The organism is Pseudomonas sp. MEJ086 (assembly GCF_030209025.1).
Lineage (GTDB): Bacteria > Pseudomonadota > Gammaproteobacteria > Pseudomonadales > Pseudomonadaceae > Aquipseudomonas > Aquipseudomonas fulva_A.
The window spans coordinates 55793-112299 of the sequence record NZ_JARVSV010000035.1; the positions used below are offsets into that span (position 1 = coordinate 55793).

General features: G+C 63.2%; 54 protein-coding genes (2 of these 54 running past the window's edge). 37 read left to right on the top strand and 17 right to left on the bottom strand.

Annotated elements, in window-relative coordinates; genetic code table 11:
* Positions 1-1254, bottom strand: partial view of a TonB-dependent hemoglobin/transferrin/lactoferrin family receptor gene (locus QRN22_RS21470; RefSeq protein ID WP_042554837.1) — the 5' portion only. The gene continues 951 nt to the left of window position 1, outside the view; the window shows 1254 of its 2205 coding nt (coding positions 1-1254); the start codon lies at positions 1252-1254; its stop codon lies off the left edge, out of view.
* 202 nt (positions 1255-1456) lie between these two features.
* On the opposite strand from QRN22_RS21470, the gene QRN22_RS21475 reads away from it, so the two are divergent.
* From QRN22_RS21475 to QRN22_RS21495, 5 genes are all read left to right on the top strand, one after another.
* On the top strand, positions 1457-2518 hold the full coding sequence (locus QRN22_RS21475) for a hemin-degrading factor (protein ID WP_042554838.1): 1062 nt from the start codon (positions 1457-1459) through the stop codon (positions 2516-2518).
* Positions 2519-2619: 101 nt separating this feature from the next.
* On the top strand, positions 2620-3507 hold the full coding sequence (locus tag QRN22_RS21480) for a heme/hemin ABC transporter substrate-binding protein (protein WP_042554839.1): 888 nt from the start codon (positions 2620-2622) through the stop codon (positions 3505-3507).
* Positions 3504-4541 carry a FecCD family ABC transporter permease gene (locus tag QRN22_RS21485; protein WP_042554840.1) on the top strand — a complete coding sequence of 346 codons (1038 nt, stop codon included), beginning with the start codon at positions 3504-3506 and terminating at the stop codon, positions 4539-4541. Before QRN22_RS21480 ends, QRN22_RS21485 begins: the two co-directional genes overlap by 4 nt.
* Positions 4541-5308 carry a heme ABC transporter ATP-binding protein gene (locus QRN22_RS21490; RefSeq protein WP_042554841.1) on the top strand — a complete coding sequence of 256 codons (768 nt, stop codon included), beginning with the start codon at positions 4541-4543 and terminating at the stop codon, positions 5306-5308. The genes QRN22_RS21485 and QRN22_RS21490 overlap by 1 nt, the downstream gene beginning before the upstream one ends.
* Before the next feature lie 11 nt (positions 5309-5319).
* Complete coding sequence (locus QRN22_RS21495) at positions 5320-6204, top strand: ChaN family lipoprotein (protein WP_042554842.1); 885 nt, start codon at positions 5320-5322, stop codon at positions 6202-6204.
* A 198-nt stretch (positions 6205-6402) separates the two neighbouring features.
* Here the strand turns inward: QRN22_RS21495 and QRN22_RS21500 are convergent, their stop codons facing one another.
* Positions 6403-7419 (bottom strand): zinc-binding alcohol dehydrogenase family protein, encoded by a 1017-nt coding sequence (locus QRN22_RS21500; RefSeq protein ID WP_042554843.1) that lies wholly within the window; start codon positions 7417-7419, stop codon positions 6403-6405.
* A gap of 109 nt (positions 7420-7528) precedes the next feature.
* Between QRN22_RS21500 and QRN22_RS21505 the strand changes: the two genes are divergently transcribed.
* The 4 genes from QRN22_RS21505 (at position 7529) to QRN22_RS21520 (ending at position 11060) form a co-directional block, all read left to right on the top strand.
* Positions 7529-8455, top strand: coding sequence for a LysR family transcriptional regulator (locus tag QRN22_RS21505; protein WP_042554844.1), 927 nt, complete (start codon positions 7529-7531; stop codon positions 8453-8455).
* A gap of 236 nt (positions 8456-8691) precedes the next feature.
* The gene (locus QRN22_RS21510; protein WP_042554845.1) at positions 8692-9081 is read left to right on the top strand and encodes a DUF2946 domain-containing protein; all 390 of its coding nucleotides are present in this window, start codon (positions 8692-8694) and stop codon (positions 9079-9081) included.
* A 75-nt stretch (positions 9082-9156) separates the two neighbouring features.
* The gene (locus QRN22_RS21515; protein WP_042554846.1) at positions 9157-10521 is read left to right on the top strand and encodes a PepSY-associated TM helix domain-containing protein; all 1365 of its coding nucleotides are present in this window, start codon (positions 9157-9159) and stop codon (positions 10519-10521) included.
* A gap of 59 nt (positions 10522-10580) precedes the next feature.
* Entirely contained in the window at positions 10581-11060 is a 480-nt protein-coding gene (locus tag QRN22_RS21520; protein ID WP_042554847.1) for a copper chaperone PCu(A)C, read from the top strand.
* 395 nt (positions 11061-11455) lie between these two features.
* Here QRN22_RS21520 and QRN22_RS21525 read toward each other — a convergent pair whose 3' ends face one another.
* Positions 11456-12403 carry an adenosine deaminase gene (locus tag QRN22_RS21525; RefSeq protein WP_042554848.1) on the bottom strand — a complete coding sequence of 316 codons (948 nt, stop codon included), beginning with the start codon at positions 12401-12403 and terminating at the stop codon, positions 11456-11458.
* Positions 12404-12558: 155 nt separating this feature from the next.
* Between QRN22_RS21525 and QRN22_RS21530 the strand changes: the two genes are divergently transcribed.
* Positions 12559-13656 carry a calcium:cation antiporter gene (locus QRN22_RS21530; RefSeq protein WP_042554849.1) on the top strand — a complete coding sequence of 366 codons (1098 nt, stop codon included), beginning with the start codon at positions 12559-12561 and terminating at the stop codon, positions 13654-13656.
* Between the two features lie 154 nt (positions 13657-13810).
* Here QRN22_RS21530 and QRN22_RS21535 read toward each other — a convergent pair whose 3' ends face one another.
* Positions 13811-14497 (bottom strand): SDR family oxidoreductase, encoded by a 687-nt coding sequence (locus tag QRN22_RS21535; RefSeq protein ID WP_042554850.1) that lies wholly within the window; start codon positions 14495-14497, stop codon positions 13811-13813.
* 199 nt (positions 14498-14696) lie between these two features.
* Here QRN22_RS21535 and QRN22_RS21540 point away from each other — a divergent pair, with 199 nt between their 5' ends.
* A complete protein-coding gene (locus QRN22_RS21540) occupies positions 14697-16010 on the top strand; it encodes a CitMHS family transporter (RefSeq protein ID WP_042554851.1) in 1314 nt (437 codons plus the stop codon).
* A gap of 43 nt (positions 16011-16053) precedes the next feature.
* On the opposite strand, the gene QRN22_RS21545 is transcribed toward QRN22_RS21540, so the two are convergent.
* Entirely contained in the window at positions 16054-16695 is a 642-nt protein-coding gene (locus QRN22_RS21545; protein ID WP_042554852.1) for a Rossmann-fold NAD(P)-binding domain-containing protein, read from the bottom strand.
* Between the two features lie 32 nt (positions 16696-16727).
* Positions 16728-18434 carry a C13 family peptidase gene (locus QRN22_RS21550; protein WP_042554853.1) on the bottom strand — a complete coding sequence of 569 codons (1707 nt, stop codon included), beginning with the start codon at positions 18432-18434 and terminating at the stop codon, positions 16728-16730.
* A gap of 195 nt (positions 18435-18629) precedes the next feature.
* On the opposite strand from QRN22_RS21550, the gene QRN22_RS21555 reads away from it, so the two are divergent.
* Genes QRN22_RS21555 through QRN22_RS21565 form a run of 3 tightly spaced genes read left to right on the top strand, consistent with a single transcriptional unit; the run spans position 18630 to position 20307 of the window.
* Positions 18630-18992 (top strand): CidA/LrgA family protein, encoded by a 363-nt coding sequence (locus QRN22_RS21555; RefSeq protein WP_042554854.1) that lies wholly within the window; start codon positions 18630-18632, stop codon positions 18990-18992.
* Entirely contained in the window at positions 18989-19705 is a 717-nt protein-coding gene (locus QRN22_RS21560; protein WP_042554855.1) for an LrgB family protein, read from the top strand. Before QRN22_RS21555 ends, QRN22_RS21560 begins: the two co-directional genes overlap by 4 nt.
* Before the next feature lie 8 nt (positions 19706-19713).
* Complete coding sequence (locus QRN22_RS21565) at positions 19714-20307, top strand: LON peptidase substrate-binding domain-containing protein (RefSeq protein ID WP_042554856.1); 594 nt, start codon at positions 19714-19716, stop codon at positions 20305-20307.
* Here the strand turns inward: QRN22_RS21565 and QRN22_RS21570 are convergent.
* Positions 20301-21617, bottom strand: coding sequence for a bifunctional DedA family/phosphatase PAP2 family protein (locus QRN22_RS21570; RefSeq protein ID WP_042554857.1), 1317 nt, complete (start codon positions 21615-21617; stop codon positions 20301-20303). The genes QRN22_RS21565 and QRN22_RS21570 overlap by 7 nt on opposite strands.
* A 266-nt stretch (positions 21618-21883) precedes the next feature.
* Here QRN22_RS21570 and QRN22_RS21575 point away from each other — a divergent pair, with 266 nt between their 5' ends.
* From QRN22_RS21575 to lipB, 11 genes are all read left to right on the top strand, one after another.
* Positions 21884-23149, top strand: a complete 1266-nt coding sequence (locus tag QRN22_RS21575) for a glutamate-5-semialdehyde dehydrogenase (RefSeq protein WP_042554858.1) — start codon at positions 21884-21886, stop codon at positions 23147-23149.
* Positions 23149-23793, top strand: coding sequence for a nicotinate-nucleotide adenylyltransferase (nadD, locus tag QRN22_RS21580; protein WP_042554859.1), 645 nt, complete (start codon positions 23149-23151; stop codon positions 23791-23793). The genes QRN22_RS21575 and nadD overlap by 1 nt, the downstream gene beginning before the upstream one ends.
* Before the next feature lie 42 nt (positions 23794-23835).
* The gene (gene rsfS / locus QRN22_RS21585) at positions 23836-24195 is read left to right on the top strand and encodes a ribosome silencing factor (protein WP_042554985.1); all 360 of its coding nucleotides are present in this window, start codon (positions 23836-23838) and stop codon (positions 24193-24195) included.
* 12 nt (positions 24196-24207) lie between these two features.
* Positions 24208-24675, top strand: coding sequence for a 23S rRNA (pseudouridine(1915)-N(3))-methyltransferase RlmH (gene rlmH, locus QRN22_RS21590; RefSeq protein ID WP_042554860.1), 468 nt, complete (start codon positions 24208-24210; stop codon positions 24673-24675).
* A gap of 12 nt (positions 24676-24687) precedes the next feature.
* Positions 24688-26592: a penicillin-binding protein 2 gene (gene mrdA / locus QRN22_RS21595; protein ID WP_042554861.1), complete on the top strand. Its 1905-nt coding sequence runs from the start codon at positions 24688-24690 to the stop codon at positions 26590-26592.
* Positions 26593-26636: 44 nt separating this feature from the next.
* Positions 26637-27740 (top strand): rod shape-determining protein RodA, encoded by a 1104-nt coding sequence (rodA, locus tag QRN22_RS21600; protein WP_179540167.1) that lies wholly within the window; start codon positions 26637-26639, stop codon positions 27738-27740.
* Between the two features lie 17 nt (positions 27741-27757).
* The gene (gene mltB, locus QRN22_RS21605; RefSeq protein WP_042554986.1) at positions 27758-28771 is read left to right on the top strand and encodes a lytic murein transglycosylase B; all 1014 of its coding nucleotides are present in this window, start codon (positions 27758-27760) and stop codon (positions 28769-28771) included.
* On the top strand, positions 28768-29784 hold the full coding sequence (locus tag QRN22_RS21610) for a septal ring lytic transglycosylase RlpA family protein (protein ID WP_042554863.1): 1017 nt from the start codon (positions 28768-28770) through the stop codon (positions 29782-29784). Before mltB ends, QRN22_RS21610 begins: the two co-directional genes overlap by 4 nt.
* A gap of 136 nt (positions 29785-29920) precedes the next feature.
* Positions 29921-31096: a D-alanyl-D-alanine carboxypeptidase family protein gene (locus QRN22_RS21615; protein WP_042554864.1), complete on the top strand. Its 1176-nt coding sequence runs from the start codon at positions 29921-29923 to the stop codon at positions 31094-31096.
* Positions 31097-31164: 68 nt separating this feature from the next.
* Positions 31165-31443: a DUF493 domain-containing protein gene (locus tag QRN22_RS21620; RefSeq protein ID WP_042554865.1), complete on the top strand. Its 279-nt coding sequence runs from the start codon at positions 31165-31167 to the stop codon at positions 31441-31443.
* The gene (gene lipB, locus QRN22_RS21625; protein ID WP_042554866.1) at positions 31443-32069 is read left to right on the top strand and encodes a lipoyl(octanoyl) transferase LipB; all 627 of its coding nucleotides are present in this window, start codon (positions 31443-31445) and stop codon (positions 32067-32069) included. The genes QRN22_RS21620 and lipB overlap by 1 nt, the downstream gene beginning before the upstream one ends.
* Before the next feature lie 104 nt (positions 32070-32173).
* Here the strand turns inward: lipB and lipA are convergent, their stop codons facing one another.
* Both lipA and QRN22_RS21635 read right to left on the bottom strand, forming a co-directional pair.
* A complete protein-coding gene (gene lipA, locus QRN22_RS21630) occupies positions 32174-33226 on the bottom strand; it encodes a lipoyl synthase (RefSeq protein ID WP_042554867.1) in 1053 nt (350 codons plus the stop codon).
* Between the two features lie 127 nt (positions 33227-33353).
* A complete protein-coding gene (locus QRN22_RS21635; RefSeq protein WP_042554868.1) occupies positions 33354-33749 on the bottom strand; it encodes a RidA family protein in 396 nt (131 codons plus the stop codon).
* A 125-nt stretch (positions 33750-33874) separates the two neighbouring features.
* Here QRN22_RS21635 and QRN22_RS21640 point away from each other — a divergent pair, with 125 nt between their 5' ends.
* Both QRN22_RS21640 and QRN22_RS21645 read left to right on the top strand, forming a co-directional pair.
* Entirely contained in the window at positions 33875-34816 is a 942-nt protein-coding gene (locus QRN22_RS21640; protein ID WP_042554869.1) for a LysR family transcriptional regulator, read from the top strand.
* Between the two features lie 73 nt (positions 34817-34889).
* Positions 34890-35462 carry a pseudouridine synthase gene (locus QRN22_RS21645; protein ID WP_179540168.1) on the top strand — a complete coding sequence of 191 codons (573 nt, stop codon included), beginning with the start codon at positions 34890-34892 and terminating at the stop codon, positions 35460-35462.
* 7 nt (positions 35463-35469) lie between these two features.
* On the opposite strand, the gene QRN22_RS21650 is transcribed toward QRN22_RS21645, so the two are convergent.
* The 5 genes from QRN22_RS21650 to QRN22_RS21670 form a co-directional block, all read right to left on the bottom strand.
* Positions 35470-35868: a globin gene (locus QRN22_RS21650; RefSeq protein ID WP_042554871.1), complete on the bottom strand. Its 399-nt coding sequence runs from the start codon at positions 35866-35868 to the stop codon at positions 35470-35472.
* 288 nt (positions 35869-36156) lie between these two features.
* Entirely contained in the window at positions 36157-36636 is a 480-nt protein-coding gene (locus QRN22_RS21655) for an Lrp/AsnC family transcriptional regulator (RefSeq protein WP_042554872.1), read from the bottom strand.
* A 322-nt stretch (positions 36637-36958) separates the two neighbouring features.
* Complete coding sequence (gene dld, locus QRN22_RS21660) at positions 36959-38671, bottom strand: D-lactate dehydrogenase (protein ID WP_042554873.1); 1713 nt, start codon at positions 38669-38671, stop codon at positions 36959-36961.
* A 3-nt stretch (positions 38672-38674) separates the two neighbouring features.
* Positions 38675-39814 (bottom strand): FMN-dependent L-lactate dehydrogenase LldD, encoded by a 1140-nt coding sequence (lldD, locus tag QRN22_RS21665; protein WP_042554874.1) that lies wholly within the window; start codon positions 39812-39814, stop codon positions 38675-38677.
* 162 nt (positions 39815-39976) lie between these two features.
* Positions 39977-41662: a lactate permease LctP family transporter gene (locus QRN22_RS21670; protein WP_042554987.1), complete on the bottom strand. Its 1686-nt coding sequence runs from the start codon at positions 41660-41662 to the stop codon at positions 39977-39979.
* Between the two features lie 300 nt (positions 41663-41962).
* Here QRN22_RS21670 and QRN22_RS21675 point away from each other — a divergent pair, with 300 nt between their 5' ends.
* Positions 41963-42730: a GntR family transcriptional regulator gene (locus QRN22_RS21675; protein ID WP_042554875.1), complete on the top strand. Its 768-nt coding sequence runs from the start codon at positions 41963-41965 to the stop codon at positions 42728-42730.
* 228 nt (positions 42731-42958) lie between these two features.
* Here the strand turns inward: QRN22_RS21675 and smpB are convergent, their stop codons facing one another.
* Complete coding sequence (gene smpB / locus QRN22_RS21680) at positions 42959-43441, bottom strand: SsrA-binding protein SmpB (RefSeq protein WP_042554876.1); 483 nt, start codon at positions 43439-43441, stop codon at positions 42959-42961.
* 213 nt (positions 43442-43654) lie between these two features.
* Here smpB and QRN22_RS21685 point away from each other — a divergent pair, with 213 nt between their 5' ends.
* Both QRN22_RS21685 and QRN22_RS21690 read left to right on the top strand, forming a co-directional pair.
* Entirely contained in the window at positions 43655-44092 is a 438-nt protein-coding gene (locus tag QRN22_RS21685) for a type II toxin-antitoxin system RatA family toxin (RefSeq protein ID WP_042554877.1), read from the top strand.
* Positions 44082-44411, top strand: coding sequence for an RnfH family protein (locus QRN22_RS21690; RefSeq protein WP_042554878.1), 330 nt, complete (start codon positions 44082-44084; stop codon positions 44409-44411). The genes QRN22_RS21685 and QRN22_RS21690 overlap by 11 nt, the downstream gene beginning before the upstream one ends.
* 87 nt (positions 44412-44498) lie before the next feature.
* Here QRN22_RS21690 and QRN22_RS21695 read toward each other — a convergent pair whose 3' ends face one another.
* A complete protein-coding gene (locus QRN22_RS21695) occupies positions 44499-45008 on the bottom strand; it encodes an outer membrane protein assembly factor BamE (protein WP_042554879.1) in 510 nt (169 codons plus the stop codon).
* A gap of 96 nt (positions 45009-45104) precedes the next feature.
* Between QRN22_RS21695 and fur the strand changes: the two genes are divergently transcribed.
* Positions 45105-45518: a ferric iron uptake transcriptional regulator gene (fur, locus tag QRN22_RS21700; protein ID WP_042554880.1), complete on the top strand. Its 414-nt coding sequence runs from the start codon at positions 45105-45107 to the stop codon at positions 45516-45518.
* Positions 45519-45587: 69 nt separating this feature from the next.
* Here the strand turns inward: fur and recN are convergent, their stop codons facing one another.
* Complete coding sequence (recN, locus tag QRN22_RS21705) at positions 45588-47261, bottom strand: DNA repair protein RecN (RefSeq protein ID WP_042554881.1); 1674 nt, start codon at positions 47259-47261, stop codon at positions 45588-45590.
* Between the two features lie 177 nt (positions 47262-47438).
* Between recN and grpE the strand changes: the two genes are divergently transcribed.
* From grpE to carB, 6 genes are all read left to right on the top strand, one after another.
* Positions 47439-48005 (top strand): nucleotide exchange factor GrpE, encoded by a 567-nt coding sequence (gene grpE / locus QRN22_RS21710; RefSeq protein WP_042554882.1) that lies wholly within the window; start codon positions 47439-47441, stop codon positions 48003-48005.
* 99 nt (positions 48006-48104) lie between these two features.
* The gene (gene dnaK / locus QRN22_RS21715; RefSeq protein ID WP_042554883.1) at positions 48105-50027 is read left to right on the top strand and encodes a molecular chaperone DnaK; all 1923 of its coding nucleotides are present in this window, start codon (positions 48105-48107) and stop codon (positions 50025-50027) included.
* Between the two features lie 123 nt (positions 50028-50150).
* Positions 50151-51278, top strand: a complete 1128-nt coding sequence (dnaJ, locus tag QRN22_RS21720) for a molecular chaperone DnaJ (RefSeq protein WP_042554884.1) — start codon at positions 50151-50153, stop codon at positions 51276-51278.
* A gap of 83 nt (positions 51279-51361) precedes the next feature.
* A complete protein-coding gene (gene dapB / locus QRN22_RS21725; protein ID WP_042554885.1) occupies positions 51362-52162 on the top strand; it encodes a 4-hydroxy-tetrahydrodipicolinate reductase in 801 nt (266 codons plus the stop codon).
* Positions 52163-52443: 281 nt separating this feature from the next.
* Positions 52444-53580, top strand: a complete 1137-nt coding sequence (gene carA, locus QRN22_RS21730) for a glutamine-hydrolyzing carbamoyl-phosphate synthase small subunit (protein WP_042554886.1) — start codon at positions 52444-52446, stop codon at positions 53578-53580.
* Between the two features lie 175 nt (positions 53581-53755).
* Positions 53756-56507 carry the 5' portion of a carbamoyl-phosphate synthase large subunit gene (carB, locus tag QRN22_RS21735; protein ID WP_042554887.1) on the top strand. It continues 470 nt past the right edge of the window, so only the first 2752 of its 3222 coding nucleotides appear in the window; its start codon is at positions 53756-53758; its stop codon lies off the right edge, out of view.

Consider the following 56507-nt stretch of genomic DNA (forward strand, 5'->3'; position numbering starts at 1 on the left):
CGCATATTCGGTCGAGGTCGGATCCGGGAAGTCGCTGAGCGGGAAGGTCTCGTCGCCAGGAATCGCCGGAACCGGCAGGCCGCTGCTGGCGAACACTTCACGGCCTTTGCGCAGGTCACTGCTCTCGAGGCGCTTGAAGTCGAAGCCATAAATGAGTCGATGGTTGGCCGGGCCGGTCTCGAAGGCCTTGTCGAACTTGGTGTTGAAGGCCCAGAGATCTTCCTGATAAGTCGAGTCTCGGCTGCGCTCACGCAAGCTGCCGCCGCTGAAACGCTGCTGGTAAGTGCGCTGACGGATCTGGCTTTCCTGATAGCTCAGTTGCCATTCGACATGATCACTGAGCGCAGTATCCAGAGCGAAGCTGTGCAGCAGGCTGATCCGGTCGCGATCGGTGTTGTCGGTTGCATCGGAGGTGCGCACGGTGGCCGCGGTGCTGTATTCGCTGAGCACCCTGGTGTCGGCATCGTCCTCGTAACGCTCGTAAGTCAGTTGCAGGCGGTCGTCGTTGAGGTAATTCCAGCCGATCTTGGCGAGCAGGTTGCTGGCCGTGTAGTCCTGATGGTTGGCCTCTTCACGGCTGGCACCTATCCCGCTTCGGCCTCCGTAGGTGTCGAGGGCCTGGCCGTCACGCCTGCCCAGGTGCAGCAGACCATCGAGTGAGCCCTGGCGGGCGGCCAGCGTCGCACTGCGCGACCAGCTGTCGTCTGCCCCGTCGTAGCCGGTCTTGAGGCGGGCATAGGTGTCGTCGCCGGCTTCGAGGTAATCGGCGGCATCCTTGGTCAGGAAGCTGACCGCACCGCCAATGGCATCGCTGCCGTACAGCGAACTGGCCGGGCCGCGGATGATCTCCACACGCTTGAGGGTATCCGGGTCGACATAATTGCGCCGTGCGTCGAGGAATGGCCCGAAGGTGAAGGCGTCCGGCATGGGCACCCCGTCCACTTGAGTGAGGATGCGGTTGCCGCCGATGCCCCGGATAGTGAAGCCTGACAGTCCGAAGCGACTGCCCGTGCCGCTGACCGAAACACCCGGTTCGTAGCGGGTCAGGTCCTTGATGTTCTTCACCGTCTTGCGGTCGATATCCTGTTCGGTAATCACCGACACGGTGTTGGGAACGCTGTTGGTGCTCTGTTCCGTGCGGGTCGCACTGATCGTGGTCTGGTCCAGTTGCAGGGTCTGTGCGCTGACCAGTGACGGTCCGAGCAACAACAGGGCCAGGCATGAGCGAAGCGGGAAAGGCGGGGTGGGCGACATGCAGTTCTCCTCGATCATGTCGAACAGCGGATAGGCAGGGATGACATATTTAATGCTAGTGATTATCGTTTGTAAACGAGACTTCATGACAATTAAGATGATTTAATATTTGCGCCGTTTCGCTCTCGGAACGGGGCGTTTACCCTTTTCCAGTCTGCGGTTTCCCTCGCCTGGTCAGCGGGGCTTGCAAGGAGTTGAAGTGATGAGCGATCTATCCGGTGCCGGCAAAGGCCTGTACGCCTCCTGGCAGGCGCTGCGTGTTGAACAGCCGCACCTGCGTGCCCGTGATGCGGCAGCGCAGCTGGGTGTCAGCGAAGCCGAGCTGACGGCCAGCCGACTGGGCGTGGATGCAGTGCGCCTGCGCCCCGAGTGGGCAACGCTGCTGCCTGCGCTGGGCGAGCTCGGCCAGGTCATGGCGCTGACCCGCAACGAGTCCTGCGTGCACGAGCGCAAGGGCGTCTATCGCGACGTGACGGTGACCGGCAATGGCCAGATGGGCCTGGTGGTATCCGCGGATATCGACCTGCGCCTGTTTCTCGGTGGCTGGGCCAGCGTGTTCGCCGTCGAGGAGCAAAGCCCGCGCGGAGCGATGCGCAGCGTTCAGGTGTTCGATCATCAGGGCATGGCGGTGCACAAGGTGTACCTCACCGAGTACAGCCAGCTGGCGGCCTGGGAGCCCCTGGTCGAGCGGTTCCGTGCTGCGCAGCAACTGCCTGAACTCGAACTGAGGGCTCTGCCGGAGCCCGCGGCGCCGCGGGCGGACGAGCAGATCGATGTCGAGGCCCTGCGTGTCGGCTGGGCGACGCTCAAGGACACCCACCATTTCTTCGCCTTGCTGAAGACCCACGCTGCGACCCGCACCCAGGCCCTGCGCCTGGCAGGCGGCGAGTGGGCCGAGAGGTTGGCGCCCGATGCCCTGGCGGGCGTGTTCGAGCGCGCTGCGGCTGCCGAGGTGCCGATCATGGTGTTCGTCGGCAACCGGCATTGCATCCAGATCCATACCGGCCCGGTGAGCAACCTGCGCTGGATGGATACCTGGTTCAACGTGCTGGACCCGCAGTTCAACCTGCACCTCAAGGCCAACGACGTCCATCAACTGTGGCGCGTGCGCAAGCCGAGCAGCGACGGTGTGATCACCAGCTGGGAAGCCTTCGATGCCAATGGCGAGCTGATCCTGCAGCTGTTCGGTGCGCGCAAGCCGGGTGTGCCGGAGCGTGAGGACTGGCGCCGCCTGGCGGAAGAAACCCCGGCCCTGCAACTCTGAAAGCAGAGGCAGCCGCCCTGTCTGCGGCTACACTGCCAGCCCTGGCCAACGACGTTTTGCAGTGGCTGGGATACGAATCGTGTTTTTCTGGAGCCTGATCCATGACCCGCCCTATCGCCGTATTCGCCCTGTTCGCCAGCCTGCTGTCGCCGCTGGTGGCGAGTGCCGACAACCTGCCTCAGCGCTGGGTCAGCGCGGGTGGCTCGCTCAGCGAGTGGGTCGTCGAGTTGGGGGGTGAAGGCAAGCTGGTGGGGGTCGACACCACCAGCCTGCACCCGGCCTCCCTGAAGGCATTGCCGAGTGTCGGCTATCAGCGCCAGCTGGCTGCCGAGGGCATCCTCGCGCTGCGTCCCGAGGTGCTGCTCGGCACCGAGGAGATGGGCCCGCCGCCGGTGCTGGCGCAGTTGGCAGCAGCCGGAGTGAAGGTGGAAACCCTGTCGGCTGAAGCCGACCTGCAGGCCTTGCATGGCAACCTGCAACGTATCGGCTCACTGCTCGGCGACGAAGCGCACGCCGAAAGCGTTTTCAACGCCTACCAGGCGCGTTTGAGCGAACAGGCCGACTGGGTCGCCAAGGCCCAGGCCGACGGCAAGACGCCCAGCGTATTGCTGCTGCTCGGGCATGCAGGCAGCAGCCCCATGGCCGGCGGGCAGGACACGGCTGCGGCCTGGATGATCGAGCACGCTGGCGGCAAGAACCTGACCACCCACGATGGCTACAAGGCGCTGTCCACCGAGGCGTTGCTGGCACTGGACCCCGAGGTGGTGATCTTCGCCGATCGCCGCCTGAGCGGTGACGAGGCCAAGCAGGCACTGCTCAAGCAGAACCCGGCGCTGGCTTCGACCAAGGCGGGGAAAGAAGGGCGCCTGGTTGCCATCGATCCGACCTTGCTGGTCGGCGGCCTCGGCCCACGCATTCCCGCCGGCCTCGCCGAGCTCTCGGCGGCCTTCTACCCTGGCCGTACGCCGCTTACCCCCGCGACCCCATGAGACCGCTGATCAGCCCGCGCTCACTGTTTATCGCACTGGGCCTGCTGCTCGCGCTCGCGTTGTGGCTGTCCTTGGCACTCGGGCCCGTCAGTCTGCCGCTGGGTGACACCTTGCGTGCCGCGCTGCGCCTGAGCGGGTTACCACTGGAAGGTGACGGCCTGCAGCAGGCCGAGCTGATTCTTGGCCAGATCCGTATGCCGCGTACGCTGCTGGGCCTTGCGGTCGGCGCCGTGCTGGCGCTGTGTGGTGTGGCGATGCAGGGGTTGTTCCGCAACCCGTTGGCCGATCCCGGTCTGATCGGCGTCTCCAGCGGTGCGGCGCTCGGTGCGGCTGTCGCTATCGTCGGTGGCGCGGCACTGGGCGGCATTCCCGAGCTGTTCGCGCCCTATCTGTTGTCGCTGTGCGCCTTTCTGGGCGGGCTGGTGGTTACCGCACTGGTCTACCGTCTGGGGCGGCGCAACGGCCAGACCAGCGTGACCACCATGCTGCTCGCCGGGATCGCCCTCAATGCGCTGGCATTCGCCTGCATCGGCCTGTTCACCTACCTGGCCGACGATGCCACCTTGCGCACCCTGACCTTCTGGAACCTCGGCAGCCTCAATGGCGCCAGCTACGCGCGCCTCTGGCCCCTGTTGCTGGTGACCCTCGCCGTGGCGCTGTGGCTGCCGCGTCGGGCCCAGGCGCTGAATGCCTTGCTACTCGGTGAGTCGGAGGCCCGCCATCTGGGCGTTGCGGTCGAACGGCTGAAGCGCGAGCTGGTGTTCTGCACCGCGTTGGGAGTCGGCGCGGCAGTGGCGGCGGCCGGAATGATCGGTTTCATCGGCCTGGTGGTGCCACACCTGGTGCGCCTGCTGGTCGGCCCGGACCATCGCGTTCTGCTGCCCGCTTCGGCGCTGGCCGGTGCCAGTCTATTGTTGCTGGCCGATCTGTTCGCGCGGCTGATCCTGTCGCCTGCCGAACTGCCCATCGGCATCGTTACCGCATTGATCGGTGCCCCGTTCTTTCTTTATCTGCTGCTACGGGGGCGCACCTGATGCTCAGCGCACGCAAGCTGTCGATCAAGCGCGGCGACAAACAGGTGCTGGCCGATATCGATCTGCAGTTGCAGCCCGGAGAGGTGCTGGGCGTGCTCGGTCCGAACGGTGCTGGCAAGAGCACCTTGCTCGGTGCCCTGTGTGGCGAGCTGGCGGCGGCAACGGGCGAAGTGTCGCTCGGCGATCGTCCATTGAGCGCCTGGCAGGGTGGGGAACGGGCACGACGCCTGGCGGTGCTGCCGCAGAGTTCGTCACTGAGCTTCGGTTTTGCGGTCCGTGATGTGGTGATCATGGGACGCATGCCCCATGACACTGGTCGTGACCGTGATGCGCAGATCGTCCGCGAGGCGCTGCAGGCAGCCGATGCCGAGCACCTTGCCGAGCGCAGCTATCTGCAATTGTCAGGTGGCGAGCGTCAGCGCGTGCACCTGGCTAGGGTTCTGGCCCAGCTGTGGCCTGGTGGTGCCCAGCAGACGCTGTTGCTCGACGAACCCACGTCCATGCTCGACCCTCTGCATCAGCACACCACGCTGCAGGCCGTGCGCCGTTTTGCCGAACAGGGCGCTGCGGTGCTGGTCATCCTCCATGACCTGAATCTGGCGGCGCGCTACTGCGACCGTCTGCTGCTGCTCAACGAAGGGCGAACCCACGCCATCGGCCTGCCCGCCGAGGTGCTGCGCGCCGAGCCGTTGCAGGCCGTGTTCGGTCTCGAGGTGCTGGTGCAGCAGCATCCCGAGCGGGGGCATCCGCTCATCGTTGCCCGCTGAAGGAAATTTTCATGCGTAGTCTTCTGTTGCTTGCCCTGTTGGTGCTCGCCGCCTGTCAAAGCCAGCCTGTTCTGGCGCCGCTGCCTGCGTGGCAAAGCCCGCAGGGACACGGGCATGCCGAGCTGGGGCAGATCGTCGATCTGCACAGTGGCGAGCGGCTGACGCCCGAGCAACTGGTGGCGCGGCTGGCCACGGCGCCCCGCGTACTGGTCGGCGAGCAGCACGACAACCCGGATCATCATGCCCTTCAGCTGTGGTTGCTGCATGCGCTGGAGCAACGCCGCGAGCAGGGCAGTTTGCTGCTGGAAATGCTCGCCTCGGGCCAGCAGCACCTGGCCGACGAGGTCGCGCAGCAACTGAGAGAAGGCAGACAGATCGATGATTTGCCCAAGGCGCTGGAGTGGAGTAACGGCTGGCCCTGGGCGTTGTATGGGCCGATCGTTCGTCATGGGTTGGCACAGCGCTACGGCTTGAGAGCTGCCAATCTAGACCGCGCCGAGATCATGGCCATCTACCGTGAGCAGCCTGTTCTGCAGGGCCAGGCCTCGACTGCCGCAGCGGTGCGAGAGCCGCTGCTGGAGCAGATTCGCGAATCCCACTGCGACAAGCTGCCGGTGAGTCAATTGCCGGCGATGCTGGCGGTGCAGCAACAACGTGACCGCCGCATGGCCGAACAGTTGCTGGCCGCGCCGCAGCCGGCGATGCTGTTCGCAGGCGCTTTTCATGTGCGGCGTGACTTGGGTGTGCCGCTGCACCTCGGTGACCTGGGCGCACCCGCTAGCGCCCAGGTGCTGATCCTGTCCGAGGTGGGCAAGTCGGTAACGGCGCAACAAGCGGACTACGTGTGGTACACCGCAGCGCTACCCGCCGAGGATCATTGCGCACGATTTCAGTAGCGCAAAATCCTCGTAGGGTGGATTAGGTGCTTGTTGCAGGGCGCAAGCGGCGCGTGGGGATCGTTGCGTCGTAGCCCACCATGGGCGTTACGGCGGATATCGCTTGGTGGGTTACGCGACGCGCCGAGATAGCGGTACTTGATACGGCTATACCTGGCGTCGCTAACCTGCGCGGCCCGACCCACCCTAAGGGCGTCGTCAGAAACCTTCCAGCACGATCTTGCCCTTCGCCTTGCCGCTTTCCAGCAGGGCATGGGCGCGGCGCAGGTTGTCGGCGTTGATGGTGCCGTAGTGTTCGCCCAGCGTGGTTTTCAGGGTGCCGGCGTCGACCAGATCGGCAACGCGGTCGAGCAGGCGGTGCTGTTCGATCATGTCGGCGGTTTCGAACAGCGAGCGGGTGAACATCAGTTCCCAGTGCAGGGAAATGCTCTTGCGCTTGAGTTTCATCACGTCCAGCGGCTGGAGCGGATCGTCGATCAGTGCCAGACGGCCTTGGGGCGCCAACGCTTCGACCAGTGCATCGTAGTGCTGGTCGGTCTGGGTCAGGCTGGCTACGTGTGTGACCTGAGGAATGCCGATACGCGCCAGTTCCTCGTTCAGTGGTTTGCTGTGGTCGATCACATGGTGAGCGCCCAGCTCCTGTACCCAGGCCTGGGTCTCCGGGCGCGAGGCGGTGCCGATCACGGTCAGCCCGGTGAGCTGCCGCGCCAGTTGCACCAGTATCGACCCGACGCCACCCGCAGCGCCGATGATCAGCAGGCTCTGGCCTTGGTCGACACTACCGCTGGTGACCTGCAAGCGGTCGAACAGCAGCTCCCAGGCGGTGATCGCCGTGAGCGGCATGGCGGCGGCTTCGGCGAAGGGCAGGCTGCGTGGTTTACGCCCGACGATACGTTCGTCGACCAGATGCAATTCGCTGTTGGCACCAGCGCGATTGATGGCGCCTGCGTAGGAAACCTCATCGCCGACCCTGAACAGCGTGACGTCGCTACCGACCGCCTTGACCACGCCGGCGGCATCCCAGCCCAGTACCTTGGCCTGGCCTTGCTCGGGGGCCACGTTACGACGGATCTTGGTGTCCACCGGGTTCACCGAGATGGCTTTGACCTCGACGAGCAGATCCCGTGGGCCGGGGGTCGGCGCATCCAGTTGCACGTCCTGCAGGGCTTGCGGGTTATCGATGGGCAACGACTGGTGATAGGCGACGGCTTTCATGGAGGAGTCCTGTAGGGGCGTGAGATGAGCGCAGCTTGCGCCATTCCATTGCTAGGAAAAACCAGATGAAGGTAGAGTCTCTTTCAATATTTTTTTGAAGATCGACGCCATGCTGCGTTTTGACGACCTGCAACTGTTCGTGCGCATCGCCGGGGAAGGTAGCCTGTCTGCCGCAGCCCGCCAGCTCGCTATCTCGCCTGCGGTGGCCAGCGCCGGCCTCAAGCGCCTGGAGCAGCAGTTGCAGGCGCGTCTGTTCGTGCGCTCGACCCGTAGCCTGCGGCTGACGGCCGAGGGGGAAGGTTTTCTCGAGCATGCCCGGCAGGCGTTGCAGAGCCTGGAGGCCGGACGCCAGCAGCTGGCCGGGAGCAAATCCGCCATCAGCGGGCCGCTGCAGCTCTCGGTGCCGTCCGATTTCGGCCGCAATACCCTGCTGCCGTGGCTCGAGACCTTCATGCAGACGCACCCGCAGGTGCAGTTGCGGCTGCTGCTCGGCGACCGGGTTACCGATCTGTTTCGCGAGCCCGTGGATATCGCCCTGCGTTACGGTGAACCGGAAGACTCGAGACTGGTGGCCTTGCCCGTGGCGCCAGGCAATCGCCGGGTGTTGTGCGCCGCGCCAGCCTACCTGCAGCGCCACGGCGAGCCGCGGCAGATCGGTGACCTGCGCGAGCATAACTGCCTGATCTACATGCTCGGCGGTCGCGCCTACGAGCGTTGGCGTTTTCATGAGGGGGACGCCGAGCACAGCCTGCAGGTCGCCGGCGACCGGCTCAGCGATGACGCCGATGTGGTGCGGCGATGGGCCGTGGCCGGGGCGGGCGTGGTGTACAAATCCTGGCTGGATGTGGCAGGCGACGTGCACGCCGGGCGCCTCACGGTCTTGCTGCCGGATCTGCAGGGGGAGCCGACGCCCCTCAATCTGATCTGCACCCACCGCGAGCAACTGAGCAAGCCGGTGCACCTGTTGCGCGATTTCGTCCAGGCGCGCTGCGCCGAACTGCTGGCGCAGGCTCCGTGGGGAGCTAGGGTCTGTTGACGCTTCAGCGCAAGCCGCGTTGCTGCGAGAAATCTCGCAAGGCCGGGCGGCGATCCGCAAGGCGGAGGACGCAGGGAATGGTGTTCCTTTTTCAAGTTCTCCAACGACGTATGGCGAGATTTCCCGCGCAACCCGTAGGGCCGGGCCGACGCGGTCGTGCTGAAGCGTCAACAGACCTTATACTGCGGCAATCCACCGCAGCACCTGACACGCTACAGGCCCTAAAATCGTCGCCCATGAACCTGTCCCGCTCTGATCGCTCGTTGCTTGCCTGGGTGCTGTATTTCAGCGTCCTGTTCAGCGCGTTCGCCTGTGCCATCGGCCACGGGCAGATGACCGGTCTGCAGCTCAGCGGCATGGACGGCGGTTACTGCGCCCTGGATGCCAGTGGCAGTGCTGGCATGGACATGGGCGGCGTCGATTCCGGCATGCCCATGCCCTCGACGGGCTCCGGTTGCCCGCTGTGCTCCACCTTCGTCGCCCTGGCGCTGGCTGCCTTCTTCGGCCTGCTGGGCTTGTTGCCACGCCAGCGCCCGACCAACCCTCGCCCCACTGCCGAACCCGGCGGGGCCGTGCGTTATCTCTGGCCATCGGCCAATCCTCGCGCTTCTCCGCTCACCGCCTGACTTCGTTTAGTTGTCTTTGCCTGCCGCGCGCTTTGCGTCGTGGGCAATTCGCTTACGCACAAGATCGGGCTTCCCATGAGAAACGCGACACCCTCGTTCTACAACCTGGCCTGGCGCTGGCATTTCTATGCCGGCCTGTTCGTCATTCCCTTCATGATCATGCTATCGGTGACCGGCATCGTTTACCTGTTCAAGCCCCAGCTCGATCAGTTGATGTACGCCGACCTGCTGCAGGTGCAGGCCAGCGGCCCGTCGCTGACAGCCGATGAAATGTTTGCTCGGGTGCAGGCGGTCTACCCCCAGGGCAGCGTCAGCCAATACCTGCCGCCGGTGGATGTCGACCGTAGCGCGCAGTTCGTCGTCGGGGTTGGCGAGCGCACTCGCAACGTTTTCGTCGACCCTTACAGTGGCGCCATCCTCGGCACTCAGGATGCCCACGACAATCTGCAGGCGCTGGCCCGTGCGGTGCACGCCGACCTGCTGATCGGTACGCCGGGAGATCGTTTGATCGAACTGGCGGCGGGCTGGGGCGTGGTGCTGGTGGTTTCCGGCCTGTATCTCTGGTGGCCGCGGGGGAGCAACAAGGCCGGTGTGCTGTGGCCACGGTTGTCGGCCCGTGGTCGCCTGTTCTGGCGCGACCTGCATGCCGTCACCGGTTTCTGGGGCGCCTTGTTGCTGCTGTTCATGCTGCTCACCGGGATGACCTGGACAGGCTTCTGGGGCAAGCAGTTCGCCGGTGCCTGGAACCACTTCCCGGCGGCCATGTGGGACGAGGTACCGACCTCGGACCGGCAGGCCGGTGAGCTCAACCAGAGTCATAAACAGACCGTGCCCTGGGCGCTGGAAAATACCCCGATGCCGGAGTCCGATCCCCATGCGGCGCACAATGGCGGTGCCATGCCGGCCTCCACGGCCAACCCGAGCGTCAGCTTGCAGCAGGTGGTCGATATCGCCAGCGAGCGTGGTGTTCATCCGGGTTACAGCATCACCTTTCCGGCCACCCCCACCGGCGTTTACACCATCGCGCTATTCGCTGACGACCCACGCCACGACGCCACGCTGCATATCGACCAGTACAGTGCCGTCGTCCTGGCCGATGTACGCTGGCGCGATTACGGCCTGGCGGCCCGCACCGTGGAGAGCGGGGTGATGCTGCACATGGGCAAGCTCTATGGTCTGCCGCATCAGTTGTTCATGTTCGTCGTCTGCCTGCTGATTCTGCTCAGTTCGGTCAGCGGGTTGATCATGTGGTGGCGTCGGCGCCCCAGCGGCAGCCTTGGCGTGCCGCCGTTGCGCCATGACCTGCCGCGCTGGAAGGTCGGCGTGGCGATCATGATCGTGCTCGGTGCGCTGTTTCCGCTGGTCGGTGTCTCGCTGCTGCTGATCTGGGCGCTGGACTTTCTGCTGCTGTCACGCCTTTCGGCACGTCGGTTGGCCTGATTTCAAGAGCGTGCCTGCGGGTACGTTCATTCATTCAAATCGCTTCATGGAGAGTTGCCATGTCACTGAAGAAAATCGTTCTAGCCGCCGCTTTGCTGGGCACCAGCCTGCTGGCCAACGCTCACCAGTACGATGCCGGCGAGTTGCATATCGATCATCCCTGGTCGCGGGAAATGCCGCCGGTGGCGCCGACCGCCGCCGCCTATTTCGTGGTGCACAACAAGGGCGCTCAGGATGATCGTCTGCTGTCGGTCGAGACGCCGGTAGCCGGCAAGGCGGAGATTCACGAGCATGCCCACGTGGGCGGCATGATGAAGATGCAGCAGGTTCAGAGCGTGGTGATTCCCGCCGGTGGCGAAGTCAAATTCGCGCCCATGGGGTATCACGTGATGCTGTTCAACCTGAAGCAGCAGGCGAAGAGCGGGGAGCGTTTTCCGCTGACCCTGACCTTCGAGAAGGCAGGCCAGGTGCAGGTCGAGGTGGCGGTACAGAAGGATGAGCCGGCCGCCGAAGGCGGGCATGACCATAAGGGGCATTGATCACACCTGCCGTGCGTGGCAACTTGCCTAACGGTTCTCGCTACGCCGTACTGAGGTGCTTTTTTCCACAAGGCTCACAGGCAACATCAATTGCCCCTTCAGGAGGCCGAGTGGAATCGTTGTGTAGAGGGTTGAGCGGCATGGATGCCGCGAGAGCCGCGATGGGCCAGGGATGGCCCTTCGCGGCGTGCCCTCGGAGCAACGATGTAGCGAGGGAACCCCGGCGAAGCCGGGGCCGGATGTCGGGGCTAGACCTTTTGGTTTCTTTTGGGGCAATGCCAAAAGAAACCCGCTCGTCAGAGCGGAACTGAAGGCAAAAGCAACACGGTAATCCTGACTATCCACAGTGGACGGATAAAAGCGTCGTCCACCCTACACGGCGGCTGAGCGACGTTTCACACCAGTCGAGCGTCCAGGCTGTTCTGCGCCAGGCGCTTGGCCTGGTCTTCGCTCATGCCCAGACCCTCGTGCAGGGCGGCGAAGTTTTCGGTGACGTAGCCGCCGAAGTAGGCCGGGTCGTCGGAATTGACCGTGACCTTCACGCCACGCTCGAGCATGTCGAGGATGTTGTGCTGGCCCATGTGCTCGAACACGCAGAGTTTGGTGTTGGACAACGGGCAGACGGTCAGCGGGATCTGCTCGTCGATGACGCGCTGCATCAGGCGCTCGTCTTCGCTGGCGCGCACGCCGTGGTCGATGCGTTCGATCTTGAGCAGGTCCAGCGCTTCCCAGATGTACTCGGGCGGGCCTTCCTCGCCGGCGTGGGCCACCGCGTGCAAGCCTTCACTGCGGGCCTTGGCGAACACCCGCTCGAACAGCCGCGGCGGGAAGCCTTTCTCCGAACTGTCCAGGCCGACGCCGATGAAGGCGTCACGAAACGGCATGGCCTGCTCCAGAGTCTGGAAGGCCTGCTCTTCAGGCAAGTGGCGCAGGAAGGCGAGGATCAGACCATGGCTGATGCCCAGTTGCTTCTCGCCATCGACCAGCGCCTGCTTGATGCCGCGCAGCACCACTTCGAAGGGTATGCCGCGGTCGGTGTGGGTCTGCGGGTCGAAGAACGGTTCGGTGTGCACCACGTTCTGTGCCTTGCACTTGAGCAGGTAGGCCCAGGTCAGGTCGTAGAAATCCTGCTCGGTGCGCAGCACGTCGGCACCGCGGTAGTACAGATCCAGAAATTCCTGCAGGTTGTTGAAGGCGTAAGCCGCGCGTAGCGCCTCGACATCGTTCCAGGGCAGGGCGATGCGGTTGCGCTCGGCCAGGGCGAACAGCAGCTCGGGCTCCAGAGAGCCTTCCAGGTGCAGGTGCAGTTCGGCCTTTGGCAGGGCGTTGAGCCAGTCGTACATGGGACAATCTCGTTCATCAAACATGGCCGCGAAGTTTAACTCCACGGGCGCGGCCTTGCGGCATCGAGACGCCCGAGCGGTACGTGGGTTGAATTATTTACAGGATGTTGCAGTCGGAGCAGGATCGATCTGCCCCTCTCTGAAAGGAATCGCCCATGTTCAATGCCATCAAGCAGGAATACTGGCTGCTGCTGGCCGTACTCGCCGCGCTCATCGCGCTGCCGTTGGAGCACGCGCTGTTGGGGCATGGCCAGGGTGTTGCCCTGATCGCTGCGATCGCGCTGATCGGTGCCATCGTCTGCGCGTCTCTGCGCGTCGCTCACCACGCCGAGCAACTGGCGGAACGGGTCGGCGATCCGTACGGCACCATGATCCTCACCCTCTCGGCGGTACTGGTCGAGGTGGTGATTCTGGCGATCATGATGAGCAATGAGGCGTCGCCGACGCTGGTGCGCGACACCATCTATTCGGCAGTGATGCTCGACATCAACGGCATCCTCGGTCTGGCTGCGCTGATGGGAGGCATCAAACACGGCGAGCAGCCGTACAACGACGACTCGGCACGTAGCTACAGCGTGATGATCCTCACCGCCATGGGCATTTCCATGGTCGTGCCCGAGTTCATTCCCGAGTCGGACTGGAAAGCGTACTCGGTGTTCACCATCGGCGCCATGCTGGTGCTCTACGCCGTGTTCCTGCGCATGCAGGTAGGCCCGCACAGTTATTTCTTCAGCTACAGCTACCCGGAGAAGAAGAACCGCGGCGGCGGCGACGGCCACGGGGCCGGCGAGTCGCAGGTCAACGTCGCCTGGTCGGTGGGCGTGCTGGTGTTTGGCGTCGTGGTGATCGGCGTGCTTGCCGAGGTGATGTCCCAGGCCCTGGACGTGGGCCTCGAAGGTACCGGCGCACCACCGGTGTTGACCGCCATCGTGGTGGCGGGGATTTCCGCAGCGCCGGAAATTCTCACCGCATTGCGGGCAGCGCTGGCCAACCGCATGCAGTCGGTGGTCAACATCGCCCTCGGTGCGTCGCTGTCGACGGTGATTCTCACCGTGCCCGTGATGGAAGCGATGGCGCTGTACAGTGGCCAGCCGTTCCAGATGGCCATGACCCCCGTGCAGACGGTGATGGTGTTCATCACCCTGATCGTCTGCGCCATCAACCTCAACGACGGTGAAACCAACGCCATCGAGGGCATGACCCACTTCGTGCTGTTCGCCACGTTCATCATGTTGGCGATGTTGGGGCTTTAGGTTGGTGTCTTCGTCGCGGTATTGATGGACCGCGCCCTTGAAGCCAGCCTCGTATCCCGTGGGAGCGGGCCATGCGCGCGATAGATTCGCGGGCATGGCCCGCTCCCACTGTCGAAATACAAGGATGGGCGCCAGCCCCATCAAGTCTTGGTCATTACCAATCGATCTTCTGGCCCTGATAGTCGACGAAGTGGTGGCCGCCCTGGCCGGCAAAGCGTTCTACCTGCTCGATCAAACCGCGGCAGCTGTCGACCACTTCGACCATGGCGCCATCGCCGCCCATGTCGGTCTTCACCCAGCCCGGGTGCAGTGACAGCACCGTCGGGCGTGGTTCCGGCAATTCGCAGACGAAGCTGTTGGTCAGCGAGTTCAGCGCCGCCTTGCTGGCCTTGTACAGCGCCAGGTTATTGCCCTCCGGATTGGCCACGCTGCCCAGCCCCGAGCTCATGAACGCCAGCACCCCGGTCTGTGGTCGCAGCTGACCCACCAGCTTCTCGGCCAGGCGAATCGGCGCCACCACGTTGGTCAGGAACAGCTGGCCCAGTTCTTCAGCCGTCGCGGCCGCAGCGCACTGGTGGCTCGGGCCGAGAATCCCGGCGTTGACGAACAACAGATCGAACACCTGCCCGCTCAGCCGCTGCGTCAGCAGCCGCAGCGCGGCCGCGTCGTCGATATCCAGTGACTCGATCTGCACGCCTTGCAGTGCCTGCAGATCGATGGCTCGGGCGGGATCACGCACCGTGGCGGTGACCTGCCAGCCGTCGGCGTGCAACTGGCGCACCAGGCCCAGGCCGATGCCGCGGGAGGCACCGATGATCAAGGCAGTCCTGTTATAGGGCATGAGGAAACTCCACGGGTTGGCAAGGGCGTCCAGCTTAGCAAGTACAGTGAAGTGTTACCTCTGGTTGCTACATATTCACTGACAAATCATGGGCTTAGATAAACCGATCATAAAGGTTCGCGAAAGGTTGGCTTTCTAGAGTCCGCGCCTCGTGTCCGTGCCCGCACCGACTCACACAAGAAAAAGAGGAGAAATCGGTTTGTTGACCCTGATTGGCCTGTTGACCATCTTCAGCCTGGTTGCACTGCTGCTGAGTGGGCGTATGTCGCCCGTACTGCCATTGATCGTGGTGCCGCTGCTGGGGGCTTTCTGTGCCGGCTTCGGGCCGACGGAAATCTCGGTGTTCTTCACCGACGGCGTAGGTCGAGTGATCACCATCGCCACCATGTTCATCTTCGCCATCACTTTTTTCGGCGTGATGCAGGACACGGGGCTGTTCCGGCCCATCATCGGTTTCATGGTCAAACTGACCCGCGGCAATGTGATCGCCGTTGCCATCGCTACCGCCATCATTGGCATGCTCGCGCACCTCGATGGTGCCGGGGTGACCACCTTCCTGCTGACCATTCCTGCGCTGCTGCCGCTGTACAAGCAGTTGCGCATGAGTCCGTATCTGATGCTGATGCTGCTGGCCATCGGCGCCGGTATCCTCAACATGGTGCCCTGGGCGGGCCCGCTGGGGCGTGCGGCAGCGGTCACCGGTATCGAGGTCACCGAACTGTGGCGGCCGCTGATCGCCGTCCAGGGCGTCGGGGTGGTGCTGCTGGTGGTGATGGCGGCCTTGCTGGGCTGGCGCGAGCAGCGCCGTATCGCCAGCACTGGCGGCACCCTTATCGAGGATGGCGAAAACGATCACACCGGCAACCCCGGCGAGATCAGCGCAGAAGAGCTTGCCCTCGAGCGACCGGGGCGCATGTGGATCAATGCCGGTCTATTCCTGTGCGTGCTGGTGTCATTGTTCACCGGCATCCTGCCAGCAGGCTACGTATTCATGATCGGCCTGAGCCTGGCGCTGCTGATCAACTACCCGAACGGCAAGCTGCAGATGCAGCGCATCGCCGCGCATTCCCCGGCGGCGTTGAGCATGGGCATGATCATTCTGGCAGCAGGCTCGATGCTCGGCATTCTGGCTGGCACCGGAATGCTGTCTTCGATCGCCCAGGATCTGGTCAAGGTGCTGCCCGAGCCCATGGTCGGGCAACTGCACCTGATCCTGGGGTTCTTCGGCTTGCCCATGGAGTTCCTGCTCAGCACCGACGCTTATTACTTCGGCCTGCTGCCCGTGGTACTGGAAGTGGTCGACAGCCATGGCGTGGAAGCCGCCAGCGTGGTCTACGCGCTGATGATCGGCAACATCATCGGCACCTTCATCAGCCCGTTCTCGCCGGCCTTGTGGCTGGCACTGGGCCTGGCTCGCCTGGAGATGGGCCAGCACATCCGCTATTCCTTCTGGTGGATGTGGATCTTCTCGCTGTTGTTGCTTGGCGTTGCATGGGTGCTGGGATTGTTCTGAGGGAATGTGGCGCCGCCTGTGCGGCGCCATCCCATCCAGCCGGTCAGCGGCCGAGACGCTGCAGTTCGTCCGACTCGACCACTCGCAATCCTTCACCTTCTTCGAGAGCCAGGCGCCACAACGCGCGGGCGAGGGCGGTCACTTCGATGGCGCGGTGCTTGCCTGGCAGCCAGCGCATGAAGGGCGCCGCCAGGCGTTCACCGAGGCGGAACTCGTTGCGTGGGCCAAGCAGCAGGGAGGGGCGGGCCAGGGTCAGTTGCGGCCAGCCCTGGGCCTTCAACGCTTCTTCGGTTTCGCCCTTGATGCGGTTGTAGAACACCGACGAGCGCGGGTCCGCGCCAATCGCGCTGACCACCACTAAGTGCCGCGCGCCCAGTTCAAGGGCGCGCTTGCCGAAAGCCACAACCAGGTCGTGATCGACCGCCCGGAAGGCATCCTGCGAACCCGCCTGTTTGATGGTGCTGCCCAGGCAGCAGAACGCCGTGTGCACGGTGCCATCCAGCGTGGGCAGCAGCTCGAGCAGTTCCCCGACCGGGTTTTCCAGGTGGGGATGTTCGGCCAGCGGCCTGCGACTCGGGGCCAGCACACGCTCTACGGTCGGTTCGTTGAGCAAACGGTCGAGCAGGTGTTCGCCGGTCATGCCGGAGGCGCCTGCCAGAAGAATGTGCTGGGGGGTCAGATACATGGTCGATCCTCGACTGCTGTTCGATACGTAGTTTAGAGGGCGGCGGCGGATTTATCGTTCAAGGCCGCTTCGCTTTGCTGTCGACGCAGGGCATTCCAGTGCTCCAGTACGGCAGGCGGCGCCCATATCTGCGGCTCGGACGGCTCGAAACCGTCGGCTTGCTCGCGTTTGGCGACGGCAGCGCTGGCCAGCTCGAAGGCGCGTTGCAGGTCGTCTGTCTCCTGCAGGGCTTCGGCGAACAGCGCGCGGCCGAAATAGGTGAAGTCGGCTTCTTCCGAGCAGCCGAACGACACCCGGTCAGCCCGTGCAGCGGTCATCAGCAGGGTCTTGTCGTCCTTCAGGGCGGGGATGAAGCCCCCGGAGTAGCAGGCGGAAATCACCACCACCTTGTGGCGGTCGGCCAGCGGTTGCAGCAGTGTCGCCAGCTCGTCGGCGGGCAGGTCGGCCAGTTGCAGGCGTGGCTGATCCAGGTTCAGTTCATGGCCCCGCGAGCCGTGGCTGGTCAGGTAGATGAACACCAGGTCTTCCGGACCGCTGCGTTCGGCGATGGCGCGTACCGCGCGGCGCAGGTTTTCCCGGGTTGCCAGCGGGCGGTCTGCCAGGTGATCGCGGTGGTTGGCCAGGGTGATGCGGCCATAGGCGGAAAAGCGCCCTGCGAGCAGGTCGGCGACGTAGTCGGCCTCGCGCAGGAACACGCTCTGCTTGCCGTCGCCGGCCAGGGTCAGGGCGTAGAGTTCGCTGCGTGGAGTGGACGCTGGCAGTGCGGCGATGGCCTGGTCGAGCAGTTCGCCCTGTTTCAGCAGGCCGATTTCCAGCGGGTCCGGCAGGGCCTGGCCGTTTTCGTCACGCACGCGCAGGCCGCGCCGCCAAGTGCCTTGCTGGCGGCTGCCGTCGGCCAGGGTCAGGGTGCCTTCGCCATGGAAGCGGCCGTTGGCGAAGCCGCCGTCGAAGCGGCTGCCATCAGGCTGCTGCAGGTGACCTTCGCCCTGATAACGCCACTCCTTGAACTGCCCCTGGTAGCGCTCGCCATCGGCGCCGGTGTACTCGCCCTTGCCGTTGAGCGCGCCCTCAGCGAAGGTGCCACTCCAGACATTGCCCGCTGCGCTCTGGTAGCGGCCTTTGCCGTGGAACAGGCTGTTGCGCAGTTCGCCGTCGTAGCTGTCGCCGTCGCTGCCCTGGTAGTTGCCGTCGCCCTTGAGTTCTCCACCCACGAAGTGGCCAGAGAGCTGATTGCCGAGTTCGTCCTGATGCACGCCCTGGCCGTCGGGCAGGCCTTTTACGAACTGGCCCTGAAATCGGCTGCCGTCGGCTTGCTCGAGCGTACCCAGACCGTGAAAGCGGCCATCGCGGAACTGCCCACGGTAAGTCTGTCCGGCTTCCTCCAGCGTGCCTTCGCCACTGAAGCGACCCTTGGCGAAGCCGCCGCTATAGCGGCTGCCGTCTGCGCGCTTCAGCGTGCCCTGGCCCTCGAAGGTGCCTGCGGCGAATTCGCCGACATAATGCTCGCCACTGGCGCCGTGCCATTCACCGCTACCGTGGCGCAGGCCGTCGAGGAAGTATCCGGTGAACCAGCTGCCGTCGGGGTAATCCAGACGGCCCTTGCCTTGTAGCAGGCCGTCGACCACATTGCCGTGATAGCGCGAACCGTCCGGCAGCGTCGCATCGGGGGGTAGAAGGGGCGTGCTCTGGCTGCAGGCGGCGAGGGAGAGAACCAGAGCCAGGGGCGCGAGGCGAAACATGCGGGGACGTCCAGGTCAGATGAGCGATGCGGCCAGTATGCCGCAAAGCGTCCGCCCACGCCCAGGCAGCCAGGGCGCCCCTGCCGATGAGTCACGGCCACTGTTAAGCCGCCGCCGTTACCTGCCTATAATGGCCGCCTTGTAGGGTGGTGCGTCCCGCTTGGGGCACCTGCCCAGCGTCTGAGGGGAGTCTTCATGCTGCTTCGTGGCCTGTTCTGGCTGGTGCTGTGCCAACTGCTCGGCACGGCGATCAATGCGCTGTTCCTGCCCATGCTGCCAGGGCCGATTCTCGGCATGCTGCTGCTGGTGGTGTTTCTGCTTTGTCGTGGTCAGGTCGACGAGCCGATCCAGCAGGCCGCCAGCAGCCTGCTCAAGTACCTGCCGCTGTTGCTGGTGCCGCCTGCCGTCGGGGTGATGGCCTACGCGGAGGCGATCGTCGCCGACTTCTGGGCGGTGATCGGTGCGCTGGTGCTTTCCTTGATCCTGTCCCTGGTGTTCGCCGGCTGGATGATGCAGAAACTGATCGAGCGCCAGACGCGCCGCCGGGGGGAGGGATGACGCTCGACTGGCACGGCGCCTGGATGGCCGTCACCCACCACCCGCTGTTCGGCGCCGGCATCACCCTCGGCGCCTATCAACTGGCTATCGCTGCTTACGAGAAAACTCGCTGGGTATTCCTGCAGCCGGTACTGGTATCGACCCTGCTGGTCATCGCCATTCTGCTGCTCTGTGGGCTGACCTTCAGCGAGTACAAGAGCGGTGCCGAGGCGCTGACCATTTTCCTGGGCCCTGCCACCGTCGCGCTGGCCGTGCCGCTGTACCTCAACCTACGGCGTATCCGTCAGGTATTCTGGCCCACCGTGCTGACCCTGCTGATCGCCGGGGTGGTCGCTACCGTCCTCGGTGTCGCGCTGGCCTGGATGCTGGGTGCCGAGCACAACATGCTGATGAGCATGGCGCCCAAGTCGGTGACCTCGCCAATCGCCATGCTGGTGGCCAGCCAGATCGGCGGCTTGGCAGCGCTGGCTGCGGTGTTCGTGATGATCACCGGCGTGCTGGGGGCGATCATCGGGCCGTCGCTGCTGCGCTGGTGTGGCGTCCATCACCACGCCGCCGTGGGCATGGCTCTGGGCATGACCGCCCATGCGGTCGGCACCTCGCGAGCCATGCAGGAAAGCGAGGAATGTGGCGCCTTCGCGGCTCTGGCCATGAGCCTGATGGGCGTGTTCACGGCCATCCTGCTGCCATTGGCTATCGTCTTCCTGAATTGAGAACCACAATGACCCTACCCCTGTTTCCGCTGCATACCGTTCTGTTTCCCGGCTGCGTGCTGGATCTGCAGATATTCGAAGCACGCTATCTGGACATGATCAGCCGCTGCATGAAGCAGGGCGAAGGCTTCGGCGTGGTGTGCATCGTCGAGGGGGCCGAGGTGGGCGACGCTGCCGAGCGCATCGCGCAGGTGGGCTGCGAAGCGATCATCAGTGATTTCCAGCAGCGTCCCAATGGCCTGCTGGGCATTCGCGTGCAGGGCGGCCGACGGTTTCGCGTCAATCAGGCTCAAGTGCTGCCGGACAAACTGACCCTGGCTCGGATCGAGTGGCTCGAAGAGCAGCCCCAGCGCCCGCTGGACGAGGAACATGCCGACCTGCTGGCACTGCTGGGCGCCCTGGCCGAGCACCCGATGGTCGCCAGCCTGGACATGGGCGGCAGCGCCGACAGCCAGGCCGAACTGGCCGACAAGCTCGGCTATCTACTGCCGTTCAGTGCTGAGCAGAAAATCGCCTTGCTGGCCGAGCCAGACGCCACTCGGCGGCTGGACATGCTGCAGGAACTGGTCGAGCAACTGCAAGGCGACGGTCCGGCTCAATAACGGTAGATCTCCACACCTTCCGACATTCGCCACAGCGCCATGCTGGTGAGCAGCAGGGCGCAGCTTGGCACGATCATCCACCAGACCTTGGCTGGCAGCGGAGGCAGCGAGGCGAAACGCTGCATCAGCGCCAGGCTCATTGCGCACAGGCTGCTGGCCAGCAGGGCGCCAGCGATGATGTCGCTCGGCCAGTGAACGCCCAGATAGACCCGCGACAGGGCGATGCTGAGTGCCGGCAGGCAGGCGAGCAGTATCCAGGTCAGGCGCAGGCGCGCAGGTTGCCCACGGCCAGCGAGCACGGCGGTGGCCAGGAAGAATGCGAAGGCCGCCGAACTGTGTCCGCTGGGGAAACTGTAGGTGTGCAGGGGCTCGAGCAGGATTTCAGGGCGCGCGCGCTCGAACAGCCCCTTGAGGGTGCCATTGGCCAGGGCGGTGCTGAGCATGGCGCCGCCTGCGAACAGCAGAGCCTGCCATTTGCGGGCAAGCAGCAGCAACACGCAGAGCAGGGCGGCGACCGCCAGCTGCACGTCGAAGTCGCCGAAGTGAGTGATCGCCACCGCTACGTAGTCGAAGCGCGGGTTGCGCTCTTCCTGGATCAGCGTCATCAGGCCCTGATCCAGCTGGATCAGATGCGGCCAGCCGATGAACAGGGCGATCAGCAGAATGGTGCCAAGGCCCGCCGCGATCAGGCTGGCCTGTCGCTGTTCGCGCAGGCTGCTCTGGATGGTCAGTACCAGCAGCAGTGCCAGGCCTGCGGCGACCACCGCGGCCTGGGGCCAGAAGCCCTCGGGCAGCGGCAGGCGCAAGGCGGCGCCGGCGGCCCAGCCCGGCACCAGGTAGGCGACTGCCCAGCCTGCGGCGGCGAGCATGCTGACGGCGATGAAGCGGCCGATCGGCATGCTCAGCATGCCAGCGACCATCGGCAGCATCGGCCGCAGCGGGCCTATGTAGCGGCCGAGCAACAGGCTGGCGACACCATAGCGTTCGAAGTAGGTTTCCGCGCCGCTGAGCCACTGCGGATGGCTGCGCAGGCCCGGCAGGCGCCGGATGTCCTGGTGGAAGTAACGACCCAGGGCATAGGAAATGGCGTCGCCAAGCAGGCCGCCGAAGTACGCCAGCGCCAGGGTTTCCCACAGACTCAGGGCGCCATTGCCGGCCATCACGCCGACGGCGAACAGCAGTACGGTGCCGGGAACGATGATGCCGGCGATGGCCAGGCATTCGATGCAGGCGATCAGGAAGATCGCCAGGCCCAGCCATTGCGGGTTGGCCGCAAGCCAGGTAGTCAGACTATCGAGCCACTCGCCCATGTATGGACACCTTATAAATGAGAAATCGCAGCCTTCGACCCATCCATCCGAAAAGCGGTTCCTTCGCCATGTACGTCATGGATGGCCGGGCTGGCGCGGGCGATCATAGCAACAAGGCCCGGCAGAGAGGCAGATGCGCGTATGTCGCAATCGGCTTCGGCTCGCCGCTTGCAGCTGGAAACAACCATCTGCCAGGCGCCGCTGTGCGCGGAGCGGCATGACCGCTATAATCAGCAACTTTTTCCAACTGCCAGACCTGAGTTGCCATGACCGAGTCCGTGCTTGACTACATGACCCGCCTGGGCCGTGCCGCCCGCCAGGCTTCGCGCGTGCTCGCGCGGGCCAGCACCGCGCAGAAGAACCAGGCCCTGCAGGCCGCTGCCGCCGCACTCGACGCCTCGCGCGCCGAGCTGGTTGCCGCCAATGAACGGGATCTCGCCGCTGGCCGTGCCAACGGCCTCGAGCCGGCCATGCTCGATCGTCTGGCGCTGACCCCCAAGGTCATCGACAGCATGATCGAAGGCCTGCGTCAGGTTGCCACGCTGCCCGATCCCATTGGCGAGATCCAGGGCATGCGTTATCTGCCGTCCGGCATTCAGGTCGGCAAGATGCGCGTGCCGCTGGGCGTGATCGGCATCATCTACGAGTCGCGGCCCAATGTGACCATCGATGCGGCCAGCCTGTGTCTGAAGTCCGGCAACGCCACCATTCTGCGGGGCGGCTCCGAGGCCATTCATTCCAATCAGGCCATCGCCCGCTGTATCCAGGCTGGCCTGGCAGAAGCCGGCTTGCCGGCCAGTGCGGTACAGGTCGTGGAAACCACCGACCGCGCCGCCGTGGGCGCGCTGATCACCTTGCCGGAATTCGTCGATGTGATCGTGCCGCGTGGCGGCAAGGGGCTGATCGAGCGCGTCAGCCGCGAAGCCAAGGTGCCGGTGATCAAGCATCTGGATGGTGTCTGCCACGTTTATGTCGATATCGCCGCTGACCTCGACAAGGCCATCCGCGTCTGCGACAACTCGAAGACTCAGCGCTATTCGCCGTGCAACACCATGGAAACCCTGCTGGTGCATGCCGATATCGCTGCACGCGTGCTGCCGCCGCTGGCGGCCATCTATCGTGACAAGGGCGTCGAGCTGCGCGGCGACGCGCAGACCCGCTCGCTGCTGGGCAACGACGTACTGGAAGCCAGCGAAGACGACTGGCATGCCGAGTACAACGCACCGATCCTGGCGATCCGCGTGGTCGATTCGCTGCAAGCGGCCATCGAACACATCAATACCTACGGCTCGCAGCACACCGACGCGATCATCACCGAAAACTTCAGTGATGCCCGGCGTTTCCTTACCGAGGTGGACTCCAGTTCGGTGATGGTCAACGCCTCGACGCGTTTCGCCGATGGTTTCGAGTACGGCCTGGGCGCGGAGATCGGCATTTCCACCGACAAACTGCACGCCCGTGGTCCGGTTGGTCTTTTAGGGCTGACCAGCGAGAAGTACGTGGTATTCGGCGACGGTCACGTGCGCACCTGATGGCCAACCGCAAACGCATCGGGCTGTTGGGCGGTACCTTCGATCCGGTGCATATCGGCCATCTGCGCGGCGCGCTGGAGGTGGTCGAGTTCATGGGGCTGGATGAGTTGCGGTTGATCCCCAGTGCGCGGCCGCCGCACCGGGAAACCCCGCAGGTCGGGGCGCAGGACCGCCTGGCGATGGTCGAGCAGGCCGTGGCGGGATTGCCATCGTTGCGGGTGGACGATCGCGAGCTGCAGCGTGACAAGCCGTCCTACAGCATCGACACCCTGGAGTCGCTGCGTGCCGAGCTGGCAGCGGACGACCAGTTGTTTCTGATTCTGGGCTGGGATGCCTTTTGCGGCTTGCCAGCCTGGCACCGTTGGGACGAGTTGCTGCGCCACTGCCATATTCTGGTGTTGCAGCGCCCGGATGCCGACAGCGAGGCAAGCGAACCGCTGCGTGACCTGCTGGCAGCGCGTAATATCGCCGACCCGCTGGCGCTGCACGGGCCGGCGGGGCAGATTTCTTTCATCTGGCAGACACCGCTGGCGGTGTCTGCCACGCAAATCCGTTCGCTACTGGCGAATGGCCGGTCGGTGCGCTTTCTGGTGCCCGATGCGGTGCTGGCTTATATCAATGCCCATGGACTGTACCGTGGGTAAATCGAACACGAGGCAAACGAGTTAGTTATGACGAAGCAAACCATGCACAGTGAAGACCTGGTCAAAGTGGCCATCGCAGCACTGGAAGAGATCAAGGCCCAGGACATCACCACCATCGATGTGCGCGAGAAGACCAGCATCACCGATTACATGGTGATCGCCAGCGGTACCTCGAGCCGTCACGTCAAGTCGCTGGTCGACAACGTGCTGGAAAAGACCAAGGAACAGGGCGTGCGGCCGATCGGCAGCGAAGGCCTGGACAGCGGCGAATGGGCACTGCTCGACCTGGGCGATATCGTCGTTCACGTGATGCTGCCGACCGCTCGCCAGTTCTACGACCTCGAGCGTCTGTGGCAGGGTGCCGAGCAGAGCCGCGCGCAGCAAGGCGTCGAGCGCGAGTAAGGTAAGCCGGTCGTGCGTATCAAACTGATCGCTGTCGGCTCGCGCATGCCGCGCTGGGTCGAAGATGGCTGGCAGGAGTATGCCAAGCGCATGCCGTCCGAGCTGTCCCTGGAGCTGGTGGAAATTCCCCTGACCACGCGTGGCAAGAATGCCGACGTGGCGCGGATGATCCGTCAGGAGGGTGAAGCCATGCTGGCCAAGGTGCAGCCCGGGGAACGCATCGTCACCCTGGAAGTCGAAGGGCGACCCTGGAGTACCGAGCAGTTGGCGGTCGAACTGGACAAGTGGCGTCTCGATTCACGCACCGTCAACCTCATGGTCGGTGGCCCGGAAGGGCTGGCGCCGGAAGTCCAGGCGCGTAGCGAGCAGCGCTGGTCGCTGTCGCCCCTGACCCTGCCCCACCCGCTGGTACGGATACTAGTCGGCGAACAGATCTATCGTGCCTGGACGGTGTTGTCCGGTCACCCTTATCACAAGTAGTCAGCAGTCCCGATGCCCCAGCCGATTCGCCTAAAAGACCACGAGAAGGACGCGCGCCTCATTCGCAAGCGCGCGCTGGTCGGTGGCGCGGTGTTTCTGGCGCTGACGCTGGTGCTGATCGCCCGCATGTATTACCTGCAGGTGATCCAGTACGAGTATCACTCCACGCTGGCCGAGAACAACCGTATCCACGTGCAGCCGATTCCGCCCAACCGGGGGCTGATCTACGACCGCAACGGGGTGATCATCGCCGATAACCGGCCCAGCTTCAGCCTCAGCCTGACCCGCGAACGGGCGGGTGACTGGGAGCAGGTGCTGGACGTGATCGTCGAGGTGTTGCAGCTCACCCCCGACGATCGCGAACTGTTCGAACGGCGCGTGCGTCAGGGCCGTCGGCCGTTCGAGCCGGTGCCCGTGCTGTTCGAGCTCAGCGAGGAGCAGATCGCCCGGCTGGCGGTCAATCAGTTCCGCCTGCCCGGCGTCGAGGTGGTGGCGCAACTGGTGCGGCACTATCCGCAGCGCGAGCATTTCGCCCATTCGGTCGGTTACGTGGGGCGTATCAACGAGCGTGAGCTCAAGGAGCTCGACCCAGTCGAGTACAGCGGCACTCACCATATCGGCAAGACCGGCATCGAGCGTTTCTACGAGGACCAGTTGCACGGCAAGGTCGGCTACGAAGAAGTCGAGACCAACGCCCGCGGCCGCGTGCTGCGCGTGCTCAACCGCACCGACCCATTGCCTGGCAAGGATGTGATGCTGACCCTCGACGTGCACTTGCAGGAAGTCGCCGAGCAGGCGCTAGGCGGTCGACGCGGCGCGGTGGTGGCGATCCAGCCGTCCACCGGCGAGGTGCTGGCGATGGTCAGTCAGCCGAGTTTCGACCCCAACCCCTTCGTCACCGGGATCAGCTTCAAGGCTTATGCAGAGCTGCGCGACTCCATCGATCGGCCGCTCTATAACCGTGTGCTGCGTGGTCTCTACCCGCCGGGGTCGACCATCAAGCCGATGGTGGCGGTCGCCGGCCTGGATGCCGGGGTCATTACCCCGACCTCACGGGTGTTCGACCCGGGCTTCTATCAGTTGGCCAACCACAGCCACAAGTACCGCAACTGGAACCGTACCGGCGATGGCTGGGTGGATCTCAACCTGGCGATCATGCGGTCCAACGACACCTACTTCTACGACCTTGCCCACAAGATGGGCATCGATCGCCTGCACGACTACATGACCCGCTTCGGGATTGGTCAGCGGGTGTCTCTGGACATGTTCGAGGAGACCGCCGGCCTGATGCCCTCGCGGGACTGGAAGCGAGCGCGTTATCGTCAGCCCTGGTATCCGGGGGAGACGCTGATCCTCGGCATCGGCCAGGGTTACATGCAGGCCACCCCGTTGCAGTTGGCCCAGGCCACCGCGCTGGTGGCGACCAAGGGCAAGTGGACTCGCCCGCACCTGGCGAGGACCATCGACGGCAGTCTGCCCCATGATCCGGATCCGATTCCTGATATCGTGCTGCGCGATCCCAAGTACTGGGATTACGCCCGTCTCGGCATGGAGGCGGTGATGCACGGTGCACGGGGAACGGCGCGCAAGGTCGGCGATGCCGCGGCCTACCGGATCGCCGGCAAGAGTGGCACGGCGCAGGTCGTGGCCATCAAGCAGGGCGAGAAGTACGACCGCAGCAAGGTGCAGGAACGCCATCGTGACCACGCCCTGTTCGTCGGTTTCGCACCGGCGGACAATCCGCAGATCGTCGTCGCGGTGATGGTCGAGAACGGTGAGTCCGGCTCCGGCGTCGGCGCGCCCGTGGTCAAGCAGGTGATGGATGCCTGGCTGCTGGACGAAACCGGTAAGCTCAAGGCCGAATACGCCCCGCCCGGTGCCACGGCACCGCTCAACGTAGAGGTGAAGCATCCATGAGCCTGACCGGTAGCTTCGACCGCACGCTTTCCACCGACGACGTTCTGCGTCGCCGCTCCAGCCTGCTGCAGCGTCTGCACATCGACGGCATTCTGTTGCTGCTGCTGTTGCTGCTGGCCACCGGCAGTCTGTTCATCCTCTATTCGGCCAGCGGCAAGAACCTGGATCTGCTGATGAAGCAGGCCAGTTCCTTCGGTATCGGGCTGGTGGCGATGGTAGTGATCGCCCAGTTCGAGCCACGCTTCATGGCCCGCTGGGTACCGCTGGGCTACCTGTGCGGCGTTGGCCTGCTGGTGGTGGTCGACGTCATGGGCCACAACGCCATGGGCGCCACGCGCTGGATCAACATCCCCGGGGTCATCCGCTTCCAGCCGTCGGAGTTCATGAAGATCCTGATGCCGGCGACCATGGCCTGGTACCTGTCAAAACGCACGCTGCCGCCGAACCTCAAGCACGTGGCCGTGAGCCTCGGGCTGATCGTCACCCCCTTCGTGCTGATTCTGTTGCAGCCCGACCTCGGCACCTCGCTGCTGATTCTCGCGTCCGGTGCCTTCGTGCTGTTCATCGCCGGGCTGCAGTGGCGCTGGATCGCGGGTGCCGTCGCAGCCATCGCGCCAATTGCCGTGGCCATGTGGTTCTTCGTCATGCATGACTACCAGAAGCGCCGCGTACTGACCTTCATCAACCCGGAGAGCGATCCGCTCGGTGCCGGCTGGAACATCATCCAGTCCAAGGCCGCGATCGGCTCTGGTGGGGTGTTCGGCAAGGGCTGGCTGCTCGGCACTCAGTCGCACCTGGACTTTTTGCCGGAGAGCCATACGGACTTTATCATTGCCGTTCTGGCCGAAGAATTCGGACTGATTGGTGTCTGTCTGTTGCTGCTCTTGTACATTCTGTTGATTGCACGCGGTCTGGTGATTACCGTGCAAGCGCAGACACTGTTCGGTAAGCTGCTCGCCGGTGGTTTGACCATGACCTTCTTCGTCTATGTCTTCATCAATATCGGCATGGTCAGTGGTTTGTTGCCGGTAGTGGGTGTGCCGCTGCCGTTCATCAGTTATGGCGGCACGTCATTGATTACGTTGTTGTCGGGTTTCGGAATTCTGATGTCCATCCACACGCACCGTAAGTGGATCGCTCAGGCTTGATTGGGGTTATGAATTCAATGCAGATTTTGCGTGGCTGGGCCGCACGACATGCACAGTGGCTGGCGGTTGCCGGCCTGTTCGGGGCTCCACAGGCGATGGCTGCCAACGAGTACGCGAATTCGCCGCAAGTCGGCGAATTCATCACCGAGATGACCCGTGACTACGGCTTCGCCAGCGAGCAACTGAGCACGCTGTTCACCGGTGTGGAACGCAAGCAGGCGATTCTCGACGCCATTTCGCGTCCGGCCGAGCGGGTCAAGCCGTGGAAGGAATATCGCCCGATCTTCATTACCGACGCACGCATCAACAAAGGTGTGGCGTTCTGGAACGAGCACGCTGAAGCCCTGTCGCGTGCCGAGAAAGAATACGGCGTGCCTGCCGAGATCATCGTCGCCATCATCGGCGTGGAAACTTCCTACGGTGGCAATACGGGCAGTTACCGGGTGATCGACGCGCTGTCGACCCTGGCTTTCGACTACCCGCCACGTGCGCCTTTCTTCCGCAAGGAGCTGCGCGAGTTCCTCATGCTGACCCGTGAAGAGCAGGTCGACCCGGCCAGCCTGAAAGGCTCCTATGCGGGTGCCATGGGCCTGCCGCAGTTCATGCCGAGCAGCTTCCGCGCCTATGCGGTGGACTTCGATGGCGACGGGCATATCAATATCTGGAGCAACCCGACCGATGCCATCGGCAGCGTTGCCAGCTACTTCAAGCGTCACAACTGGCAGCCGGGCCAACCGGTGGCTAGTCTTGCCACGGTCAAGGGCGATCAGGCCGAGCAGGGCCTGAGTGCCGGCCTCGATCCGGAAAAGAACGTAGGCGAGCTGCGCGCGCTGGGCTGGTCGAGCAATGACGTATTGGCCGATGATCTGCCGGTAACCGCGTTCCGCCTCGAAGGCGCCGAGGGTGCCGAGTACTGGATCGGCCAGCCGAACTTCTATGTCATCACCCGCTACAACCGCAGTGTGATGTACGCCATGGCGGTCAATCAGTTGTCCGAGTTGCTGGTTCAGGCCCGAGGTGCCAATCAATGACGGGTTTGCCGTTCAAGCTGGCTGCGTGCGGCATCCTTGCGCTGATGCTGGCCAGTTGCTCTTCCAGTCGCGCGCCGACAGGCACGTCGCCGGTGCAGGCTTCAAGTGGGGGAATGTCCGGTCCAAGTGATTTCAACCGCCCGCACAAAGACGGCGCGCCCTGGTGGGACGTTGACGTCTCGAAGATTCAGGACGCCATCCCGATGCCGCATTACGGCCCGGTGAAAGCCAGCCCTTACGTGGTGTTCGGCAAGCAGTACTACCCGATCTCCGATGCCCGTCGCTACAAGGCGACGGGCCCGGCTTCCTGGTACGGCACCAAGTTCCACGGTCAGGCCACCGCCAACGGCGAGGCCTACGACCTGTACGGCATGACCGCCGCGCACAAGACCCTGCCACTGCCCAGCTACGTGCGAGTGACCAATCTGGAGAACGGCAAGTCCGTGATCCTGCGGGTCAACGACCGCGGCCCGTTCTATTCCGACCGCATCATCGACCTGTCTTTCGCTGCGGCCAAGAAGCTCGGTTATGCGGAAAAGGGCACCGCCCAGGTGCATGTCGAAGGTATCGACCCGGCGGAATGGTGGGCTCAGCAAGGCCGCCCGGTGCCGATGGTGCTGGCGCAGCCGCAGATGGCCAAGGTCCAGCCCGCACAGGTTGCCCAGTTGCAGGCCGCCAGCGCACCGGTCGAACAGTATTCGCCGCCACCGCAGCAGCATGCCGCCGTCACCGTGCCGGTGCAGATCGACTCAAAAAAAAACGCTTCAGCCGCAGCGTCTGGCCTGTATCTCCAAGTGGGAGCCTTCGCCAATCCCGACGCTGCGGAGCTCCTGAAGGCCAAGTTGAGCGAGTCGGTGAGTGCCCCGGTATTCATCAACTCAGTGGTGCGCAACCAGCAGATACTGCACCGCGTGCGACTGGGCCCGATCAACAGCCAGGGCGAGGCTGACCGAGTGCGAGACAGCATTCGCGTCGCCAACCTCGGGCAAGCGACTCTGGTCAAGGCGGACTGAGGGGCGTAGCCCTTCGACACTGGCAACTAATTGGCCAGCCGCCTGACTAAGCAGTGAATCGCCGCCACCGTGCGGCGATGACAGTTCATATTTGCCCGCAAGGGCCTGTTCGACCATCAGCGATTTAGAGAGACGGATGAAAATCACCAGCTTCGCGCAACACATCTTCCTGTCACTTACGTTGCTCGGCGCCTCCAGCGCTTGGGCCAACCAGGCGCCGCTGCCGGCTCCGCCGCAGCTGGCAGCCAAGTCCTACGTGCTGATGGATGGTGCCAGTGGCAACATCCTGGTCGAGAACAACGGTGACGAGCGCCTGCCGCCAGCCAGCCTGACCAAGCTGATGACCGCCTACATCGCCACCCTGGAAATCCGCAACGGCAAGATCGGCGAGCAGGACATGGTCACCATCAGTGAGCATGCCTGGCGTACCGGTGGTGCCGCTTCCGGTGGTTCCACCATGTTCCTGCCGGTGAACAGTCAGGCCACGGTCGACGACCTGCTGCATGGCATCATCATTCAGTCCGGCAACGACGCCAGCATCGCCATCGCCGAGCACATCGCCGGTAGTGAAGACGCCTTCGCGGACATGATGAATGCCACCGCCGAACGCCTGGGCATGAAGAACAGCCACTTCATGAACGCCACCGGCCTGCCGCACCCGGAGCACTACTCCAGTGCCCATGACATGGCCATCCTGGCGCGCGCCATCATCAATGAAGATGCCGAGCACTATGCGATCTACTCGCAGAAAGAGTTTCTCTGGAACAACATCAAGCAGCCCAATCGCAACCTGCTGCTGTGGCGCGACCGTACCGTCGATGGCCTGAAGACCGGCCACACCAACGAAGCTGGCTTCTGCCTGGTAGCTTCGGCCGTGCGCGATGGTGCGCGGATGATCACATCGGTATTCGGTACCGACAGCGAACGTGCTCGTGCCGCTGAAACCCAGAAGCTGCTGACCTATGGTTTCCGCTTCTTCGAAACCCGCACCTTCTATCAGAAGGGCGCCGAGCTGGCCCAGGCGCAGGTCTGGAAAGGCCAGACCTCTCAGGTCAAGGCTGGTCTGGCTCAGGATCTGACCCTGACCCTGCCCAAGGGCCAGCTTGAGAAGCTGCAGGCCAGCATGACCCTCAACCCGCAGATCACCGCTCCGATCGCTCAGGGCGACGTGATCGGCAAGGTCGAGGTGAAGATGGGTGACCAGGTGGTGCACAGCGCCGATCTGGTGGCGTTGGAAGCCGTCGAGGAAGGTGGCTTCTTCCGCAGCCTGTGGGATAGCATTCGGCTGTTCTTCTACGGGTTGTTTAACTGACGGCTCGCCCCCATGTTGCGATGAACGCCCTCGATCCGAGGGCGTTTCATTTTGGATCAGTGAACATCATGACCGATACCGACGTACAAGCTCCGAAAATCGAATTCCCCTGCCCGAACTACCCGATCAAGGTGATCGGCGAGGCCGGTGACGGCTTCACCGACATGGTGATCGAGGTCATCCAGCGCCATGCGCCGGATCTCGATGCTGGCACTCTGGTCACGCGGGACAGCCGCAACGGCCGCTTCCTGTCCGTGCAGGTGCTGATCACCGCTACCGGCGTCGAGCAGCTGCAGTCTATCCATGTAGACCTGCGCGCCACCGGCCGCGTGCAAATGGTGCTGTAGTGGCGGCAGCCGACCTTATCGTGCGTCATCTCGGGGTGGTGGATTACCTGCCTACCCTGGAAGCGATGCGCACCCTGACTGCCGAGCGCGACGATGCCACGCCGGACGAGATCTGGCTGCTGCAGCATCCGCAGGTGTTTACCCAGGGGCAGGCGGGCAAGCCCGAGCATCTGCTGGCGCCTGGTGACATTCCGGTGATCCAGGTAGAGCGCGGTGGGCAGGTGACCTATCACGGGCCAGGCCAACTGGTGGCCTACCTGATGCTGGATCTGCGTCGTCTGGACCTGGGCGTGCGTGAGTTGGTCAGTGCCATGGAGCAGGCGCTGGTCGACGTTCTGGCGAGCTACGGCGTCGAGGCGGCGCCAAAGGCAGATGCGCCGGGTGTCTACGTCAATGGCGACAAGATCGCTTCGCTGGGGCTGCGTGTGCGCCGTGGCTGCTCATTTCACGGCCTGGCGCTCAACGTCGATATGGACATGCGCCCGTTCCAGCGCATCAACCCGTGCGGCTATGCAGGCTTGAAGATGACGCAACTGAGGGATCAGTTGGGCACGCCGCCGACTTTCGGCGAGGTCGCCGAGCGTCTCGAGCAGGCTCTTCGTCAGCGCCTGGGGTATGGGTGTTAAAGGGCGGCTTTTGCTCTAGCGCAGCTGTCGTAGATCGATCTGCCTGGGTATCGCTGCGCTCAACGCCAGGCCATGGACGATTGAGCGTGGCGATAGCCGGGTGATCAGTTGACGTTCAGCGCCGGAATCAGGCTGGTGTCGACCTGTTGGCCAGGCACCGGTACGGGTGCTGCAAGGCCCAGGTTGTTCTTCTCGAACACCTTGTCTGCCCGATAGCTAGAACGCACCAGAGGGCCTGCCGCCACTTCCATGAAGCCCATCTGCAGGCCGATCTCGCGGAAGCGGTTGAATTCGTCCGGGCTGACCCAGCGTTTTACGGGCAGGTGATTGCGGGTGGGTTGCAGGTACTGGCCAAGGGTGAGGATATCCACACCCACGGCGCGCATGTCCTGCATCGCCTCGAACACTTCGTCGTCGGTCTCGCCCAGGCCGAGCATCAGGCTGGTTTTGGTGAGCACGTCCGGACGATGGCGCTTGGCGTGGGCCAGCACGTCGAGGGTCTTGCGGTAACCGGCGCGGGGGTCGCGTACTTCACGGGTCAGTCGATTGACCGTCTCGACGTTCTGGGCGAACACTTCGAGGCCGGAGTCCACCACGCGCTCGATGGAGGGCAGGTCGCCGTCGAAATCGGGTGTCAGTGCTTCCACCACCACTTGCGGTGTGTTGGCCTTGATCGCCTGTACGCAGGCGGCGTAGTGCGCGGCACCACCATCTGGCAGGTCATCGCGATCCACCGAGGTCAGCACGATATAACGCAATGCCATCAGCTCCACCGACTTGGCGGTATTCTGTGGCTCTTCCTTGTCCAGCCAGCCATTCGGGTTACCGGTGTCCACCGCACAGAAGCGGCAGGCGCGGGTGCAGACCGAGCCCATCAGCATGATCGTCGCCGTACCGTTGGACCAGCACTCACCCATGTTCGGGCAGTGGGATTCCTGGCAGACGGTGCTCAGGCGGTGCTCGCCGACGTTGCGCTTGACCGCTTCGAAACGGCTGCCGCCCGGCGCCTTGACCCGCAACCAGCTCGGCTTGGGCTCATAGACCTTGGCTTCAGTCGAGGCGCGGCGCTTCTGGCCGTCCTTGATCGCGGTAATACCCTGTGCAGTACGGAATTTGTCGCCGCTGGCAACGGGTTTGGTCGGGGCAGTATCGGACATCGAAAATCTCGGCTCCGGTAGGGGCTGCGGTGGCGGATGGGCAGCTTTTGGCTGCCGCAAAGTGTATCACACACCGCTGCGGCGAGCGCCTGACCGTCCGCTCCGTTACCGGCCCCGGCCCCCTCGATCAGGCTGTTGGCAGCTTGGCGATGACCTTGATCTCGAACTGGAAGCCATACAGCCAAGTCACGCCCACGCAGGTGATGTTCGGATGCGGTGCCTCGCCCCAGTATTCTGGAACGACCTCCCAGATGGTCTCGAAGCGTTCTTCGGGATTGACGATGAACACCGTCACATCGACGACGTCATCGAAAGTGCAGTCGGCCGCTTCGAGAACCGCGTTGAGATTCTCGAAGGCCAGGCGAACCTGAGCTTTCAGATCCGGCTCGGGGGAGCCATCGGGGCGGCTGCCAACCTGGCCGGATACGAACAGCAAACCATTGGAGCGCACGGCGGGTGAATAGCGGTTGCGTTCATAAAGGGCCTGACGGCCAGCGGGGAAAACCACGTCGCGAGTAGTCATGTCGTCTCCTGTGGGCAATCGCCCCGTTGAAGTGATGGGTTCACTCTAGGCATGCTGCTGCGCTGGATAAACCGGCCAGTTCGGTCAACACTGTTTGGCAAACCCAAACAATCAGCGGTGGCAGAGTGGATCGATTCGACGCGATGAGGGCCTTCGCGCGGGTAGTGGAGGCCGGTAGCTTCACCAAGGCGGCCGATACGCTGCACATGAGCAAGACCAGTGTCACGCAGTTGGTGCAGCAGCTCGAGGCGCGGCTGCGGGTGCGGCTGCTGAACCGTACGACGCGCAAGGTCAACGTCACTGCCGATGGCGCCGCCTATTACGAGCGGGTGGTGCGCCTGCTGGCCGATATGGACGACGCCGAAACCAGTCTCTCGGATGCCACCAGCATGCCGCGCGGGCGGCTGCGGGTGGATGTGCCCAGCCCGTTCGCGCGGATGATTCTGGTGCCGGCATTGCCGGCCTTCCATGCGCGTTATCCAGATATCCAGCTCGATCTCGGGGCGAGCGACCGTCTCGTCGATCTGCTGGGCGAGAACGTCGACTGCGTGATCCGCGGCGGCGAGATCACCGACCAGTCACTGATGGCGCGCCGCATCGGCGACCTGCAGTCGGGAGTGTATGCCGCTCCCAGTTACCTGCAGCGATATGGCACGCCCCAGCACCCGCAGCAACTCGCCGGTAGCCACCACCGTATCGTCGGGTTCAAGCGGGCGCGGGCCGGCAAGCTGTTCTCCTACCGGATGCACCGCGAGGGTGAAAGCGTCGACGTGGAAGGCCGTTACGTACTGGCGCTCGACGATGGTAACGCCTACCTGGCTGCCGGGTTGGCGGGGCTGGGCGTACTTTGGCTGCCGAACTACATGTCGCGCGAGCATGTGCAGCGCGGCGAGCTGGTCGCCGTTTTCGAGGGCTGGCAGTTCGAGCCGATGCCGATGTATATCGCCTATCCGCCGAACCGTCACGTCAGCGCCAAGTTGCGGGTGTTCATGGATTGGGTCGTCGAACTGATGGCGCTGCATGCCCCGGTCATCGATCGAAGTGGGCGCGCTGATCCTTTGCGTTAAACTGCGCGCTTCGCTTTCTCGATGGCCTCGCTGCATGTCCCGACCTTCCCGCCCTGCGTCCCGTCCGTATCGTGTGCCCAAGGCACCGCCTGCCGAGTCGCGCCTGATCGTGCTGAACAAGCCATTCGACGTGCTCACCCAGTTCAATGACGATCAGGGGCGCGCCACGCTCAAGGACTTCGTCGCGGTGCCGGGTGTGTATCCGGCTGGCCGTTTGGACCGCGACAGTGAAGGGTTGCTGCTGCTCACCAACGATGGTCAGTTGCAAGCGCGGATCGCCGATCCCCGGCACAAGCTGGCCAAGACCTATTGGGTGCAGGTCGAAGGCGAGCCCAGTGCCGAGCAGTTACAGCAACTGCAAGCGGGTGTGCAGCTCAACGATGGGCCGACCCTGCCAGCCGACGCCCGTCTGCTCGATGAGCCTGAGTTGTGGCCGCGCAACCCGCCGGTGCGCTTTCGCAAAAGCGTACCGACTGCCTGGCTGGAGCTGGTGATCCGAGAAGGGCGCAACCGTCAGGTACGGCGCATGACCGCTGCCGTGGGGTTACCCACCCTGCGTCTGGTGCGCGTGCGTATCGGCCCCTGGTCGCTGGAGGGTTTGCAGCCGGGCGAATGGCGGGAAGTGCCGGCGACGCTCACGCACTAGACCTCTGTCAGCCATCGTATCCGGCCCTGATGACGCTGATGCCCTTGATCAGTACCTCGCGCCAGCCCTGCAGGGTTGCCGTGTCAGCCTGTCTGTCATGCTCCATGATGGTCTTGAGCAGCGACTCCAGCCACAGATCGTAAAGCTCCGGGCGGATGTCCATGGCTGCCCGCGCATGGGTGCAGCCCAGGGCGCGCAATTTGCTGTCGGGCATGCCGCGGGCGTGCATCACCAGGTTGAGAATGCCCTGTCGCAGGAGCAGCTTCTGCGCTGCCATGTCGGTATTGACGAATTTCTCGCGAATCGCCGGCGAACTGTCGAGGAAGTATCGGTAGAAATCGTCGAAAAAGGCGGGGCTGGCACAGCAGCGTCCGTAACTCTGCATGACGCGATCTGTAGCGTTCATGTGTTTCTCCATGGGGGCGAGGCAGTAAGCGGTGTGGCGGCGTGCGCCTAGTTCCTGAACGTGTGGGTAGTGGTGCATTCTTGCTGGTGCGCCGATGGAGCTTCGTCAACGTCCAGGCCGCCAATCAGCAGGGGCATCATCCGTTCTTCGAAAGCTTCCGATTCCATCGCGGCCTTGTCGCCGTGGGCGCAGGCGAGCCGTACCGCGGGCTGTCCTAGGCACAAAAAGCGTGTGGATATTACACGCTGGCAGGCCGCGATGCGTAGTTCCCTATTGGTCGTAGGGTTTTTAGCTGCGCAAGTGCTGGAGCGGCAGTTGGGTACTGGACAGGATCTGCTGCAGCACGAAGCTCGAGCGCACGCTGGAAACGCCATCGATGCGGGTCAGGGTGCCGAGCAGCAGCTTCTGGTAATGATCCATGTCGGGTACCACCACCTTGAGCTGGTAATCGGCGTCCATTCCGGTGACCAGGCAGCATTCCAGCACTTCAGGGCACTTGCGGATTTCTTCCTGGAAGTGCTCGAAACGCTCGGGCGTGTGGCGGTCCATGCCGATCAGCACGTAGGCGGTCAGGCTCAGGCCAAGTTTCTTGCGATCGAGCAGGGCGACCTGCTGCACGATGTAGCCGTCATCCTCCAACTGCTTGACCCGTCGCGAGCAGGGGGAGGGGGAGAGGCCGATACGTTCGGCCAGGTCCTGATTGGACAGGGTCGCATCGCGTTGCAGTTCGGCAAGAATGTTCAGGTCGTAGCGGTCGAGTTTGTTCATGCTCAGGCTTATTTGTCGTTTGATTGCGCTAGATATTGATCTATTAACGTAAAATTGCGCAAGTGATGCTTATGCGAGCAATATTTGCAATTTATGGTCGTGCTGTCGGGCGTAAGCTTTATCTCAGTTTCAAGGCCCGGACGACACGTCCACCCGGCTCGCCCAATCAGGAGAGCTGGCGCCGCCGACCCCACCGGGTCGTCACGGCACCCGGGTCCGCACTGCCCAACCAGGCGGGCGAGGAAAGCGGCGACAGAATTGCCAGCACAGGACATCTACGAAAGGGGAGGCCGAGAGGTCTCCCCTTTCTTCTTCGCGTGTCTCAATGACCGCCGCAGCACTTCTCCCAGTGTTTCTTTTTCGATGTCTGGCCGATGCCCGGGTTGAAGGCGTTGGTCGGATCCAGCTCGCGGTAGAAATCCGCCAGCGCTGGCTTGGCGATATACAGGTGACCGACGTTGTGCTCGGCCGGGTACTCGGCACGGCGTTCATCGAGGAGCGTCCACATGGCGTGCTCCATGGCGATCGGGTCGACGCCCTTCTTGACGATGTAATCCTGATGGAACACGTGGCAGAAGAAGTGCCCATAGTAGAGCTTGTGGATGATCTGCCCTTGCATCGCTGCCGGCAGCGTCTCGACCCAGTCACGGTCATTGCGACGCAGGGCGATATCCAGGGCGAGGATGTCTTCGACGCTGCTGCGGTGCGCCTCGCGGTAGCGGATCGCCGCGCCAGCGATGGCGAAGCGGTGCAGGAATGCCTTGCGGCCCTCGTCGGCGTCGCATTCGAAAAAGGCACCGCTGCGGCGTTGCCCGAAGTATTCGCTCAGAAAGGCGCGGGTCTGCTCCAGGCTGTCGTTGGCAACTCGGACGAGCAGGTGATGCTCATAGCGGTCGCGGTATTGGCGCATGCGCAGTGGCAGGTGGCTGGGCAGCAGATTCATCAGCAGCTGAATCGCCCGGTCACTGATGCCTCGTAGGCCGAAGCGCTCGAAGAAGCCATCGACACGGCTCTTCAGCGCGAAGGCCGCAGGGACCTTGGCAGTGCCGAACCTGTCGATGAGCAGAAAGGTGTCCTTGCCATACTTTTCGCCGATGTCGAAGGCGGTGCGGTGGATGTACTCGCCGGCAATGGGCAGGCTTGGCAGCTGGCTGAGCAGGTGGCGGCGTATCTCTGTGAGGTCGTGCGGGTCGTTGCTGCCGATATAGAAGGCGGTGCTCGGCTCCTTGGCGAAGGTATCCAGGCGCACGGCGAACAGGCACAGCTTGCCGGCCGAGCCGGAGGCCTCGAACAGTCGTGAGGGGTCGGCATTGAAGCGTGCCGGTGTATCGGCGTCGACGTCGCGTACGTAGTCGCCATAGCTGCCGTCGGAGGCCCTGCCGGTACCGTCATTGCTGACCTGAAACGGGCTGTAGTCGCCACGTTGCAGGCGGGTGAGGATTTCCTCGGGGCTGTTGCCCAGGTCGATGCCCAGGTGATTGATCAGCGCCAGCGTACCGTCTTCCATCACCTGTGCGTACAGTGCCTGTTCGGTGTAGGCCGGGCCGCGGCGGACCAGCGAGCCTCCCGAGTTGTTGCACACGCCACCCAGAACCGAAGCGCCGATGCACGAGGAGCCGATCACCGAGTGGGGCTCGCGGCCAAGCGGTGCCAGTGCCTGCTCCAGGCGATCCAATGTGGCGCCGGGCAGGCAGACCACCTGCTCGCCGTCATTGATCAGCTGCACACCGGTTATGCGCAGGGTGCTGATCAGTACGATCTCGCGATCGTAGTCGTTGCCATCCGGTGTCGAGCCTCCGGTCAGGCCCGTGTTGGCCGCCTGCATGATGACGATGCGATTGGCGGCGACCGCCGCCTGCAGGACCCGCCACTGCTCCAGCAGCGTGCCCGGCCGGACCACGGCCAGCACGCTGCCGTCGCCAGTGCGATGGCCCTTGCGAAAGCGCCGGGTGCTTTGCTCGTCGGTGAGTACATGCTCGCTGCCCACCGTTTCACGCAGAGTCGCCAGCAGGGTGTCTCGGCTGATCGATGGCATTGCTCAGCGCTCCCGAACCAGTGACTCGGCGCTGATCTGCGCAATCGATCTGGCACCGGTCAGCACCATGGCCACGCGCATTTCTTTCTCGATCAGGTTCAGCAGGTTGCTCACACCCGCGCCGCCAGCGGCAGCCAATGCATAGACGAAGGCGCGGCCAAGCATCACGGTATCGGCGCCCAGGGCGATCATGCGCACCACGTCCAGGCCGCTGCGAATGCCCGAGTCGGCGAGGATCTTCAGATCGCCCTTCACCGCGTCGGCGATGGCCGGCAAGGCGCGGGCGCTGGACAGCACGCCATCGAGCTGGCGACCACCGTGGTTGGAGACGACGATGCCGTCGGCGCCGAACTTGACTGCATCGCGTGCATCTTCCGGGTCAAGAATGCCCTTGATCACCATCGGGCCGTCCCAGAACTCACGGATCCACTCCAGGTCCTTCCAGGAAATCGACGGGTCGAAGTTGGCACCCAGCCAGCCGATGTAATCGGCCAGGCCGGTGGGGCTGCCCCGGTAGGCGGAAATGTTGCCCAGGTCGTGGGGCTTGCCCAGCAGGCCAACGTCCAGCGCCCAGGCGGGATGAGTGAAGGCTTGCAGCATCCGGCGCACGGCCGCGTTGGCGCCGCTCATGCCCGAATGGGCGTCGCGGTAGCGCGCACCCGGTGTCGGCATGTCGACGGTGAATACCAGGGTGGTGACGCCGGCGGCCTTGGCGCGCTCGAGGGCGTTCTTCATGAAGCCGCGGTCTTTCAATACGTACAACTGAAACCACATGGGGCGGTTGATCGCTGGTGCCACTTCCTCGATCGGGCACACCGACACGGTGGAGAGCGTGAAGGGAATGCACTTGTCGGCTGCCGCTTTGGCTGCCTGCACTTCACCACGGCGGGCGTACATGCCGGTCAGCCCGACGGGGGCCAGGACTACCGGCATCGACAATGTCTCACCGAATAGCTGGGTTTCCAGGCTCAGCTCGGACATGTTCTTCAGCACGCGCTGGCGCAGGGCGATGCTGGCGAGGTCCTCGACGTTGCGCCGCAGCGTGTACTCGGCATAGGCGCCGCCGTCGATGTAGTGGAACAGGAATGGCGGCAGGCGTCGCTGGGCAGCGGCGCGATAATCGGTGGAGGCAGAAATGATCATGGGCTTGATTCCGTATCTGGGCTGACGCGTCAACCTGTTGTCAGCGCCAAGGCCCTGGCTCTGCCGAGGGCTTTGGAGTTGTTGCGCTGTGTTCGGTGGATCTATCGTTTTGCTGAGTTCCAGAGGATAGGGCAGCACGCCATGTGCTGCCCTGTGCGCGACTCAGTGGACGATCATGCCGGTCAGCCAGTAGGCCTGAGCCAGTGTGATCAGGCCGACGAAGGTGGCGAAGATCAGGCTGTGCTTGAGGGTGAAGCGGAACAGATCGGACTCCTTGCCGACCATGCCGGTCGCAGCGCAAGCCACGGCGATGGACTGCGGCGAGATCATCTTGCCGGTCACGCCACCGCTGGTATTGGCAGCCACCAGCAGGGTGTCGCTGACGCCGATCTGGTGCGCCGTGGTGGCTTGCAGCGAGCCGAACAAGGCGTTGGAGGACGTGTCCGAGCCGGTCAGGAACACCCCCAGCCAGCCGAGGAAGGGCGAGAAGAACGGGAATGCCGCACCGGTGCCGGCAAGTACCAGCGCCATGGTGGTCGACATGCCCGAATAGTTGGTGACGAACGCGAACGCCAGCACCATGCCGATGGACAGGATAGGCCAGCGCAACTCGTAGAAAGTTTCTTTCAGTGTGGTAAGACCAATTCTGAAATTGATCTTCAACACCAGCATCGATAGCACCGCCGACAGGAAGATGGCCGTACCGGTAGCCGACACCGGATCGAGCTTGAACACCGCCGCGATGGGGGTTGGATTGGCAACGATCGGGGCGACCTTGATCACCAGTTGATCCAGGTACGGGATTGGCAGCATGAACACCAGGTTGTCCAGCGCGCCACCTGGGGCGAACAGTGCCTTGAAGGGTTTCAGGGTCCACACCGTGACCATGGCGGTGAGGATCAGGAAGGGCGACCAGGCCTTGAGGATCTCGCCCAGGCTGTAGGGCGATGGCGTGGTGCTGCGTACGCCGCCGAACCCGCCAGCCACTGCTGCACCACCGGAAACGCCAGCGATCTGGCTGGCGGCGGCCCGCCTGGGCTGCCAGACCTTGAGGAACAGGGTCAGGCACACCAGGCTGACCAGTGCCGAGGTGATGTCCGGCAGTTCAGGGCCGATGTAGTTGGAGGTGTAGTACTGGGTGATGGCGAAGCTCACGCCAGCGACCAGCGCCGCCGGCCAGGTTTCCCTGATGCCTTTCCAGCCATCCATCATCGCCACCAGCCAGAACGGCACGATGATCGACAGCAGTGGCAGTTGGCGACCGGTCATGGCGCCGATCTTGAAGGCGTCGATGCCGGTGACCTGGCCAGCGACGATGATCGGAATGCCCAGGGCGCCAAAGGCCACCGGTGCGGTATTGGCGATCAGGCACAAGCCAGCGGCGTAGAGCGGGTTGAAGCCCAGGCCGACCAGTAGGGCAGCGGTGATGGCCACCGGTGCGCCGAAGCCGGCGGCACCTTCGAGGAATGCACCGAAGGAGAACCCGATCAGCAGCACCTGCAGACGCTGGTCGTCGGTGATCGACAATACCGAGCTGCGGATGACTTCGAACTGGCCGCTCTTGACCGTCAGTTTGTACAGGAACACGGCAGCGACGATGATCCAGGCGATGGGCCAGAGGCCGTAGGCGAAGCCGTAAGCGGCAGCGGCCAGGGCCTTGTCTACCGGCATGCCGAATGCGGCGATGGCGATGATCACCGAGAGTCCCAGGGTGATGCTGCCCGCCACGTGGCCCTTCATGCGGAAGACGGCCAGGGCGAGAAAAAAGAAAATGATCGGAACGACCGCCGCCAGCGCGGACAGGCCGAGGCTGCCGAGCGGGGTGTACAACTGTTGCCATGTTTGCATGGTGAAGGCTCGCTGATTGTTGTTGGTATCGCCGGGTCGCAAGCTGCCATTGGTTATCGGTGACGGCAGGTGTGGCGCTGCAACCGGATCGTTATTATTGGTAAGACCAATTTACAAAAGAGGCGAGCCAGGATAATTTCTTTCCTTCGGGTGCGTCAATTTGTGTCGCTGCTACTTTGGTAGAAGGCGCGCTCCAAGCGTTGAGCTTGTGATGACGCAGGGCTCTGGTTAGGCTGCACAGGTTTCCTGGCGGGCAGCCGATCTGCCGCCGTCTTCGCGATGCAATGGAGCATTGAACGCATGAATTTTGGTCCGTTGCGGCAGAGGCGTTTGTCAGACGACATCGTCGAGCGTCTCGAAGCGATGATCCTCGAGGGCACCCTGAAGGCCGGTGAGCGGCTGCCTGCAGAGCGCGTGCTCGCCGAGCAGTTCGGTGTCTCCCGCCCCTCACTGCGTGAAGCCATCCAGAAGCTCGCCACCAAAGGCTTGCTGAGTAGTCGGCAAGGTGGCGGCACCTACATTTGCGAGAACCTTGGATCGACCTTCAGTGATCCGCTCATGCACCTGCTGGAAAGCAATGCCGACGCTCAGCGCGACCTCCTCGAGTTCCGGCATACCCTGGAGGGCTCCTGCGCGTATTACGCGGCGTTGCGTGCTACCGATGTGGATCGCCAGCGGCTGAGTGGCGCGTTCGAACGTCTGCAGGATTGCTATGGGCGTGCTGGTGAAGTGACGCGTGCCGAGGAGGGGGCGGCCGACGCCAGCTTCCATCTGGCCATCGCAGAGGCCAGCCACAATGCCGTGCTGCTGCACACCATTCGGGGCCTGTTCGACCTGCTCAAGCGCAACGTGGTGACCAATATAGGCGGCATGTATGCCCTGCGCGGGGAAACCCGCGGCATGCTCAATGCCCAGCACCGGGCGCTTTACGAAGCGATCATCGAGGGGCGGGCCGAAGAGGCGCGAGCCCTTTCGAACCAGCATATCGATTACGTTCAGGAGGTCCTGGCCGACGTGCTGCAGCAGGAAGTCCGCGAGCAGCGCGCGCAGCGGCGCCAGGGGCTCTAGGGCGCATCATCCCCGGGGGGCGGTAGCGTTTCGCGCTCGTGGGGTTGGTGGCGCGAGGCGTCTAAGGCAAGTCGTCACTGTTATCCGGGCGCCATCTAACCCACCAGGCGATATCGGCCATGTGCCGGCAGGTGATGGGGCGTATAAAGCGGCGGATGGGTGGGGATGACCCACCCGGCAAGCCGTGCGGGTGGGTCGACAAGGCGGTACCGCAGCTCGGCGCTGCGCTTACTCGTCTTTGCCCTTGCTGCGCATGGCGCGCTGCACTTCGCGGTCGGCGTCGCGTTCTTTCTCGGTGTGGCGCTTGTCGAAATCCTTCTTGCCCTTGGCCAGGGCGATTTCGCACTTCACCAAGTGCTGCTTCCAGTACAGCGACAGGGCCACGCAGGTGTAGCCTTTCTGCTGAACCGAACCGAACAGCTTTTCCAGCTCGCGCTTGTTCAGCAGCAGCTTTCGCGTACGCGTCGGGTCGGCGATAACGTGGGTGCTGGCGGTTTTCAGCGGCGTGATGTGGCAGCCCATCAGCCAGGCTTCGTCGTCCTTGAGCAGCACGTAGCTGTCGACCAACTGGGCCTTGCCGGCGCGCAGACTTTTCACTTCCCAGCCGGCCAGAGCCAGGCCGGCCTCGAAGCGGGACTCGACGAAGTAGTCGTGCATCGCCTTCTTGTTCTGGGCGATGCTGCCTTGCGGATGTTTCGTTTGTTTAGCCATAGGCGGCGCATTATATGGAGTATGACGTCGGTGCGCCATTGATCCTCATGCTTCTCACGCTAAAAGTGCTGCGTCAGCAGTGCGCTTGAGCCCTCAGGATGAATCCTCGACAATATGTGCACTTCTCGTCTTGCGGTCGATGCTCGTCGGTATGCCGTATCGCCCTGTGGCAGCGCTGTAATGCGATGCCACCAACCGTGGAAACCTATTGTTATGAGCACTCACATTCAACGCTCGGCCTTGCTGCCCTATCCGGCGCAGGCGCTGTATGACCTGGTCAACGATGTCGCGCGCTACCCGGAGTTTCTGCCCTGGTGTGCATCGAGCGAAGTACTCGAGGTCAGTGATACGCACATGCGTGCCAGTCTGGAAGTGGCCAAGGCCGGGCTGAGCCAGCGTTTTACCACCCGCAATGTGCTGGTGCCAGGACAGTCCATCGAGCTGAATTTGGAAAGCGGGCCCTTCGAGCATTTCCATGGGCAGTGGGTATTCAAGGCGCTGGGCGAAAAGGCCTGCAAGATCAGTCTCGATCTGACCTTCGATTACGCAGGCCCGATCGTACGCGCGGCCCTCGGCCCGCTGTTCAATCAGGCGGCCAACACCATGGTCGACGCATTCTGTCAGCGTGCCAAGCAACTCCATGGCCAGTGATCGAGTGTCGGTGGAAGTTGTCTTCGCCGCGCCTGACAGGCAATTTCTTCTAACTCTGCAACTGCCAGCCGGCAGTACGGTGCGTCAGGCTGCCCTGCAGTCGGGCTTGCACGAGCATGTTGCCGATCTGGATCTGGCGGGTGCGCCCCTGGGGATATTTGGCAAGGCGGTGACGTCGCCCGAGACTCGCTTGCTGGAAGAGGGGGATCGCGTCGAGATCTATCGTCCGCTGCTCGCCGATCCCAAAGACGTACGCAAGCGTCGAGCAGCTCAGGCTGTCGAGCGGGCAAAACTGGCGCACGATCGTTACGGGCGTTGAGCTGGGCGAGCAGGCAGTGGATGCCGCAGTTTCGTTCGGGCAATAAAAAGCCCCGGCACTGGCCAGGGCTCTTTCATACGGGAGCACTTACTGTGGGGAGGTTTCCAGTGGCTCCGGCGTCGGTACCGGTACGGTTTCGACGTTATCCACATCACGCTGGATCTGTTCGAGCAGCGAGCCAGGGGCTGCAGGTTCATCCTGCTGCTCGGTCGGCGCAGTCTGCGGAGCGCCGTCACGGCCGAGGATCGCGTCATCACGGCTGACGCCTGGCATGAAGTCACCGGACAGGCCGACCAACTGGTCGTCGCCGTTGAACACCACGCTTACGCGCTCTTGCTGACGCTGGCTGCCGCCAGCCTGCATGCTGTACAGGTAATCCCAGCGGTTGGCGTGGAAGGTGTCGGTCAGCAGGGGATTGCCCATGATAAACCGCACTTGGCGTCGGGTCATTCCCGGCCTCAACTGGTCTATCATGTCCTGCGTGACGACATTGCCCTGTTGGATGTCGATTTTATAAACCCCGGGGAATGAGCAACCGGCGAGTGCGATGAGCCCCATGAACATGAGGCTGGTCAGCAGGAGTTTGGTTTTTTGCATCGGTGGGCGTCTTCCACTATCTTGGCTGGGCAACGTAAACCCCGATCATACCCGCAATAAGGGAAGCTGCGAAGCGCTTCCGCGAGAAAGCAGACCATGGTTGAAAATAGCGAACTCCGCAAAGCTGGCCTGAAAGTGACCCTGCCACGGGTCAAAATCCTGCAGATGCTCGACTCTGCCGAGCAGCGTCACATGAGTGCAGAGGATGTTTACAAGTCTCTGATGGACGCCGGTGAAGATGTCGGTCTGGCCACTGTTTACCGGGTTCTGACCCAGTTCGAAGCGGCCGGCCTGGTGGTACGCCACAACTTCGACGGCGGCCATGCCGTATTCGAATTGGCCGACGGTGGTCACCACGATCACATGGTGTGCGTGGATACCGGCGACGTGATCGAGTTCTTCGATGCCGAAATCGAAAAGCGTCAGAAAGAAATCGTTCGTGAGCACGGTTTCGAGCTGGTTGATCACAATCTGGTTCTGTACGTGCGCACCACTGGCGTTAAAAAGTAAGTACGACCCGTAGTGAAAAAGGCGACCCTGGGTCGCCTTTTTCATGCCTGTAATAAAGTGTTGCGAATACTAGCTCTGCGCGTTGCTGACCAGCTTGCGGGCGTGGGCCAGCGACTCTTCGGTAAGGTCGATGCCGCCGAGCATGCGGGCGATCTCTTCAACGCGTTGGGCGTCGCTCAGCTTGCTGACCGCGGTGCGGGTCGCGTTGTTGCCGCGCACCTTGTGTACGAACAGGTGTTGGTGGCCCTGGGCGGCGACCTGCGGCAGGTGGGTGACGGTAAGTACCTGGCCACGGTTGCCCAGACGGCGCAGCAGTTGACCCACGACTTCGGCGGTAGGTCCGCCGATACCGACGTCCACTTCATCGAATACCAGCGTCGGTACCCGTGAGGTCTGCGCGGTGATCACCTGGATTGCCAGGCTGATACGCGAAAGCTCGCCACCCGAGGCCACCTTGGCCAGTGCCTTGATCGGTTGGCCCGGGTTGGCACTGACCAGAAACTCCACCTGCTCGAGACCATTGGCGTTCGGTTCGCTGCTGATGTTTTCCTGCAGTTGAATGCTGAAGCGACCGCCGGGCATGCCCAGTGTCTGCATTTCCTTTTCCACCGCCTTGCTCAGTTTGCCTGCCGCTTTGTGTCGGCGGGCGCTCAGTTCGGCAGCCTTCTCCTGATAGTGTCGGCCATAGGAAGCCAGCTCCTCGCTCAGGCGCTCGGTGGCCTGGTCATCGGCATTCAGGCCTTCCAGCTCGTCGAACAACTGCTGCTGCATGGCGGGCAGTTCGCTGGGGTGAATGCGATGCTTGCGCGCCAGTGTATAGATGGTGTCCAGGCGCTCTTCCAGTTGTTGCTGGCGCTGCGGGTCGGCCTCGAAATGGTCGAGAAAACGATTCAACTCACCCACCGCCTCTTCGACCTGAATCTGTGCGCTGGCGAGCAGGTTGGCGGCTTCGTTGAGCGCGCCCGGTTGGCCTTGCACGCCGCTGAGTCGGCTCAGGCTATTGGTCAGGGCGGACAGCACGTTGCCGGCATCGCTCTCGCTGCATTGCTCGATGACCTGGCGGCAGGCGGCGAGCAAGCCTTCGGCGTTGGTCAGGGCCTTGTGGTCCTGTTCGAGCTGCTCCAGCTCGTTGTCGCCTAGCCCAAGGTTCTCCAGCTCTTCCAGCTGATAACTGAGCAGTTGATGGCGCGCACGCTGTTCATCGCCCTGTGAGGCGAGGCGTTCGAGTTCGCTGCGTGTCTGCTTCCAGCGCTGTGCGGCCAGGTGCACCTGGCGGGCCAGTTCCTGGGCGTTGGCGTATTCGTCGAGCAGGCGGCGATGGGTGTCGGCCTTGAGCAGCGACTGGTGTTCATGCTGGCTGTGGATGTCGATCAGCAGCTCGCCCAGCGCCTTGAGGTCACCGAGCGGGCAGGGGGTGCCGTTGATGTAGCCCCGCGAGCGGCCTTCGGCGGTGATCACGCGGCGCAAGATGCAGGGGCCGTCGGTGTCCAGGTCGCGCTCGGCGAGCCAGTCGTGGGCTTCGGGAATGTCGCCCAGGTCGAAGCTGGCGAGAATGTCGGCCTTGTCTGCACCTGGCCTCACTACGCCGCTGTCCGCGCGATCGCCCAGGGTCAGGCCGAGGGCGTCGAGCATGATCGATTTGCCAGCGCCGGTTTCGCCGCTGATGACGCTCATTCCGCGATCCAGTTCCAGATCGAGGTGTTCGACGATGGCGTAATTGTGTACGGACAGGTGCACCAGCATGGCGTGGCCTCCCAGAATTTTGTCTGGTTATTTATACAGTGTTTTGTCTGTGAGTGGCAATCCTGTGTCCTCTGTCGTGCAGTGATGTGGTTGCGCCCCTTGAAACCCTACGAATCGTCCTTATATAGGCGGCAGACGCGCGAGTTGAGGCTCGTCGATTATTCAGAGGAGAAGTGCATGGCTGACGAACAGAACCTGGATCCGCAGACTCCCGAGGCCGAAGCGAATGACGCTGCGCCGAGTGATGACCTGGCTGCTCGCGTGCAAGCGCTCGAAGAGCAACTGGCGGCTGCGCAGGATCAGTCGCTGCGCATGGCTGCCGATCTGCAGAACGTGCGCCGCCGCGCTGAGCAGGATGTCGAGAAGGCGCACAAGTTCGCCCTCGAGAAATTCGCCAACGACCTGTTGCCGGTGGTCGATAGCCTGGAGCGTGGTCTCGAGCTGTCCAGTGCCGATGACGAATCGATCAAGGCGGTGCGCGAGGGCATGGAGCTGACGCTCAAGTTGCTGCTCGATACCCTCAAGCGTCATCAGTTGGAAGCCATCGACCCGCATGGTGCGCCGTTCAATCCGGAGCACCATCAGGCCATGGCCCTGCAAGAGAGCACCAACGTCGAGCCCAACAGCGTGCTCAAGGTGTTCCAGAAGGGCTACATGCTCAACGGTCGCCTGCTGCGTCCGGCCATGGTCGTGGTCAGCAAGGCACCGGCCGAGACTCCGCCGTCCATCGACGAACAGGCTTGAAATCGGCGGGCGAGCCCCCATTTATTAAGTCAAGCGTATTAGTGCTACCGCAGCGGTCACGACAGCGCTGCGGATATATCAAAGTTTCGGGAGAGTGAAATGGGCAAAATTATCGGTATCGACCTGGGGACCACCAACTCCTGCGTCTCCATTCTTGAAAACGGCAACGTCAAGGTCATCGAGAACGCCGAAGGCGCGCGTACCACGCCGTCGATCATCGCTTACGCCAACGATGGCGAGATCCTGGTCGGCCAGTCCGCCAAGCGTCAGGCCGTGACCAACCCTCACAACACCCTGTATGCGGTGAAGCGCCTGATCGGCCGTCGTTTCGACGAAGAAGTCGTACAGAAAGACATCCAGATGGTCCCGTACAAGATCGCCAAGGCGGACAACGGTGACGCCTGGGTCGAGGTCAATGGCCAGAAGATGGCACCGCCGCAGATCTCGGCTGAAATTCTCAAGAAGATGAAGAAGACCGCCGAAGACTATCTCGGCGAAGCGGTCACCGAAGCGGTCATCACCGTTCCGGCCTACTTCAACGACAGCCAGCGCCAGGCAACCAAGGATGCTGGCCGCATCGCCGGTCTGGACGTCAAGCGCATCATCAACGAGCCTACCGCGGCTGCGCTGGCCTATGGCATGGACAAGGCCAAGGGCGACCACACCGTGATCGTCTATGACCTGGGCGGCGGTACCTTCGACGTCTCGGTGATCGAGATCGCTGAAGTCGACGGCGAGCACCAGTTCGAAGTACTGGCCACCAACGGTGACACCTTCCTCGGTGGCGAAGACTTCGACATCCGCCTGATCGACTACCTCGTCGACGAGTTCAAGAAAGAAACCGGCATGAACCTCAAGGGCGACCCGCTGGCCATGCAGCGCCTCAAGGAAGCCGCCGAGAAGGCCAAGATCGAGCTGTCCTCGAGCCAGCAGACCGACGTCAACCTGCCGTACATCACTGCAGACGCCACCGGTCCCAAGCACTTGAACGTGAAGATTTCCCGCGCCAAGCTGGAATCGCTGGTCGAAGATCTGGTACAGCGCACCATCGAGCCGTGCCGCATCGCCTTGAAAGACGCCGGCATCGACGTCGGTTCGATCAACGACGTGATCCTGGTCGGCGGTCAGACCCGCATGCCGCTGGTGCAGAAGCTGGTTACCGAGTTCTTCGGCAAGGAAGCACGCAAGGACGTCAACCCGGACGAAGCCGTTGCCATGGGCGCTGCCATTCAGGGCGCGGTACTGGCTGGCGACGTCAAGGACGTGCTGCTGCTGGACGTTTCCCCGCTGACCCTGGGTATCGAAACCATGGGCGGTGTGATGACCGCGCTGATCGAGAAGAACACCACCATCCCGACCAAGAAGTCGCAGGTGTTCTCCACCGCCGACGACAACCAGAGCGCGGTGACCATTCACGTGCTGCAGGGTGAGCGCAAGCAGGCCGGTCAGAACAAGTCCCTGGGCAAGTTCGACCTGGCCGAGATTCCGCCAGCTCCGCGTGGCGTACCGCAGATCGAAGTGACCTTCGATATCGATGCCAACGGCATCCTGCACGTCGGTGCGAAAGACAAGGCGACCGGCAAGACCCAGTCCATCGTGATCAAGGCCAACTCGGGCCTGTCCGATGATGAAATCGAGCGCATGGTGCGTGACGCCGAGGCCAATGCCGAGGAAGACCGCAAATTCGAAGAACTGGCCACCGCCCGTAACCAGGGCGACCAGCTGGTTCACGCCACACGCAAGATGCTCACCGAAGCGGGCGACAAGGCCACTGCGGACGAGAAAGCGGCCATCGAAACGGCCCTCGGCGAGCTGGAAGTTGCCGTCAAGGGTGACGACAAGGCGGCCATCGAAGCGAAGATGAATGCCCTGTCCGAGGCAACCACGCCACTGGCGCAGAAAATGTATGCCGAACAGCCGCAGCCAGGTGCTGCCGGTGCGGCGGCGGATGCCGGTGAAACCAAGGGCTCTGCGGACGACGTTGTCGACGCCGAGTTCGAGGAAGTCAAGGACAACAAGTAAGCCCCGGCTTGCCTGTGTTTGCGCCCTGCCGCACTACTGTGCGCCAGGGCGATCCGCCGCGCGGGGGCTTGCTCCCGCGTTGGCGTGTCTGGACGGTACGAATTTTGAGAGTGTTAGAAATCCATGTCTAAACGTGACTACTACGAAGTGCTCGGGGTCGAGCGCGGTGCCAGCGAGGCGGAGCTGAAGAAGGCCTACCGCCGCCTGGCGATGAAGCATCACCCCGATCGCAACCCCGGCGACAAGGCTGCCGAAGACGCCTTCAAGGAGGCCAACGAGGCCTATGAAGTGCTGTCCGATGCGGGCAAACGCAGCGCTTACGATCAGTACGGTCATGCCGGTGTCGACCCACAAATGGGTGGCGGTGGCGGCTTTGGCGGTGGCAGCGCCAACTTCTCCGATATCTTCGGCGACGTGTTCAGCGATTTCTTCGGTGGCCAGCGTGGCGGTCAGCGCGGCGGTGCGCAGCGCGGCAGCGACCTGCGTTACACCCTGGAGCTGGATCTCGAAGAGGCAGTGCGTGGCACCACGGTGACCATTCGCGTGCCGACTCTGGTCAACTGCAAGGTGTGCGAAGGCTCCGGCGCCAAGAAGGGCACCACTCCGGTCACCTGCACCACGTGCGGAGGCATCGGTCAGGTGCGCATGCAGCAGGGTTTCTTCTCTGTGCAGCAGACCTGCCCGCGCTGCCACGGCAGCGGCAAGATGATCACCGACCCTTGTGGTTCCTGCCACGGTCATGGCCGTGTCGAAGAGCACAAGACGCTGTCGGTCAAGGTACCGGCTGGTGTCGATACCGGTGACCGCATTCGTCTGTCCGGCGAGGGCGAGGCGGGCACCATGGGTGGTCCGGCTGGCGATCTGTATGTGGTCGTCAACGTGCGTGAGCACGCGATCTTCCAGCGCGACGGCAAGCATCTGTACTGCGAAGTACCGATCAGCTTCGCCGATGCAGCGCTGGGCGGCGAGCTGGAAGTGCCGACCCTCGACGGTCGGGTCAAGCTGAAGATCCCGGAAGGCACGCAGACTGGCAAGCTGTTCCGCCTGCGTGGCAAGGGCGTGGCTCCGGTGCGCGGCGGCGGTGCTGGCGACCTGATGTGCAAGGTGGCGGTGGAAACACCGGTCAACCTGGATCGTCGTCAGCGCGAGCTGCTCGACGAGTTCCGTCAGTCCCTGGCGGGCAACAGCTCGCACTCGCCCAAGGCCAATGGCTGGTTCGAAGGCGTCAAGCGCTTCTTCGGCGATCTCTGAAACCAGCCGCACGCTGCAAGTCGGGCGACCAGAAATGGCGTGTCCGGCTCGTAGCTTGAGGCTCGCAGCGTGGAGCTGTTGTTATGCGAATTGCAGTCACAGGCGCCGCCGGGCGCATGGGCAAGAACCTGATCGAAGCCGTGCAGCAAGCCGAAGGTGTTAGCCTCGGCGCGGCGCTGGCACGTCCCGAAAGCACGCTGCTGGGCGCTGATGCCGGCGAGCTGGCCGCGGTCGGCAAGCTGGGTGTGGCCGTTGGCGGCGATCTGCGCGGTGTGCTCGATCAATTCGACGTGCTGATCGATTTCACTCACCCCTCAGTGACGCTGAAGAACCTGGAGCTCTGCCGGCAGGCAGGCAAGGCCATGGTCATCGGCACCACCGGTTTCAGTGCTGCTGAAAAGCAGTTGCTGGTCGAGGCGGGCAAGGATATTCCCATCGTCTTCGCCGCCAACTTCAGCGTGGGCGTCAACCTGTGCCTCAACTTGCTCGATACCGCTGCGCGGGTGCTGGGTGACGACGTGGACATCGAGGTCCTCGAGGCTCACCACCGCCACAAGGTCGATGCGCCGTCCGGTACTGCGCTGCGCATGGGGGAGGTCATCGCCAACGCATTGGGCCGTGATCTCGACAAGGTCGCGGTCTACGGGCGTGAAGGTCAGACTGGCGCTCGTGCCCGCGAAACCATCGGGTTCGCCACGGTGCGCGCCGGCGACGTGGTCGGCGATCACACCGTGCTGTTCGCTGCCGATGGCGAGCGTGTGGAAATCACTCACAAGGCTTCCAGTCGCATGACCTTCGCCAAGGGGGCCGTGCGGGCTGCTTCCTGGCTGCGCGGTCGTTCTGTCGGGCTGTACGATATGCAGGACGTGCTGGGTCTGAAGTGACCCGGATCGGGGTGCGCGTCGAGCCCCTTCGGCAAGCGCCAGGGTGGCTCGGGGCGCAGCGATGCGCCTTGTTGCCGGTTCCTTCAGCCCGCCGTGAATCGGATTTCAGGTTTTTGCCTCTCTATGCCTTTCGAAAAACCGGGTTTTCCTGTAAGCTTTTCGCTTTAGTGTGTCCACTAAAAGTTGCGCAGAATGAATCAATCAAAAAAGCGGGATGACCTTCACACGTCATCCCGCTTTTTTACAATCTGCGTTTGCTCCACGATCTACGGGAGGTCTTCTTGAGTAAGCCAGCCATACTCGCCCTTGCTGACGGCAGCATTTTTCGCGGCGAGGCCATCGGGGCCGACGGCCAGACTGTCGGGGAGGTGGTGTTCAACACCGCCATGACCGGCTATCAGGAAATTCTCACCGATCCGTCATACGCCCAACAAATCGTCACGCTGACCTATCCACATATCGGCAATACCGGCACCACGCCGGAAGACGCCGAGTCGGATCGCGTCTGGGCTGCCGGCCTGATCATTCGTGATCTGCCGCTGACCGCCAGCAACTGGCGCAACAAGCAGTCCCTGTCCGATTACCTCAAGGAAAACGGCACCGTCGCCATCGCCGGTATCGACACTCGCCGCCTGACCCGCATCCTGCGCGAGAAAGGTTCGCAGAACGGCTGCATCCTGGTCGGCGCTGACGCCACCGAGGAAAGGGCTCTGGAACTGGCGCGTGGCTTCCCGGGCCTCAAGGGTATGGACCTGGCCAAGGAGGTCAGCTGCAGCGAGCGCTACGAGTGGCGCTCCAGCGTCTGGAACCTGAAGGATGACAGCCATCCCGAGATTGCCGCCAGCGAGCTGCCTTATCACGTCGTCGCCTACGATTACGGCGTCAAGCTGAACATCCTGCGCATGCTGGTCGCTCGTGGCTGCCGCCTTACCGTGGTGCCAGCGCAAACCCCTGCCAAGGATGTACTGGCGCTCAATCCCGATGGGGTGTTCCTGTCCAACGGCCCGGGCGATCCCGAGCCCTGCGATTACGCCATCCAGGCGATCAAGGACGTGCTCGAGACCGATATTCCGGTATTCGGCATCTGCCTTGGCCACCAATTGCTGGCGCTGGCCTCCGGTGCCAAGACCCTGAAAATGGGCCACGGCCACCATGGTGCCAACCACCCGGTGCAGGATCTGGACACTGGCGTGGTGATGATCACCAGCCAGAACCACGGTTTTGCCGTGGATGAGAACAGCCTGCCGAGCAATCTGCGCCCGATCCACAAGTCGCTGTTCGACGGCACCCTGCAAGGCATCGAGCGTACCGACAAGGACGCCTTCAGCTTCCAGGGTCACCCCGAGGCCAGCCCGGGTCCCAACGATGTCGCCCCACTGTTCGACCGCTTCATCGAAGCCATGGCCAAGCGCAAATAGACGAGTCGTCTGGAAAGCGTAGCGAGCGCTGTCTGGGCAAGGCCCCCGGCACGCAACGACGAGACAGTACATGTGTCAGTACGGCGAACAAGTGAGTACCGCGCAATGCAGCCCAGATAGCGCGCAGTAGCTTTCAAGATGACTCGCCGACTGACCTAAGGATTCGAGAGAGAACATGCCAAAACGTACAGACATCAAAAGTATCCTGATCCTCGGTGCCGGCCCCATCGTCATCGGCCAGGCGTGCGAATTCGACTATTCCGGCGCCCAGGCCTGCAAGGCCCTGCGCGAGGAAGGTTTCCGCGTCATTCTGGTGAACTCCAACCCGGCCACCATCATGACCGACCCGTCGATGGCCGACGCCACCTACATCGAGCCGATCAAATGGGCCACCGTGGCCAAGATCATCGAGAAGGAGCGTCCTGACGCGCTGCTGCCGACCATGGGTGGCCAGACCGCGCTCAACTGCGCCCTGGACCTCGAGCGTCATGGCGTGCTGGAAAAATTCGGCGTCGAGATGATCGGTGCCAATGCCGACACCATCGACAAGGCCGAAGACCGTTCGCGGTTCGACAAGGCGATGAAAGACATCGGCCTTGCCTGCCCGGTTTCGGGCATCGCCCACAGCATGGAAGAAGCCTACGGCGTGCTCGAGAAGGTCGGCTTCCCGTGCATCATCCGTCCGTCCTTCACCATGGGCGGTACCGGTGGTGGCATCGCCTACAACCGTGAAGAATTCGAGGAAATCTGCGCCCGTGGTCTGGACCTGTCGCCGACCCGTGAGCTGCTGATCGACGAATCGCTGATCGGCTGGAAGGAATACGAGATGGAGGTGGTCCGCGACAAGAAGGACAACTGCATCATCGTCTGCGCCATCGAAAACTTCGATCCGATGGGCGTGCACACCGGTGACTCGATCACCGTCGCACCGGCCCAGACCCTGACCGACAAGGAATACCAGATCCTGCGTAACGCCTCTCTGGCGGTGCTGCGCGAGATCGGTGTGGAAACCGGCGGCTCCAACGTGCAGTTCGGCATCTGCCCGGATACCGGTCGTATGGTGGTCATCGAGATGAACCCGCGTGTGTCGCGTTCCTCGGCACTGGCCTCCAAGGCGACCGGTTTCCCCATCGCCAAGATCGCCGCCAAGCTGGCGGTGGGTTACACCCTCGACGAGCTGTCCAACGACATCACCGGTGGTCGTACCCCGGCGTCGTTCGAGCCGGCCATCGATTACGTGGTCACCAAGATCCCGCGCTTCGCCTTCGAGAAATTCCCCAAGGCCGACGCCCGCCTGACCACCCAGATGAAATCCGTCGGTGAAGTCATGGCCATCGGCCGTACCTTCCAGGAATCCCTGCAGAAAGCGCTGCGTGGCCTGGAAGTTGGCGTGTCCGGTTTCGATCCCAAGCTCGACCCGGCCGATCCCGAAGCTGAAAGCACCCTCAAGCGCGAGCTGATCGTGCCGGGCGCGGACCGCATCTGGTACGTCGGCGACGCTTTCCGTGCCGGCAAGACGGTCGAAGAAGTGTTCGAGCTGACGCGCATCGACGAGTGGTTCCTGGTGCAGATCGAAGATCTCATCAAGGACGAGCAGCGCATCCAGACCCTGGGCCTGTCCAGCATCGACCGTGACCTGATGTTCAGCCTCAAGCGCAAAGGCTTCTCCGATGCGCGCCTGGCGGCGTTGCTCGGTGTCACCGAGAAGAACCTGCGCAGCCATCGCCACAAGCTCAAGGTGCTGCCGGTCTACAAGCGTGTGGACACCTGCGCTGCCGAGTTCGCGACCGATACCGCCTACATGTATTCGACCTACGAGGAAGAGTGCGAGGCCAATCCGAGCAGCCGCGACAAGATCATGATCCTCGGCGGCGGCCCGAACCGCATCGGCCAGGGTATCGAGTTCGACTACTGCTGCGTGCACGCCGCGCTGGCCATGCGTGAAGACGGTTACGAGACCATCATGGTCAACTGCAACCCGGAAACCGTCTCCACCGACTACGACACATCCGATCGGCTGTACTTCGAGCCAGTGACCCTGGAAGACGTACTGGAAATTGTCCGCGTCGAGCAGCCCAAGGGTGTGATCGTCCAGTACGGCGGTCAGACGCCGTTGAAACTGTGCCGCGCCCTGGAAGAAGCTGGCGTGCCGATTATCGGCACCAGCCCGGACGCTATCGACCGCGCCGAAGACCGTGAGCGTTTCCAGCAGATGGTGCAGCGCCTCGGCCTGCGTCAGCCTGCCAACGCCACCGCCCGTAGCGAAGAAGAGGCGCTGACGCTGTCCAAGAACATCGGTTACCCGATGGTGGTCCGCCCATCCTATGTACTTGGTGGCCGGGCGATGGAAATCGTCTACCAGGAAGAAGAGCTCAAGCGCTATATGCGCGAGGCGGTGAAGGTCTCCAACGACAGCCCGGTTCTGCTCGACCGCTTCCTCAACTGCGCTATCGAAGTCGATATCGATGCGGTGTGCGATGGTGAGCAGGTCGTCATCGGCGCCATCATGCAGCACATCGAACAAGCGGGTGTGCACTCCGGTGACTCCGCCTGTTCGCTGCCACCTTACTCGCTGCCAGCACACATCCAGGACGAGATCCGCGACCAGGTCAAGAAAATGGCCCTGGAGCTCGGCGTCGTCGGCCTGATGAACGTGCAGATGGCCGTGCAGGGTGAAGACATCTACGTGATCGAGGTCAACCCGCGCGCGTCGCGTACCGTGCCGTTCGTGTCCAAGTGCATCGGCGAGTCGCTGGCCAAGGTGGCGGCGCGCGTGATGGCTGGCAAGACGCTCGCAGAAATCGGCTTCACCGAAGAAATCATCCCGCCGTTCTTCAGCGTCAAGGAAGCGGTATTCCCGTTCAACAAGTTCCCGGGCGTTGACCCGATTCTCGGCCCGGAGATGAAGTCCACTGGCGAAGTGATGG

Bases quoted from the DNA above. Each gene is read 5' to 3' on its own strand.
- QRN22_RS21475 (WP_042554838.1), top strand. From the start codon at position 1,457: ATGAGCGATCTATCCGGTGCCGGCAAAGGCCTGTACGCCTCCTGGCAG.
- QRN22_RS21480 (WP_042554839.1), top strand. From the start codon at position 2,620: ATGACCCGCCCTATCGCCGTATTCGCCCTGTTCGCCAGCCTGCTGTCG.
- QRN22_RS21485 (WP_042554840.1), top strand. From the start codon at position 3,504: ATGAGACCGCTGATCAGCCCGCGCTCACTGTTTATCGCACTGGGCCTG.
- QRN22_RS21490 (WP_042554841.1), top strand. From the start codon at position 4,541: ATGCTCAGCGCACGCAAGCTGTCGATCAAGCGCGGCGACAAACAGGTG.
- QRN22_RS21495 (WP_042554842.1), top strand. From the start codon at position 5,320: ATGCGTAGTCTTCTGTTGCTTGCCCTGTTGGTGCTCGCCGCCTGTCAA.
- QRN22_RS21500 (WP_042554843.1), bottom strand. From the start codon at position 7,419: ATGAAAGCCGTCGCCTATCACCAGTCGTTGCCCATCGATAACCCGCAA.
- QRN22_RS21505 (WP_042554844.1), top strand. From the start codon at position 7,529: ATGCTGCGTTTTGACGACCTGCAACTGTTCGTGCGCATCGCCGGGGAA.
- QRN22_RS21510 (WP_042554845.1), top strand. From the start codon at position 8,692: ATGAACCTGTCCCGCTCTGATCGCTCGTTGCTTGCCTGGGTGCTGTAT.
- QRN22_RS21515 (WP_042554846.1), top strand. From the start codon at position 9,157: ATGAGAAACGCGACACCCTCGTTCTACAACCTGGCCTGGCGCTGGCAT.
- QRN22_RS21520 (WP_042554847.1), top strand. From the start codon at position 10,581: ATGTCACTGAAGAAAATCGTTCTAGCCGCCGCTTTGCTGGGCACCAGC.
- QRN22_RS21525 (WP_042554848.1), bottom strand. From the start codon at position 12,403: ATGTACGACTGGCTCAACGCCCTGCCAAAGGCCGAACTGCACCTGCAC.
- QRN22_RS21530 (WP_042554849.1), top strand. From the start codon at position 12,559: ATGTTCAATGCCATCAAGCAGGAATACTGGCTGCTGCTGGCCGTACTC.
- QRN22_RS21535 (WP_042554850.1), bottom strand. From the start codon at position 14,497: ATGCCCTATAACAGGACTGCCTTGATCATCGGTGCCTCCCGCGGCATC.
- QRN22_RS21545 (WP_042554852.1), bottom strand. From the start codon at position 16,695: ATGTATCTGACCCCCCAGCACATTCTTCTGGCAGGCGCCTCCGGCATG.
- QRN22_RS21550 (WP_042554853.1), bottom strand. From the start codon at position 18,434: ATGTTTCGCCTCGCGCCCCTGGCTCTGGTTCTCTCCCTCGCCGCCTGC.
- QRN22_RS21555 (WP_042554854.1), top strand. From the start codon at position 18,630: ATGCTGCTTCGTGGCCTGTTCTGGCTGGTGCTGTGCCAACTGCTCGGC.
- QRN22_RS21560 (WP_042554855.1), top strand. From the start codon at position 18,989: ATGACGCTCGACTGGCACGGCGCCTGGATGGCCGTCACCCACCACCCG.
- QRN22_RS21565 (WP_042554856.1), top strand. From the start codon at position 19,714: ATGACCCTACCCCTGTTTCCGCTGCATACCGTTCTGTTTCCCGGCTGC.
- QRN22_RS21570 (WP_042554857.1), bottom strand. From the start codon at position 21,617: ATGGGCGAGTGGCTCGATAGTCTGACTACCTGGCTTGCGGCCAACCCG.
- QRN22_RS21575 (WP_042554858.1), top strand. From the start codon at position 21,884: ATGACCGAGTCCGTGCTTGACTACATGACCCGCCTGGGCCGTGCCGCC.
- nadD (WP_042554859.1), top strand. From the start codon at position 23,149: ATGGCCAACCGCAAACGCATCGGGCTGTTGGGCGGTACCTTCGATCCG.
- rsfS (WP_042554985.1), top strand. From the start codon at position 23,836: ATGCACAGTGAAGACCTGGTCAAAGTGGCCATCGCAGCACTGGAAGAG.
- mrdA (WP_042554861.1), top strand. From the start codon at position 24,688: ATGCCCCAGCCGATTCGCCTAAAAGACCACGAGAAGGACGCGCGCCTC.
- mltB (WP_042554986.1), top strand. From the start codon at position 27,758: ATGCAGATTTTGCGTGGCTGGGCCGCACGACATGCACAGTGGCTGGCG.
- QRN22_RS21610 (WP_042554863.1), top strand. From the start codon at position 28,768: ATGACGGGTTTGCCGTTCAAGCTGGCTGCGTGCGGCATCCTTGCGCTG.
- QRN22_RS21615 (WP_042554864.1), top strand. From the start codon at position 29,921: ATGAAAATCACCAGCTTCGCGCAACACATCTTCCTGTCACTTACGTTG.
- QRN22_RS21620 (WP_042554865.1), top strand. From the start codon at position 31,165: ATGACCGATACCGACGTACAAGCTCCGAAAATCGAATTCCCCTGCCCG.
- lipA (WP_042554867.1), bottom strand. From the start codon at position 33,226: ATGTCCGATACTGCCCCGACCAAACCCGTTGCCAGCGGCGACAAATTC.
- QRN22_RS21635 (WP_042554868.1), bottom strand. From the start codon at position 33,749: ATGACTACTCGCGACGTGGTTTTCCCCGCTGGCCGTCAGGCCCTTTAT.
- QRN22_RS21650 (WP_042554871.1), bottom strand. From the start codon at position 35,868: ATGAACGCTACAGATCGCGTCATGCAGAGTTACGGACGCTGCTGTGCC.
- QRN22_RS21655 (WP_042554872.1), bottom strand. From the start codon at position 36,636: ATGAACAAACTCGACCGCTACGACCTGAACATTCTTGCCGAACTGCAA.
- dld (WP_042554873.1), bottom strand. From the start codon at position 38,671: ATGCCATCGATCAGCCGAGACACCCTGCTGGCGACTCTGCGTGAAACG.
- lldD (WP_042554874.1), bottom strand. From the start codon at position 39,814: ATGATCATTTCTGCCTCCACCGATTATCGCGCCGCTGCCCAGCGACGC.
- QRN22_RS21670 (WP_042554987.1), bottom strand. From the start codon at position 41,662: ATGCAAACATGGCAACAGTTGTACACCCCGCTCGGCAGCCTCGGCCTG.
- QRN22_RS21675 (WP_042554875.1), top strand. From the start codon at position 41,963: ATGAATTTTGGTCCGTTGCGGCAGAGGCGTTTGTCAGACGACATCGTC.
- smpB (WP_042554876.1), bottom strand. From the start codon at position 43,441: ATGGCTAAACAAACGAAACATCCGCAAGGCAGCATCGCCCAGAACAAG.
- QRN22_RS21685 (WP_042554877.1), top strand. From the start codon at position 43,655: ATGAGCACTCACATTCAACGCTCGGCCTTGCTGCCCTATCCGGCGCAG.
- QRN22_RS21690 (WP_042554878.1), top strand. From the start codon at position 44,082: ATGGCCAGTGATCGAGTGTCGGTGGAAGTTGTCTTCGCCGCGCCTGAC.
- QRN22_RS21695 (WP_042554879.1), bottom strand. From the start codon at position 45,008: ATGCAAAAAACCAAACTCCTGCTGACCAGCCTCATGTTCATGGGGCTC.
- fur (WP_042554880.1), top strand. From the start codon at position 45,105: ATGGTTGAAAATAGCGAACTCCGCAAAGCTGGCCTGAAAGTGACCCTG.
- recN (WP_042554881.1), bottom strand. From the start codon at position 47,261: ATGCTGGTGCACCTGTCCGTACACAATTACGCCATCGTCGAACACCTC.
- grpE (WP_042554882.1), top strand. From the start codon at position 47,439: ATGGCTGACGAACAGAACCTGGATCCGCAGACTCCCGAGGCCGAAGCG.
- dnaK (WP_042554883.1), top strand. From the start codon at position 48,105: ATGGGCAAAATTATCGGTATCGACCTGGGGACCACCAACTCCTGCGTC.
- dnaJ (WP_042554884.1), top strand. From the start codon at position 50,151: ATGTCTAAACGTGACTACTACGAAGTGCTCGGGGTCGAGCGCGGTGCC.
- dapB (WP_042554885.1), top strand. From the start codon at position 51,362: ATGCGAATTGCAGTCACAGGCGCCGCCGGGCGCATGGGCAAGAACCTG.